The organism is Nocardioides koreensis, assembly GCF_039531775.1.
GTDB lineage: Bacteria > Actinomycetota > Actinomycetes > Propionibacteriales > Nocardioidaceae > Nocardioides > Nocardioides koreensis.
Genome location: NZ_BAAAQR010000015.1, coordinates 1 through 54,067, shown reverse-complemented (window position 1 = coordinate 54,067; position 54,067 = coordinate 1). Strand labels below are relative to the sequence as shown.

The window sequence follows — 54,067 nt, the reverse complement described above, 5'->3', positions numbered from 1 at the left end:
AGCTCGGGAACGGCGTCCGGGTCACCACCGTCTACCCCGGCCGCACGGCCACGCCGATGCAGCAGAAGGTCCATGCCCAGGAGGGCAAGGAGTACGACGCGGCGCGCTGGAGCGATGCCGGGACGGTGGCCGCGACGATCCTGCACGTCCTCGACCTGCCGGCCGACTCCACGGTCCCCGACGTGGCGGTCCGCGCCGCCGGCTGACGGCCCGGGTCAGTCCGCCGCCTCGAGCACGAAGATCCGCAGCCGGCGACCGGTGATCCGCTGCTGGTACTTCAGGTACCCGCCGTAGACGCCGGCCGAGTTGAGCAGCACCTGCTCGCGCTCCGCGTCGGTGGCCGGGCGCGCCACGACCTGACGGCTGACTCCGCGGTGGGTCACCCTCGCCCGGGGGTCGGCCTCGAGGTTGTGGACCCAGGCCGGCGTGTGCTCCTGTCCGAAGTTGGTGCCGAGGAGGGCCAACGTGTCCTCGATCGGCACCGCGATGAGGTGCGTGTCGCGCGGCTGCCCCGACCTGCGACCGGTCGTCGTGACCAGGAGGACCGGCAGGGCCGCCAGCAGCCGCGGAACGCTCGTGCGCCCGTGGGTGAGCCGGGTCGCCGCCCGGTCCATCGGAGGCAGCAGCCTCGAGAAGAGCCGCGCTCCGGCCCTGGTCGACGCGAAGGCCTGGACACCGCGCTGGAACACGTTCGGTCGGCGGAGGTCGTAGGACAGGTCAGCGGCGAGGCCCATGGGCCCGAAGGTACGCCCGAGCGGGCGTGCGCGCGCGGGACTTGCCGACCTGGGGAAAGGTGTCAGGGGCTGGAGCGCCAGTTCAACGCGCCCACCAGCACCATCCGCAGCTGGGTGCGCGCCGTCTCGACGATGGCCTTCTCCGCGTCCGGTGCCGCGGGGGCGCTGAGGATGGCCTCCGCGGTGGCGACCAGGGCGGTGACGATCAGGTTCGACAGCACCCGGAGGTCCTCGGTCGACCAGGGGTCGGTGCCCGGCAACCCGGCCAGGTCGGTGGCGAGCTCGTGCTCGAAGAGCTCGATCTGGTGCCGGATCGCCTCGCGCACGGCAGGTGGGCCGGCGGCGCGCTCGCGCGCGATGAACAGGAAGTGCGCGCGCTGTCGGTGCACGTGCGCCACGAGCACGTTGATCGAGCGGTCGACCATCGCGTCGAAGGCGGGGTCCCCGCGTCGCACGTCGCGCAGCATCGCGCGCAGCGAGACGAACGACTCGTCGACCAGGGCCAGGCCGAGCGCCTCGACGGAGTCGAAGTGCCGGTAGAACGCGGTCGGCACGATGCCGACCTCCTTGGCCACCTGGCGCAGGGAGAGCGCCCCCAGGCTGCTCTCCTCGGACAGCGACAGCGCGGCGTCCATGATCGCCCGGCGGGTCCGCTCCTTGCGCTCGCCCCTCGTCCCGGGACGGCTCATCGCCTCCTCCGCCATGCGCCCGATCGTAGACCCCGGTGCACAGGCGTGCACCGGGGTGCGGGATCGCTCACAGCCGGTTGTGGTGGTGCGCCGTGGGCCGGAGGATTGTGGCCATGAAGGACCACCTGAGCAGGGCCGAGATCCGCAAGGACGCAGCCCAGGACGCCGTGCAGGCCGCCGCCACCGCCGTCGGCCAGGTGACCGCGATCGTCACCGGCGCGGTGCGCGACGTGGCCGGTGCGCTGGGCGGCTTCGCCACGGAGATCTTCGAGATCCGGGACTCCGCCCGGAAGGCGTCCGACGACCACGAGGAGTGACTGGTCCAGACCAGTGGTTCCGCTCACTACGGGCCGGGTAGGTGTCGATCCTCCGGGGGAACGGACCAGCTCGTCGACCGAACCGAGGAACTTCATGGACACGGCGTTCGCCTCGCACTACGACCCCGGCACCAGCACTCTCGAGCTCACCGGGACGTTCGATCGGGATGCGTGGGCGCTCGTGCACGAGGAGGTCGAGCGGGCCTTCCGGCGTACGGCGTGCCGCCTCACCATCGACCTCACCCGCGCGTCCGGCGTGCCGGCGCACTTCGTCGGCCACCTCGTGCACCTGTGCAACTGCTGCTACCCCGGCACGATCGTCCACGTGGCGGCGCAGCGCGGCGCCCCCGCGGCCTGACCGCCCGGACCCGTTCAGCCGAAGGACATCCGGAAGCCGGCCATCCGGAACGACGCCAGCGGTCGCCTGCCCGCCAGCCACCCGAGTGGTCCGCCCGGCGCGAAGTCCCAGCGCGCGTGGCAGGGCAGCGACTTCGCCGTTCCCGCCATCGTGGCCGCGCCGTCGGGGCCGCCCGGCTCGAGCGGTGGCTGCCGGACGCGACCGCGGAACGGCAGGCGCACGGCGGCCCGGGAGACGTCGGTGAACCGCGCGTCGGCGATGGGCTGCCGCTGGAGCGACGCGGACCAGTCGGTGCGCGTCAGCGGACCCGTGTGGCTGCTCTCCAGGTCGAAGTCGCACAGCGCCTTCGGGATCGCCCAGAGCTCACGCCCGCCCGCCATGGAGGCGGGGGAGTCGACCCAGATGTCGGTGATGGAGACCTGGCGCCCCCTGCCCGGGCCCGGCACCGCCCGGGCCACCAGCAGCTCGGAGTAGGTCAACGGGCTGCCCGGCTCGTAGCTGACGAAGACGACGCCGTAGACCCCGGCCGGCCGTCCGCCCGGGGCGAGAGCAGGGTCGACCGCCTCGCGGATCCGGAAGACCGAGAGCCAGAGCTGGCCCAGCATCCGCCACGGGGCGTCGGGGTACTGCACGACGTCGTCGTGCAGCCCGTGGTCGTTCGAGAGGGGCGACATGGCCGCAGCCTTCCGGCTGCGGCCGTTCTCCGCGAGAGCCCTTCTCAGTCCTCGGGATCGTCGAGGCGGGCCAGCCAGGTGGCGAACCGCTCGACGGCCGTCTCGAACTCCGGGTGGGTGTCGGTGAACTCCTGGAGCCGCTCGGCGAGCCACGCCAGGGTGACCTCCTCGTCACCCCGGCGCTTCTCGAGCTCCTCGATACCGCGATCGGTGAAGTACATCGGGCCTTCCTCAGGCGAAAGCCCGCTCGAGCAGGTCCTTCTGCTCGGACTGGTGCCGCTTCACCGTGCCGACCGACGGCGACGACGACGCCCCGCGGGTGATCGCCTCGACGCTGGCGTCGACCTCGGGCCACACGTTGAGTGCGTAGTGCGGCCAGGGGCCCATGTTCTCCGGCTCGTCCTGCACCCAGCGCACGCTCTTCAGGTGCGGGTAGCGGGCGATCTCGGCCTTGATGTCGTCGATCGGCTGCGGGTAGAGCTGCTCGACCCGGCCGATGGCGAAGCGCTCGGAGTTCTCGCGCTTGGCACGCTCGACCATCAGGTCCCAGGTGACGCGACCCGAGCACAGCAGCAGCGTGTCGACGGTTCCCTGGTCGGCCTGGTCGTCGCCGATGAACGGCCGGAACGAGCCCTTCGTGAAGTCGTCCGGCCGCGAGGCAGCCTCCTTGCGCTTGAGCATCGACTTCGGGGTGAACACGATGAGCGGCCGGTGCTCCTCGCCCAGCGAGTGCTGGCGCAGCAGGTGGAAGTACGACGCCGGCGTCGACGGCTGGGCGACGACGAACGCGTCGTCGGCACACATCGTCATGAAGCGCTCGATGCGGGCCGAGGAGTGGTCCGGACCCTGGCCCTCGTAGCCGTGGGGGAGCAGGAGCACGACGCCGGACTGCTGGCGCCACTTTGTCTCACCCGAGGTGATGAACTCGTCGATCACGGTCTGCGCGCCGTTGACGAAGTCGCCGAACTGTGCCTCCCACAGCACCAGCGCCTCGGGACGGGCCACCGAGTAGCCGTACTCGAAGCCGAGCGCGGCGTACTCCGAGAGCAGCGAGTCGTAGACGTAGAACTTCGCCTGGTCCTCGGTCAGCGAGGACAGCGGCGTCCACTCGTCGGCGTTGACCCGGTCGATGATCGTCGCGAAGCGGGACACGAAGGTGCCGCGACGCGAGTCCTGGCCGGCCAGGCGCACCGGCCGGCCGTCCATGAGCAGCGACCCGAAGGCCAGCACCTCGCCGGTGCCCCAGTCGATCGGGCCGTCGGTGATCGCGGCCGCGCGCCGCTGGAGCTGCGGCATCACCTTCGGGTGGACCGTGAACCCTGCCGGCGGGGTCACGTAGGCGTCGGAGATCCGCTTCAGCACGTCGACCGAGACCGCGGTGCTCGCCTCGCCGACGGGCTTGTCCGGGTAGTCGGGGACCGTGGTCCACTCCGAGGGCTGGCTGCTCGCCTCGCGCACCTCGGTGAAGACCCGCTCCAGCTGCTGCTGGTAGTCGCGCAGGACCTGCTCGGCCTCCTCGATCGTGATGTCGCCACGACCGATGAGGGACTCGGTGTAGAGCTTGCGCACCGAGCGCTTCTGCTCGATCAGGTCGTACATCAGCGGCTGGGTGTACGACGGGTCGTCGCCCTCGTTGTGCCCGCGACGCCGGTAGCAGACCAGGTCGATGACGACGTCCTTCTTGAACGCCTGGCGGTACTCGAACGCCAGCCGGGCGACGCGGATGCACGCCTCCGGGTCGTCGCCGTTGACGTGGAAGATCGGCGCCTGCACCATCCGCGCCACGTCGGTGCAGTAGAGCGAGGAGCGCGACGAGCCGGGGGAGGTGGTGAAGCCGACCTGGTTGTTCACCACCACGTGGATGGTGCCGCCGGTGCGGTAGCCGCGCAGCTGGGACAGGTTGAGCGTCTCCGCCACCACGCCCTGGCCGGCGAACGCCGCGTCGCCGTGGACGAGCAGCGGCAGCACCGGGTAGTCGGCGCCCTTGTTCAGCACGTCCTGCTTGGCGCGGGCGATGCCCTCGAGGACCGGGTCGACGGCCTCGAGGTGCGAGGGGTTCGCGGCGACCGAGACCTTGATCCTGGCCTTCGAGCCGGCCTCGAACTCGCCCTCGGCGCCGAGGTGGTACTTCACGTCGCCGGAGCCCTGGACCGTGCGCGGGTCGATGTTGCCCTCGAACTCGCGGAAGATCTGGGAGTACTTCTTGCCGACGATGTTGGCGAGCACGTTGAGCCGGCCGCGGTGGGCCATGCCGATCGTGACCTCGTCGAGCTCGGCCTCGGCGGCCGCCTCGCAGACCTCGTCGATGACCGGGATCGTGGTCTCGCCGCCCTCGAGCGAGAAGCGCTTCTGGCCGACGAACTTCGTCTGCAGGAAGGTCTCGAACGCCTCGGCCTGGTTGAGCTTGAGCAGGATCCGCAGCTGCTCCTCACGCGGGGGCTTGGTGTGCGGCTGCTCGACGCGCTCCTGGATCCAGCGGCGCTGCTCGGGGTCCATGATGTGCATGTACTCGATGCCGGTGGTCCGGCAGTAGGAGTCGCGCAGGATGCCGAGGATGTTGCGCAGCTTCATGAACGGGCGGCCGGAGCCCCCGAACGAGCCGGTGGCGAACTCGCGGTCGAGGTCCCACAGCGTCAGGCCGTGCGACTCGACCTCGAGGTCGGGGTGGCTGCGCTGGCGGTACTCGAGCGGGTCGGTGTCGGCCATCATGTGGCCGCGCACCCGGTAGGCGTGGATCAGCTCGAGGATCCGGGCCTGCTTGCTGATGTCGTCGTCGTGCGTCGTCGCGATGTCGTTGGCCCAGCGGATGGGCTCGTACGGGATGCGCAGCGAGCGGAAGATCTCGTCGTAGAAGTCGTCCTGGCCCAGCAGCAGCTGGTGGATGCGCTTGAGGAACTCGCCCGACTGCGCGCCCTGGATGACCCGGTGGTCGTAGGTGGAGGTCAGCGTCATGACCTTGCTGATGGCGTTGCGGGCGATGGCCTCGGCCGAGGCGCCCTGCCACTCCGGCGGGTACTCCATCGCGCCGACGCCGATGATCGCGCCCTGCCCCTTCATCAGGCGGGGGACCGAGTGGCTGGTGCCGATGCCGCCGGGGTTGGTCAGGCTGATCGAGGTGCCCTTGAAGTCCTCGACGGTCAGCTTGTTGTCGCGCGCCTTGCGCACGATCTCCTCGTAGGCGGTCCAGAAGCCGGCGAAGTCCATCGACTCCGCGGCCTTGATGCTGGGGACCAGGAGCTGTCGGCTGCCGTCGGGCTTGGGGACGTCGATCGCCAGGCCGAGGTTGATGTGCGCCGGGGTGATCAGGTTGGGCTTGCCGTCGACCACGTCGAAGCCGACGTTCATCTCGGGCATCGACTTCAGCGCCCGGACCAGGGCGTAGCCGATGAGGTGGGTGAACGACACCTTGCCACCGCGGGCGCGGGCGAGGTGGTTGTTGATGACCGTGCGGTTGTCCCACAGCAGCTTGACGGGGACCGAGCGGACCGACGTGGCGGTCGGGACGCTCAGCGAGGCGTCCATGTTCTGCGCCGTGCGGGCGGGGGCGCCGCGGAGCACGGTGTACGTCGGCTCGTCGCTCGCCGCGGCCGGTGCGGCCGGCTTGTTGTCCTTCGGGACCGGCGACGTGGTGCCCTTGGCGGGCTCGTCGGCCTGCGCGGCCGGGCGCGGCTTGGCGACCGGCGCGGGGGTCTTCTCCTCCGCCTTCTTCGCCTCGGCCTTCTTCTGCTCAGCCTGCGGCGCGGCCTTCGGAGTGGCGGCCTTCTGAGGCGCGGCCTGCTTCGGCTCCGCCTTCGTGGCCGGCTTCTCCTCGGTCTTCGTGGCGGTCGCCGCGGCGTGGCCGTTGGCGTGCCCGTTGGCCTGGAAGTACTTCACCCATGTGGGGTCAACGCTGCCGGGATCCTTCTGGTACTGGTCGTACATCTCCTCCACGAGCCACTCGTTGGCGCCGAAGTCGGCGGAGGGCTGTTCGGGAGACTGGCTGCCTGAGGACTGCGGCACGGGTTGGTTCGCCTCTTCCGGTGTACGCGCGCGGTGATGGGTTTCAGTCGTCAAGGCTAGACCCACACGCCAGCAAATGCTCAGGCAAGGGTGGCCTTTCGGACGGGGTGTTACGCGATCCACACCACATGAGAGATTGATCCACCATGAGCACCCCCAGACGACGGGTCGCAGCGCTGGCCACATCGCTCCTCGTGCTGGTGCCGGCGAGCACCTCGTGCAGCGGTGAGGACACGAGCAAGCAGCCCTCCGAGGCGGCGCCGAGCTCCTCGTCCGAGCCGCCGTCGCCCCCGCCCGAGGTGAAGACCCAGGTCAGCCTTGAACGGGTGCCGGGGCGCCTGCCCGCGGACGTGCGCAAGCGGGTGCAGCGCCAGGTCGGTGACGTGGTCGACCGCTGGTTCGACGCGGCGTACGTCCGGGGACGCTATCCGCGCAACGACTTCCACGACGCGTTTCCCGGGTTCACCGTCAGCGCCCGGGCGCAGGCCCACCACGACAAGGCGCTGATGACCAACCAGCCCCTGGCCAGGCGGATCGACGGGGTGCGGGCCACGCAGCGGCTGGTGTGGATCGACGTCCTGCCCGCGGGCGGGCGGGCGGCCGGGGCGACCGCGCGGTTCCGGCTCGAGTTCACGACCACGGGGGACGCGAAGAAGTCCGTCGCGGTCCGCGGGCGCCTGTTCCTCACGCCGGGCCCCGACGGCTGGAAGGTGTTCGGGTACGACGTCGCCAAGGGCACGCCCGACGAGCTGGAGCCGCCGGCCCCGCCGAAGGCCCAGAAGAAGTCGAAGCCGCAGAAGAAGAAGTCGAAGGGAGGCGGTCGATGAGCACCGCCCGCACCCGCACCCTCCGCGGGCTGCGCCTGCTCACGCGGCGCCTGGCCCCGCTGGCCCTGGTGCTCGCGGTGGCCGCCGTGGTCGTCCCGGACTCGGCCGTGAAGTCGACCGAGGTCTCGCTGGTCAAGGTGAACCGCGCCAGCGGCGTCGACCTCAGCCCCGACGTGGTCTGGATCCTGGCCGTCGGCTCCGACGCCCGTCCGGGCCAGGACATGACCCGGAGCCGGGGCGACGCGCTCCAGCTGATCGGGCTGAACACGAAGACGGGCGCCGCGGCGGCGATCGGCGTTCCGCGTGACTCGTGGGTGAGCATCCCCGGCCACGGCAACGAGAAGATCAACGCCTCGCTGTACTTCGGGGGGCCGCAGCTGCTGGGGCAGACGGTGGGCAACCTCGTCGGGATCCAGCCGGACTACGTCTTCGTGACCCGCTTCCCCTACTTCATCGCCATGGTCCGCCAGATCGGCGGCATCGACGTGGCGAACCCGCGCGCCTTCAGCGACACCTACCTCAAGCCGCAGGGGTTCAAGTCCGGGCGGATCCACCTCAACGGGTACGACGCGATGGCCTTCGCGCGGATCCGGCACGACCTGCCCCGCGGTGACTTCGACCGCTCGGCCAACCAGCAGCGGGTGCTGCGCGGCATCCAGGCCCGGGTGCGGGCCCAGGCCTCGGTGCCGGGCTTCATGGAGCGTGGTGTCGTCTCGGTGATGCAGCACATGCACACCGACCTCGGCCCGGCCGAGCTGTTCCGCCTCGCGCAGGCGATGGCCCAGGTCGACCCCTCGAAGATCACCAGCTGTGTGGTGCAGGGCGGCATCGGCAACATCGGCGGCGCCAGCGTCGTGCTGCCCTACACGTCCCAGGCGCGGATGCTGGGCAACGAGGCCCGCAAGGACGCCACGCTCGAGCACTGCTGACCGGGGTCCCGGTAGGCCACCTTCGACCAGCCGCACCGGCACCAACGCAGGGCAGTTCACCCCCGGAGCGCCTCACTCCCCGCGTGACGCCGATGAGGCCGGCTCGAGCTGCCCAGCCGAGCTGCCTCCGCCCCCGAGGCACCCCAAGGACCGACCGCTCAATGACGAAACCCGGCGAACCTGTCGGTTCACCGGGTCCGTGATGTCCTGGGACAACACACTGCGCCTCCGGCAGGATTCGAACCTGCGGCACCTGGTACCGGAAACCAGTGCTCTATCCCCTGAGCTACGGAGGCGTGCATGCCGACGCGCAGCTGCGTGTCGATGCGAATCGGGAGACTACCTGTCGAAACCGGCGCAAAGGAAACCGGGGCCCGCCGATAGGCTGACGCGGTGACCCCTGACCAGATCTCCACCACCATCGTCGACGTGCTGCAGGCCCTGGTGGCCGACGGCACCGTGACGCTGCCCGACGGCGTCCCGACCACCGTGACCGTGGAGCGTCCGCGTCAGAAGGGCCACGGCGACTACGCCACCAACGTCGCCCTCCAGCTCGCCAAGAAGGCCGGGACGAACCCGCGCGAGCTCGCGACCCTCGTCCAGCAGCGCCTCGAGGCGGCCGAGGGCGTGGCCGCGGTGGAGATCGCCGGCCCGGGGTTCCTCAACATCACCGTCGAGGCCGGCGCCCAGGGCCAGGTCGCCGCGGACGTCGTCGCCGCCGGCGCGTCGTACGGCGGCTCCGAGGTGCTGGTGGGCAACCGGGTCAACGTCGAGTTCATCTCGGCCAACCCGACCGGCCCGCTGCACCTGGGGCACACCCGGTGGGCCGTCCTGGGTGACGCGATCGCCCGGGTCCTGCAGGCCGCCGGTGCCGAGGTGACGCGGGAGTTCTACATCAACGACCGCGGCAACCAGATGGACCTCTTCGGCGCGTCCATCGAGGCGGCCGCGCTGGGCAGGCCGATCCCCGAGGACGGCTACCAGGGCGAGTACATCGTCGACCTCGCCGCACGGATCGTGGCGGACCGGCCGGAGATCGTCGACCTGCCCGCCGACGAGCGGCTGGTCGCCTTCCGGGAGGCGGGGTACGCCGTCCAGCTCAAGGACCAGCAGGACGCTCTCGACGGATTCAACACACACTTCGACGTGTGGTTCTCCGAGCGGAGCCTGCACGAGGACACCTCGCACGGCTCCGTGACCGACACCCTCAAGGGGCTCCAGGACAAGGGGCACCTCTTCGAGGCCGACGGTGCGCTGTGGATGCGCACCACGGACTTCGGCGACGACCGGGACCGGGTGCTGATCCGCTCCAACGGCGTGCTCACCTACTTCGCCTCGGACACCGCCTACTACCTGAACAAGCGGGCGCGCGGCTTCGACCGCTGCATCTACCTGCTCGGTGCCGACCACCACGGGTACGTCGGGCGGCTGCGGGCGATGGCGGCGTGCGCCGGCGACGACCCGGACGCCCACATCGAGGTGCTCATCGGGCAGCTCGTGAAGATCCTGCGCGACGGTGCCGAGCTCCGGCTGTCCAAGCGGGCGGGCACCATGGTCACGCTCGAGGAGCTCGTCGAGGAGATCGGCGTGGATGCGCTGCGCTACTCCCTGGCCCGCTACCCGGCCGACAGCCCCCTCACGCTCGACGTCGCCGAGATCACCAAGGCCTCCAACGACAACCCCGTCTACTACGTGCAGTACGGCCACGCCCGCACCTGCCGGATGATGGAGAACGCCGCTGACCTCGGCATGTCCCTGCCCGTGGACGCGCACGCGGGCTTCGACCCGGCGCTGCTCTCCCACGAGCTCGAGGGGCAGCTGCTGCGCGCCCTCGCGGAGTTCCCCCGGGTGGTCGCCAGCGCCGCCGAGCTGCGCGAGCCGCACCGGATCGCCCGCTACCTCGAGGCGACGACCTCGGTCTTCAACAAGTGGTACGACACCCGTGAGTGCCGGATGCTGCCGCAGGGTGACGAGCCGGCCGGGCCGGTCAACGAGGCGCGCCTCATGCTGGTCGCGGCGACCCGCACCGTCCTCGCCAACGGTCTCGACCTGCTCGGCGTCTCGGCGCCCGAGCGGATGTAGGAGCGGATGTAGTCCATGCCCCACGCCCACGAAGCCGGCTGGGCGCACGCCGACGGTGCGCTGCGCCCGTCCTGGCTGCGCCAGCCCGAGGACCCGAACCAGCTCGTCGACCACCTGTGGTCGACCACCGCGCGCAAGGTCGAGGGCCGGCTCGAGGTCGGCGGGGTGCTGCTCACCGACCTCGTCGCCGAGCACGGCTCGCCGGCGTACGTGCTCGACGAGGCCGACTTCCGCGGCCGGGCCCGCGCCTTCCGTGACGCGTTCGCGGCGTACGACGTCTTCTACGCCGGCAAGGCGTTCCTCTGCACGACCACCGCGCGCTGGGTGGCCGAGGAGGGGCTCTGCCTCGACGTCTGCTCCGGCGGTGAGCTGACGGTCGCCGAGCGCGCCGGCTTCGACATGTCCCGCGTCGGCTTCCACGGCAACAACAAGACGCCGGCCGAGCTGCGCCGGGCGGTCGAGCTCGGCGTCGGCCGGATCATCGTGGACTCGTTCGTCGAGATCGAACGCCTGGCCGCGATCGTCGCCGAGCCCGGCGCGACCACCCGGGTCATGGTGCGCGTCACCGCCGGCGTGGAGGCGCACACCCACGAGTACATCGCCACCGCCCACGAGGACCAGAAGTTCGGCTTCTCGATCACCTCCGGCGACGCCTTCGAGGCGGTGCGCCGCGTGCAGGACGCCCCGGGACTGGAGCTGCTGGGCCTGCACTCGCACATCGGCTCGCAGATCTTCGACTCCTCCGGCTTCGAGGTCGCCGCCCGACGGGTGCTGGCGCTGCACGCCCGGGTCTCCGAGGAGCTCGGCGTCACGCTGCCGGAGATGGACCTCGGCGGTGGGTTCGGCATCGCCTACACGACCCAGGACGATCCGGCGGACCCGTCCCAGCTGGCGACGGAGATGACCAAGATCGTCGAGCACGAGTGCCGCGCGCTGGGGATCCCGCAGCCCCGGCTGTCGATCGAGCCGGGCCGGGCGATCGTCGGCCCGTCCATGTGCACCGTCTACGAGGTCGGCACGGTCAAGGACGTCGAGCTCGACGGCGGCGCCCGGCGCACCTACGTCAGCGTCGACGGCGGGATGAGCGACAACATCCGCACCGCGCTGTACGACGCCGACTACTCCTGCACCCTGGCCTCGCGTGCGTCCGACGCGCCGCCGAAGCTCTCGCGCGTGGTGGGGATGCACTGCGAGGCGGGCGACATTGTCGTGAAGGACGAGTTCCTGCCCTCCGACCTGGCTCCGGGCGACCTGCTGGCGGTTCCCGGCACGGGTGCCTACTGTCGCTCGATGGCCTCCAACTACAACCACGCGCTGCGACCCCCGGTGGTCGCTGTACGGGACGGTGCGACGCGCGTCGTCGTACGGCGGGAGACTGTGGACGACCTGTTGGCAACGGATGTGGGAGCGGTCAGTGGATAGCCCAGCGATGAGGGCCCTGAGGGTCGCGGTGCTCGGCTGCGGGTCGGTCGGCTCGCAGGTGGTGCGGCTGCTCGACGAGCAGGCCGGTGACCTGACGGCACGGGTGGGGGCACCGGTCGAGCTGGTCGGGGTCGCGGTGCGCCGCCTCGACGCCGCGCGCGACGTCGAGGTGCCCGAGGGCCTGCTCACCACCGACGCCGCCGGGCTGGTCGCCCGCGACGACGTCGACCTGGTCATCGAGGTCATCGGCGGCATCGAGCCCGCCCGGTCGCTCATCCTCTCGGCGCTGGAGAACGGCGCCTCGGTCGTGACCGCCAACAAGGCGCTGCTCGCCGAGGACGGCCCCACCCTCTTCGAGGCGGCCGAGAAGGCCGGGCGCGACCTCTACTACGAGGCCGCGGTGGCCGGCGCCATCCCGATCCTGCGTCCCCTGCGTGAGTCGCTCGCCGGCGACCGGGTCACCCGGGTGCTCGGCATCGTCAACGGCACGACCAACTTCATCCTCGACAAGATGGACACCTCGGGAGCCGGCTTCGCCGAGGCGCTCGAGGAGGCCCAGGACCTGGGGTACGCCGAGGCCGACCCCACCGCGGACGTCGAGGGCTTCGACGCGGCGGCCAAGGCCGCGATCCTGGCCTCGCTGGCGTTCCACTCCCGGGTCACCGCCAACGACGTCTACCGCGAGGGCATCTCCGAGGTCACCGCGGCCGACGTGCAGTCCGCGCGTGACATGGGCAGCGTGGTGAAGCTGCTGGCGATCTGCGAGCTGATGCCGCAGGCCGGCGCCGACGACGCGGTCGCCGTCCGGGTCCACCCGGCGATGATCCCGCGGTCGCACCCGCTGGCCTCGGTCCGCGAGGCCTACAACGCCGTGTTCGTCGAGTCCGAGGCCGCCGGCCAGCTGATGTTCTACGGCCCCGGCGCCGGCGGCTCGCCGACCGCCTCGGCGGTGCTGGGCGACCTGGTCACCGTGGCCCGCAACCGCCTCGCCGGCACCCGCGGCGCAGGCGAGTCGGCGTACGCCGACCGGGCCGTGCTGCCGATGGGGGAGACCCGCACCCGCTACCACGTCGCGATCGACGTCGACGACCGTGCGGGCGTCCTCGCCGCCGTCGCCACGGCGTTCGCCGAGAACGGCGTCTCGATCTCGACCGTGCGCCAGGAGGGCCGCGGTCTCGACGCCGAGCTCGTCGTGGTCTCCCACGAGGCCACGGACGCGCAGCTCAGCGCCACCGTGCAGCACCTGCGCGAGATGGACATCGTCCGCGAGGTCACCTCGGTGATGCGGGTCGAGGGGGACCACGAGTGAATCTCGACGAGCTCGATCACCGGGCGGGCGCGATCACCCGCACCCACCAGTGGCGTGGGGTCATCGAGGAGTACCGCCAGCTGCTGGAGATCCCCGAGGGCACCCCCGCGGTGACCCTGCGCGAGGGAGGCACCCCGCTGGTGCACTCGGAGTGGCTCTCCGGCCTGACCCGGGCCGAGGTGTGGCTCAAGGTCGAGGGCGACAACCCGACCGGCTCGTTCAAGGACCGCGGGATGACCGCCGCCATCTCGGTGGCCAGGCACGACGGTGCCGAGGCCGTGGTGTGCGCGTCGACCGGCAACACCTCCGCGTCGATGGCGGCCTACGCCGCCAAGGCGGGGCTCAAGCCGCTGGTGCTGGTGCCGGAGGGCAAGATCGCCGCGGGCAAGATGGCGCAGGCCATCGTGCACGGCGCCCAGGTCATCATGGTGCGCGGCAACTTCGACGACTGCCTCGGGATCGCGAAGGGCCTCGCCTGGGACTTCCCCGTGGCCCTGGTGAACTCGGTGAACCCGGTCCGCCTCGAGGGCCAGAAGACCGCCGCGTTCGAGATCGTCGACTTCCTCGGCGACGCCCCCGACTTCCACCTGCTCCCCGTGGGCAACGCCGGCAACATCTCGGCGTACTGGCTCGGCTACACGCAGTACGCCGACCTCGGGCTGGCCACCCGGAAGCCCGTGATGCGCGGCTTCCAGGCCGAGGGCGCGGCCCCGCTCGTGACCGGTGAGCCGTTCCCGGACCCCGAGACCAAGGCGACCGCCATCCGGATCGGCAACCCGGCCTCGTGGAAGCTCGCCGAGGCGGCGCGCGACGAGTCCGGCGGCCGGTTCGCCGCGGTGAGCGACGACCAGATCCTCGCCGCCCAGCGTGACCTCGCCTCGCACGACGGCGTCTTCGTCGAGCCGGCCTCGGCCGCGGGCATCGCCGGCCTGCTCCAGGAGCTCGCGGCGGGGGAGTCGTACGCCGGGAGCACGGTCGTCGTCACCGTCACCGGCCACGGGCTCAAGGACACCGCCACCGCGCTGGAGGGCTTTGCCGCCGCCGGAGGCAGCATCGTGGACACGGTCGTCGACGCCGACGTCGCCAGCGCCGCCCGTGCGGCCGGGCTCGCCTGAGCCGGTCGCCGAGCAGACAGGGAGCGGAGTCATGGTCACCTTCGTCGACGGCCCGGTCCGGGTCTCGGTCCCTGCCACCTCGGCCAACCTGGGCCCCGGTTTCGACTCGCTCGGGCTGGCGCTCTCGCTGCGCGACGAGCTCGAGGCCGAGGTCACCGGCAGCGGGCTGGCGGTCGAGGTCGAGGGGGCCGGCTCCTGGTCGGTGCCGCTGGACGAGTCGCACCTGGTCGTCCGGTCCATGCGGGCCGCCTTCGAGGCGATGGGGGCCCGTCCGCCCGGGCTGCGCCTGAGCTGCAGCAACGTCATCCCGCACGCCCGGGGGCTGGGCTCGTCCTCGGCGGCGATCGTCGCCGGCGTCAGCCTGGCCCGCGGCCTGGTCGCCGGGGGCTCGCTGCTCGTGTCCGACGAGGCGCTCTTCGACCTCGCGGCCCGGATCGAGGGGCACCCGGACAACGTCGCCCCGGCGTTCTACGGCGGCTTCGCCATCTCCGGGCGCGACGACGACGGCTTCTACGCCGTGGGGTCGGCCGTCGACCCGCGGGTGGGGGCCGTCGTGTTCGTGCCGCCGAACCCGGTGGCGACCGAGGTCGCTCGGGGCCTGCTGCCGGCCGAGGTCCCGCACGCGGACGCCGCCGCCGACGCGGGGCGCACCGCGCTGCTGGTCGCCGCCCTGGCCGGGCAGCCCGAGCAGCTCTTCCGGGCCACCCGCGACTTCCTCCACCAGGACTACCGCCGTGCCGCGATGCCGGAGTCGCTCGCCCTGGTCGACACGTTGCGGGCCGACCGGGTCGCCGCGGTCGTCTCGGGCGCCGGGCCCACGGTGCTGGCCTTCGCGGACGGCCCCGGTGCGGCTGCGGCCGAGCCCGACCGACTGCTCGCGCGCTGCCCGGACGGGTGGCTGGCGTACCACCTCGCGGTGGACCGCGAGGGCGTGCGGCTCGCCTGACGCGACGCGCGGAGAGAAAACGTGCCCGATGCCACATCGGGGTGGTCGGGTGGTACTGTGAAGACGCGTCAGACATCTCGGCGCAGCACCAGCAGGTGACGTCAGTCCCTGGGTGCGCCATCTTCCTCACTTCGCGTGCGGGCCTCGTCTCGCACACCCGTCAGTAGCCCTCCTTCGGTGAGCCCCGGCGGCGAGGAAGCAATGACCAGCAGCCACCGGCCTGAGGGCCGGCTCGGCACTGATACGTGGGAAGGACCTCACGTGACGGAAACCATCGAATCCACCCCAGCTGCGCCCGAGGCATCTGCCGGGGCTCCCAAGAAGCGCGGTGGTGGGCTCAACTCCATGCTGATCGCGGACCTGAAGTCCATGGCCGCGGGCATGGGAATCCCGGGTGCGGCCACCATGAAGAAGGCCCAGCTCATCGAGGCGATCAAGGGCGCGCAGTCCGGCGCCGGAGCGCGCAGCGACGCCGCCACCCGGGGCGACTCCGCCTCCCGCAAGGACTCCGGCCGGCGCGCCGAGGCTCCCCCCGAGCAGGCCGAGAGCAAGCAGCCGGACAGCAAGCAGGCCGAGAGCAAGCAGGTCTCGGACCAGCCGGCCCAGGAGAAGGCCCGCGACCGCGGCGAGCGGGACGGCCAGAACCGCGACGACCAGGGCCGCGACAAGTCCCGTGACCGCGGCGGCCAGCAGCAGAACCGGGAGAGCCGGGACCGCGGCGACCAGCAGCAGAACCGGGAGAACCGGGACCGCGGCGACCAGCAGAACCGCGAGCAGAACCGCGGTGAGCACAACCGTGACGACCAGGGCGGCGGCGAGGGCAGCCGGCGCAACCGCCGGCGTCGGGGCCGGGACCGCGACCGCGACCGCACCGACCGCCCGGAGCGCGCCGACCGCGGGCCGCGCAGCAGCGGCGGCCAGCGCAACGAGCCGGACACGACGATCCTCGAGGACGACGTCCTGGTCCCGGCAGCCGGCATCCTCGACGTGCTCGACAACTACGCCTTCGTGCGGACCAGCGGCTACCTGCCGGGCAACGACGACGTCTACGTCTCGCTGTCGATGGTCCGCAAGTACGGCCTGCGTCGCGGCGACGCGATCATCGGTGAGGTGCGCCAGCCCCGCGAGGGCGAGCGCAAGGAGAAGTTCAACCCGATGGTGCGCATCGAGAGCGTCAACGGGGCCGACCCCGAGGCCGCCAAGCACCGGGTGGACTTCTCGAAGCTGACCCCGCTCTACCCGTCCGAGCGGCTCCGGCTCGAGACCGAGCAGGGCAACCTGATCGGCCGCGTCATCGACATCGCCGCCCCGATCGGCAAGGGCCAGCGGGGCCTGATCGTCTCGCCCGCCAAGGCCGGCAAGACCATGGTCATGCAGTCGATCGCGAACTCGATCACGACCAACAACCCCGAGTGCCACCTGATGGTGGTCCTCGTCGACGAGCGTCCCGAGGAGGTCACCGACTTCGAGCGCTCCGTCAAGGGCGAGGTCATCTCCTCGACGTTCGACCGCCCGGCCAGCGACCACACCATGGTCGCGGAGCTCGCGATCGAGCGGGCCAAGCGGCTCGTCGAGCTCGGGCACGACGTCGTGGTCCTGCTCGACGGGATCACCCGGCTGGGCCGCGCCTACAACCTCGCCGCCCCGGCCAGCGGCCGGATCCTGTCCGGTGGCGTCGACTCTGCGGCGCTGTACCCGCCGAAGCGGTTCTTCGGTGCGGCCCGCAACATCGAGAACGGCGGCTCGCTCACCATCCTCGCCACCGCGCTCATCGAGAGCGGCTCGAAGATGGACGAGGTGATCTTCGAGGAGTTCAAGGGCACCGGCAACATGGAGATCCGCCTGCGCCGCGACTTCGCGGACAAGCGCCTGTTCCCCGCCATCGACGCCGTGCAGTCCGGCACGCGTCGCGAGGAGCTCCTGATGAGCAAGGAGGAGCTCGCGGTCGTGTGGAAGCTGCGCCGCGTGCTCTCGGGTCTCGACGGCCAGCAGGCCCTCGAGCTGCTGCTCGAGCGGCTCAAGAAGTCGCAGAGCAACATCGAGTTCCTCATGCAGGTCCAGAAGACCACGCCCACGCCGGGCAGCCAGAACGACTGACGGCTACGCACCAGGCAGCAGAAGCCGGGTCGCTCCCACGGGAGCGGCCCGGCTTCGGTCACTTTCGGGGGTGGGCAGCGCTAGGCTGCACGCGCACACATGGGACGGAAGGGGTAGCCGTGGCTCGGATCCTGGTGGCCGACGACGACGTCGACATCCGCGAGCTCGTCGAGTTCAAGCTCTCGACGCTCGGGCACGACGTCGTCGCCGTCTCGGACGGAGCCGCCGCGATCGACGCCTGTCAGGCGGAGCGGCCCGACCTCGCGGTGCTCGACGTGATGATGCCGGGGGTCTCGGGGCTCGACGCGATCCGCGCCATCCGCTCCGACCCCACGCTGGCCGACCTCCCGGTCATCCTGCTGACCGCACGCGCCCAGGAGACCGACGTCGAGACCGGCTTCGACTCCGGCGCCGACGACTACATCACCAAGCCGTTCAGCCCGCGGGAGCTGGCTTCGCGCGTCCAGGCGTTGCTCACACGCGTGCGATGAACCTCGCCCATCTCGGGTACGGCGCGGCCATCGTCCTCGTCTCGGCGTGCCTCGTCGTCGTGCTCGGCCTGGTGGTCGTGCGGTTCGGGCGCGATCGCGCCGAACGGCGCAGGTCCACGCTGCGCACCCCGGTCTGGCGTGATGTGCTGATGCTGACCACCGGCGAGCCCGACGAGGCGGCCGACGCCTTCAGCCGGCTGCTCTCCGCCGCCCCGGCCGGGCGCGCGGCCGTCCAGGACGACGCGTTCGGCCTGGTCCCGAAGCTCCGCGGAACCGCCCGCGAGCGCCTGCGCCAGGTGCTGTGGGAGTGGGGCGCGACCCAGGAGGCCGCCCGCTGGACCCGCAGCCGCTCCTCGGTCCGACGCTGCCGTGGGCTCCACCGGCTCGGGGTGCTGGCCCCTCGGTCGCCCGAGCCGTTCCTGCGTGACGAGGTGCTCGCGCGGCTCGACGACCGCGACTTCGCCGTACGACGCACCGCGATGCTCGCGCTCGGCTCCTTCCCCGAGCCCGTGGTGGTGGAGCACCTCCTGCACCGCGCCGCCCTCGAACCCAGGCTGCGTGCCGACTTCCTGTCCTCGGTGGACCGCATCGGTGCCCCCGCGGTGCCGGTGCTGCGCCGGGGGCTGACCCGCTCGCTGGCCGAGACCCCCGGCGGCGACCGGCGCGGGTTCCTCGCCGCCGAGGCGCTCGGGCTGGTGGGCGCGGTCTCGGCGGTTCCCACGCTCGAGGCGGCGCTCGAGCACTCCTCGGCCGAGCTCGAGCTGGCCTGCATCCACGCGCTGGGCCAGCTCGGCGCCTCCTCGTGCGTCGTCGCCCTCGCCGGCCCGCTGGGGCATCGCGACCCGGCGATCCGGCGCGCTGCCGCGGAGTCCCTCGGGCTGATCGGCGGCGCTTGGGCGGTTCCGGCGCTGGGCGACGTGGTCCACGACGACAACGTCGAGGTGGCGCGGGCCGCCGCCAACGCGCTGCACCGGTGCGGGCCCTCGGGCCACGACGCGCTCGCGTCGAGCACGGCCCCGGTGGCGCGGGAGGTCATCGCCCTGACCGCGCTGGGCAGCCTGGCGTGACGCCCCTCCTCGCGGACGGCGCGGTGGGGGCGCTCAGCGACGTCATGACCGTGGTCGGGATCGGCTTCGTCGTCTACTCCGTGCTCATCAACACCAGCTTCCTGCTGCTCACCGGGCTGGCGCTCTCCGACCTGCTGGCCTACCGGCGGCGGATCGACTTCGCCGGCTACGACGAGTGGTTCCGGGACCCGCACCCGCGCGGCGTGTCCGTGCTGATGCCCGCCTACAACGAGTCGGCGACCATCGTGCAGTCGGTGCAGGCGATGACCGCCCTGCGCTACCCCGACTTCGAGGTCGTCGTCATCGACGACGGGTCGACCGACGACACCGTGGCGAAGGTGGTCGCCGAGTTCGACATGGTCGAGGTCCCGCTCGTCCCCGGCGGGCACATCCCCACCAAGGGGGAGGTCCGCAGCACGTGGGTGAGCCGGCGCGGCGCGCACAACCTGGCGCTGGTGGTGAAGGGCAACGGCGGCAAGGCGGACGCCCTCAACGCCGGGATCAACCACTCGCGCAAGGAGCTGGTCTGCATGGTCGACGCGGACTCGCTGCTCGACCCGCGGGCGCTCCTCGACGTCTCGCGACCGTTCGCCGACGACCCCGGGCGGGTGGTCGCGGCCGGGGGAGTGGTCCGCGTGGCCAACGGGTCCCGGGTGGAGCGCGGGCGCGTCACCGACCTGCGGATGCCGCGCAGCTGGTTCGCGCGGATCCAGGTCGCCGAGTACCTCCGCGCCTTCCTGATCGGGCGGGCCGGCTGGTCGCGGGCCGGCGGTCTGCTGATCATCTCCGGCGCGTTCGGCATCTTCCGCAAGGACGTGCTGCTCGAGGTCGAGGGCCTGTCGACCGACTGCATCGGCGAGGACGCCGAGCTGGTGGTCCGCATCCACCGGATGCTGGGCGACCAGCGCCGCGACGCCGACGTGGTGTTCGTCCCCGAGCCGGTGGCGTGGACGGAGGTTCCCGAGGACCGGAGGGTGCTGCGCAAGCAGCGCCGGCGCTGGCACCGGGGGCTGACGGAGATCTTCGTCCGGCACCGCGCGATGCTGTTCCGGCCCCGGTACGGCGTGATCGGGCTGGTCACGATGCCGTGGTTCCTGCTCTTCGAGCTGCTGGCCCCCGTGGTGGAGGTGGCCGGTCTCGCCTACTTCCTGCTGCTGATGGCCTCGCTCGCCGTCGAGCACCTGTTCCTGCCGGGCTGGGACATCGTCAACGTGCCGGTCGTGGTGCTGCTGCTGACCGCCTCGATTCTCTACGCCGTCCTGATCACCCTGGTCGCGCTCCTGGCCGAGGAGATCTCCTTCCGGCGCTACCGCGGCCTGCCCGACCTGTTCCGGGCGATGGGGGCGGCCGTGGAGGAGAACTTCGGCTACCGGCAGATCAACGCCTGGTGGCGGCTGGGCGGGATCATCGAGGTGCTGCGCAGGTCGCGGCACGACTGGGGAGACATGCAGCGCAAGGGGTTCGGCACCACCACCGAGTGAGGGAATGGCATCGATTACCACTGTGTTGTCAGTGGTGGCATCATTGCCTGCTGGTTCCGGTTCACGCGTCCCGCACCAGGCGGGAGCGACCCGGCGACCGTTCAGAGAGGACCAGGACATGAAGAAGGACATCCACCCGGAGTACGTCGAGACCCAGGTGACCTGCACCTGTGGCGCGAAGTTCACCACCCGCAGCACCGCGACCTCCGGCGTCATCCACGCCGACGTCTGCTCGCAGTGCCACCCGTTCTACACCGGCAAGCAGAAGATCCTCGACACCGGCGGCCGCGTCGCCCGCTTCGAGGCCCGCTACGCCAAGGCAGCCAAGAAGTAGCTGTCCCCGAGCGCCGGTCCCCGCCTCCGTGGTGGGGACCGGCGCTCTGCATTTGTCCACATCGGTGGTCGAGCCTGTCGAGACCACCCGCGCCGGGAGGATCGCATGTTCGAGGCCGTCGAGGGTTTCGTCGCCGAGCACGCCGCGCTGGAGAAGCAGCTCGCGGCTCCGGAGACGCACGCGGACGCCCGCCTGGCCAAGCGCCTGAACCAGCGCTACGCCGAGCTGTCCTCGGTGATCGGCGCCTGGCGCCACTGGCAGCAGCTGGGTGAGGACCTCGAGGCGGCCCGCGAGCTCTCCGCCGAGGACCCGGGGTTCGCGGAGGAGGCCGTCACCCTCGCCGAGCAGCAGGGCGTGGCCGAGGAGCGGCTGCGCCGGCTGCTGGTGCCGCGCGACGCCGCCGACGACAAGGACGCCATCCTCGAGGTGAAGTCGGGGGAGGGCGGCGAGGAGTCCGCCCTCTTCGCCGGCGACCTGCTGCGCATGTACACCCGGTACGCCGAGGCCCGCGGCTGGAAGGTGGAGATCCTGGACGCCACCGAGTCCGACCTCGGTGGCTACAAGAGCGTCACCGTCGCGGTGAAGGCCAAGGGGGCCTCCGAGCCGGGGGAGGCGCCGTACGCGCTGCTGAAGTTCGAGGGCGGCGTGCACCGCGTGCAGCGGGTGCCGGTGACCGAGTCGCAGGGCCGGGTGCACACCAGCGCCGCCGGCGTGCTGGTGCTCCCCGAGGCCGAGCAGGTCGACGTGTCCATCGACGAGAACGACCTGCGCATCGACGTCTTCCGCAGCAGCGGGCCGGGGGGCCAGAGCGTCAACACCACCGACTCCGCGGTGCGCATCACGCACCTGCCGACGGGCATCGTCGTCAGCTGCCAGAACGAGAAGAGCCAGCTGCAGAACCGCGAGCAGGCGCTGCGCATCCTCCGGGCCCGGCTGCTCGCGGCCGCGCAGGAGGCCGCGGACGCCGAGGCGAGCGACGCCCGTCGCAGCCAGGTCCGCACCGTCGACCGCTCCGAGCGGATCCGCACCTACAACTACCCGGAGAACCGGGTCTCCGACCACCGCACCGGCTACAAGGCCTACAACCTCGACCAGGTGCTCGACGGCGACCTGCAGCCGGTGCTGACCTCCTGCGTGGAGGCAGACCTTGCCGCGCGCCTCGAGGCCCTGGAGAAGTGAGCCCCCGGCCGTGAACCCACTTGTGGCCGGGCGCCGGGACCTGCTGGCGCGGGCGACCCGGCAGCTGAGCGAGGCCGGGGTGGCGAGTCCCGGGCACGACGCGGCCGAGCTGCTCGCGCACGTGCTGGGCACCACCCGGGGACAGCTGGTCCTCGTCGACGAGGTGCCGGGCGAGCGGGCCGAGCAGTACGCCGCGCTGGTGGCGCGCCGCGCCCGCCGCGAGCCGCTGCAGCACCTCACCGGGGTGGCGTGGTTCCGGCACGTCGAGCTCCGGGTCGGGCCCGGGGTGTTCGTCCCGCGTCCGGAGACCGAGCTGCTGGCGGGATGGGCGATCGAGCAGGCGGCGGGCGTCGACGCGCCGGTGCTGGTCGACCTGTGCACCGGCTCGGGCGCGGTCGCGAAGGCGCTGGCCGACGAGGTGCGCGGGGCCGTGGTGCACGCCGTGGAGCTGGACGAGTCCGCCCACGCCTGGGCGGCCCGGAACCTCGAGGGCACCGGCGTCGACCTGCGCCAGGGTGACATGGCCACGGCGTTCGGCGACCTGGCCGGGACCGTCGACGTGGTCACCTGCAACCCGCCGTACATCCCGCTGGACGCCTGGGAGTCCGTGGCGCCGGAGGCGCGCGACCACGACCCGCACCTGGCGCTCTTCTCCGGTGACGACGGCCTGGAGGCGCTGCGGGTGCTGGAGGCGCGGGCCGCACTCCTGCTCCGGCCCGGCGGGGTCGTGGGTGCCGAGCACGCGGACCAGCAGGGGGAGTCCGCACCCGCGGTGTTCGCCGCCACCGGCCGGTGGACCGAGATCCGTGACCACCGCGACCTGGCAGGTCGGCCGCGCTTCGTCACGGCGCGACTGGCACGATGAACCCTGTGACGAGCGAGCGCTATCCCACCGGCACCGAGGAGGAGCGGGAGGCCGCCGTCGCGGCCGCCAGCCTGGCCGTGCAGCGCGGCCAGCTGGTCGTGATCCCGACCGACACCGTCTACGGCATCGGGGCCGACGCCTTCGACCCCGCCGCGGTGCGTGGCCTGCTGGAGGCCAAGGGCCGCGGGCGGGAGATGCCGCCCCCGGTGCTGGTCAGCTCCGCGACCACCATCGACGCCCTCGCGGTCCGCATCCCGAGCTGGGCCCGCGCCCTGGTCGACGAGTTCTGGCCCGGGCCGCTGACCCTGGTCTGCCACCAGCAGTCCTCCCTGCAGTGGGACCTCGGCGACACCCGCGGCACGGTCGCCGTCCGGATGCCCGACCACGAGGTGGCACGCGAGATCCTCGAGCGCACCGGGCCGCTGGCGGTCAGCTCCGCCAACCGCACCGGCATGCCCGCCGCGACCGACGCCGACCAGGCCGAGCAGATGCTCGGCGAGGAGGTCGCCGTCATCGTCGACTCGGGGGAGGCCCCGGGTGGCGAGGCCTCCACGATCGTCGACGTGACCGGTCCCAGCGGCCGGGTGCTGCGCCGCGGCGCACTCTCCGTGGAGGAGCTCAACAAGGTCCTCGAGCCGCTCGGCGTGCCGATCACGGACGAAGGCTGACGGGAGGCGGTGCCGCGTGCGTGAGTACGTCCTGGTCTTCCTGGTCGCCGCCGCGGTGACCTACCTGCTGACCGTGGTCGCCCGGGAGATCGCGCTGCGGACCGGCGCGGTGGCCCAGGTGCGCGACAGGGACGTCCACGCCGAGCCGATCCCGTACCTCGGGGGGCTGGCGATGCTGGGCGGCCTGGTGGCGGCGTACGTCGTGGCCCAGCAGCTGCCGTTCCTCTCCACCAGCGGACCGTTCGTCTTCCGCGACGCCGGGATCGTGCTCATCGCCGGCGCGCTGATCTGTGCGGTGGGCGTCCTGGACGACCTGTTCGAGCTGGACGCGCTGACCAAGCTGGGCGGGCAGGTGCTCGCCGCCGGCTTCCTGATCGTATTCGGGATCCAGTACGTCTTCTTCCCGACGCCCGACGGCACCCAGTTCGCCCTCGACGCCTCGCAGGGAGCGCTGCTGACCGGCTTCATCGTGGTCGCGACGGTGAACGCCGTGAACTTCGTCGACGGGCTCGACGGGCTCGCCGCCGGCGTGGTGGGCATCGGCGCGGTGGCGTTCTTCGTCTTCTGCTACCAGCTGACCCGGTTCAACGACGCCTCCCGGGCCACCACCAGCGCCCTGCTGAGCGTGGCCCTCGCCGGCGTGTGCGCCGGGTTCCTGGTCCACAACTTCCACCCGGCCCGGCTCTTCATGGGCGACAGCGGGTCGATGCTCATCGGGCTGGTGCTCTCTGCCAGCGCGGTGACGCTGACCGGGCAGTTCGCCGGCAACGAGATCAGCCAGGGCGCCTCGGGCTCCCGCGCGAGCCTGCTGCCGACGTTCCTGCCGGTCCTGCTGCCGATCTCGATCATGGTGATCCCGCTGCTCGACCTGGTGCTCGCCGTCGTACGACGGACCCGGGCCGGGCGCTCGCCGTTCGCGCCCGACAAGCAACACCTGCACCACCGGCTCCTCGAGATCGGCCACTCGCAGCGGCGGGCCGTGCTCATCATGTGGCTGTGGGCCGGCCTGGTCGCCTTCGGCACGGTCCTCGCCAGCCTGTACACGGGGCCGTGGATGTGGACCTCGCTGGTCGCCATGGTGCTCGTGACGGTCACCCTCACCTTCGTGCTGCCGCGCCTGCGCCAGCCGGAGAACCAGCCGGACATCGCCCCCCTCGAGGAGCTCTGAGGGCCCCGGTGACTGGCGCGTCAGGACTTTGTGCTAGTTTTCACAAGCACCGCCCGACACCAGACAGAACGGCCGCCGACCATGACGACCGCGCTTCGCAGCACGCTCCCCGGAGCACCCCGGAGAGCAGCCGGGACGACCCCGGTCCCGGGGTTCGGGGGCCGGCGGCGCTGTGGTAGTTTCGCGCCGTCGTCGGACGTCGAGGAGCGGGCCCGGATCAGTGGCCGCCGCGCTGGCGTCTTCAAGCCTGCCGATGAAAGCGACTTGGGTGGATGGTCGATGAGCACTCCGACAACAACCTGCGGGGCCGTGACCTCGTGGGTCTCGGGGGCCTGCTCGCCGGAGCCGTCGTCGCCGGTCTGGTCATCGGGCTCCTCGTGGACGACAGCGCCGGGACGTCCCCGACGTTCACGCTCATCGGCATCGCTGCCGGGATCGTCGTCGGGTGCGTCGGTTTCTGGATCCGGGTCCGTGCCGCGCTGCGGGGGTGACCTCGCCCGATGACCGAGCAGATCACTCCCACCACCGCCGCCCCCACCAGCGACATGAGTGCCTCCATGACCACACCTGAGACCACCGCGCCTGCCACCGGTTCGCCGCTGCTGCAGGTGCTGCGCGACCAGCGCAAGACCATCGGCGTGGCCCTCGTGCTCGTCGTGGGGACGTACTGGATCGCCGGTCAGCTCGACCGCTGGACGCTGGCGGGCTGCATCGCCGCCGGCGTGGGCCTCGGGCTGGTCAACCACCTCGCCACCGAGCTGTGGCTGCTCAAGATCATCCGGTCGGGCGAGGAGGTGACGCGCGGCAAGCTCGCGGCGTCCACCTTCGTCCGGCTGCTCGTCCTGACCGCGGTCGCGGTCGGGATCGCCGTCGCGTTCTGGCCTGACGGCATCGGGCTGTTGCTCGGCCTGGCCATCTTCCGACTCATCGCGCTGGTGATGACCGGGATCCCGCTGCTGAAGGAGTTGAAGAAGCCGTGACCGGCCTGCTGCTGCTGCCACTCTCCGCCGACATCAAGATCGGCGAGCACACCGAGCGCACCATCGGTGGCATCACGTTCAACATCGACACGATCATCTCGACGCTCGTCGCGGGCGCGCTGGTGCTGATCCTGGGCTTCTGGGCCCGGTCGGCGCTGACCAAGCGCACCCAGGACCACGTCCCCACCAAGGTCCAGCTGATCTGGGAGGCCGTGGTGGGCGAGGTCAACACCCAGGTGGAGGCCAACCTCGGCCGCATACACCCGTTCGTGGTGCCGCTGGCGGTCGCACTGTTCTTCTTCATCCTGTTCGCGAACTGGCTCGAGCTGCTGCCGACCGAGATCAACCACGACGTGCACCTGCTCCCGGCGCCGACCGCGGACACCAACCTGACCTACGCGATGGCGCTCATGGCGATGGTCGGCGTGTGGATCTACGGCATCAAGGAGAAGGGCGTGAAGGGCTACTTCAAGCACTTCCTCGAGCCGTTCCCGGTGCTGCTCCCGCTGAACATCCTCGAGGAGCTGACCAAGCCGATCACGCTCGCTCTGCGACTCTTCGGCAACATCTTCGCCGGCGGCATCATGCTCGCCCTGATCGGTCTGATCCCGTTCTACGCGATGTGGGCGCCGAACCTGGTCTGGAAGCTGTTCGACATGTTCATCGGCGGTATCCAGGCGTTCATCTTCGCCCTGCTGACCGTGCTCTACTTCGGCATGGCGGGCGCCGGCCACGAGGACCACGAGGACCACGAGGCCGAGGACAGGAAGACCCCCGAACTCGCGCACTGACCGACACCGGTCGAGCGCACCAGAGGTAACCCAGCTGCGCCGAGCATCGGCGTACACCAAGGAGAGGCATATCAATGGCAGTGAGTGACACCGCAGTCCAGACCGCCGGCGCGTTCGTCGGTGGTGGCCTTGCACTGGCCGGCGGCGCCATCGGCGCCGGCATCGGCGACGGTCTGGCCGGTTCGTCCTACATCCAGGGCGTCGCCCGTCAGCCCGAGGCGCAGGGTCGCCTGCAGACGATCTTCTTCCTGACGGTCGGTTTGGTCGAGGCGATGTTCTTCATCAACCTCGCGTTCATGGCGCTGTTCGTCTTCGTCCTCGCCTGATCCCAGGGGCCCCCGGGCACCACTCGTAGCACCGCCCCAGAGCAAAGGAACCAATCGATGGCAACCGAAGCGATCGTCGCGATGGAGAGCAACTTCCTCGTGCCGAACGGCACGTTCTTCGTCGAGCTGTTCGCGTTCGCGATCATGGTGTGGCTCCTGGCCAAGTTCGTCATCCCGCCGATCAACAAGGCGATGACGGCCCGCCAGGAGGCGATCCGCCAGCAGTTCGCCGACCTGGACCAGGCCAAGTCCGAGGCCCACGAGGCCGAGGAGGAGTTCCGGTCGCAGATCGCGGACGCCCGTCACGAGGCCGCGCGCATCCGCGAGGAGGCACGCGAGCAGGGTGCGGCGATCATCGCCGAGATGCGGGAGCAGGCCCAGGCCGAGGCCCAGCGCATCGTCGAGCACGCCCACACCCAGATCGAGGCGGACCGCAAGGCCGCAGTCACGTCGCTGCGCAACGAGGTGGGCACGCTGGCCACCACGCTCGCCGGACGCATCGTCGGTGAGGCGCTGGACGACGAGGCGCGCCAGAGCCGCGTCGTCGACCGGTTCCTGGCCGACCTCGACAGCAAGAGCGGGGCCAACTGATGGCTGGCTCCTCGACCAGCGTGCAGGGCTCCTCGCGGGAGTCCCTCGCGAAGCTGACCGACGCGCTGGGCACCACCCTCGACGGGGGCGCCGACGGCGCGGCCGTGGGGGAGAGCCTGTTCGCCGCAGCCGACGTGCTGCGCGAGCAGCCGGCCCTGCGCCGGGCGGTCACCGACCCCTCGACCCCGGCGGAGGCCAAGACCGGCCTCGCGCAGGGCGTCTTCGGTGGCCACCTCGACAAGGGAGCCACCGAGCTGGTCGGCCAGGCGGCCGGGCTGCGCTGGGCGTCCAGCGGCAACCTGGCCACGGCGCTGGAGCACCTCGGTGTCGTGGCGCTGGTGAAGTCGGCCGACAAGGCGGGCGAGGGCGACCGGCTCGAGGACGACCTGTTCGGCTTCGGCCGGCTGGTCGCCGACAACCCCGAGCTGCGTGACGCGCTCTCGGACCCGGCGCGTTCGGTGACCGACAAGCGCGGCCTGGTCCGCTCGCTGCTCGAGGGCAAGGTCGGCAGCAGCTCGCTGCGGCTGGCCGAGCGTGCGGTGAGCGGTGTGCACCTGACCGTGGCCCGCGCGGTCGAGGAGTACTCCCGGGTGGCGGCGGAGAGCCGCAACCGGCTGGTGGCGCTCGTCCGGGTGGCCACGCCGCTCAGCGACGCCGAGCAGCAGCGGCTCACGGGTGCCCTGGCCGGTCAGTACGACCGTCCGGTGCACCTCAACGTCCAGGTCGACCCCTCCGTGATCGGCGGCATGCGCGTCGAGATCGGTGACCAGGTCATCGACGGCACCATCGCCAGTCGCCTCGACGACGCCCGTCGGCGTCTGGCCGGCTGACCGGTAACGACCACTCACCCACCGAGTTTTCAGAAGAGACAAGAGAGTAGGGACGACAATGACGGAGCTCACGATCCGTCCGGACGAGATCCGCGACGCGCTGCAGAAGTACGTCGCCGACTACCGGCCCGAGGCCGCCAGTCGGGAAGAGGTCGGCACCGTCGCCGAGGCCGGTGACGGCATCGCCCGCGTGACCGGTCTGCCCTCGGCCATGGCGAACGAGCTGCTGGAGTTCGAGGACGGCACCCTGGGCATCGCCCTGAACCTCGACACCCGCGAGATCGGTGTGGTCATCCTCGGTGACTTCGACAAGATCGAGGAGGGCCAGACGGTTCGCCGTACCGGCGAGATCCTCTCGGTCCCGGTGGGTGACGGCTTCATGGGCCGCGTCGTCGACCCGCTCGGCACCCCGATCGACGGCCTCGGCGAGATCGAGTCCACCGAGCGTCGCGCCCTGGAGCTCCAGGCGCCGACCGTGATGCAGCGCAAGTCGGTGCACGAGCCCCTCGCCACCGGCATCAAGGCGATCGACTCGATGACCCCCATCGGTCGTGGCCAGCGTCAGCTCATCATCGGTGACCGCGCGACCGGCAAGACCACGATCGCGATCGACACGATCATCAACCAGAAGCAGAACTGGGACTCCGGCGACCCGACGAAGCAGGTGCGCTGCATCTACGTCGCGATCGGCCAGAAGGGCTCGACCATCGCCTCCGTGCGTGGCGCCCTCGAGGAGGCCGGCGCGCTGGAGTACACCACGATCGTGGCCTCACCGGCGTCCGACAGCGCGGGCTTCAAGTACCTCGCGCCGTACACCGGCTCGGCCATCGGCCAGCACTGGATGTACGACGGCAAGCACGTGCTGATCGTGTTCGACGACCTGACCAAGCAGGCCGAGGCCTACCGCGCCGTGTCGCTGCTGCTGCGTCGTCCGCCGGGTCGTGAGGCCTACCCGGGTGACGTCTTCTACCTGCACAGCCGGCTGCTCGAGCGCTGCGCCAAGCTCAGCGACCAGATGGGCGCCGGCTCGATGACCGGTCTGCCGATCATCGAGACCAAGGCCAACGACGTGTCGGCCTACATCCCGACCAACGTCATCTCGATCACCGACGGCCAGATCTTCCTGCAGTCGGACCTGTTCGCGTCCAACCAGCGCCCGGCCATCGACGTCGGTGTGTCGGTGTCGCGCGTGGGCGGCTCGGCGATGACCAAGGCGATGAAGGCGGTCACCGGCTCGCTCAAGGTGGATCTCGCGCAGTTCCGCGCGATGGAGGCCTTCGCGATGTTCGCCTCCGACCTCGACGCCGCGTCGCGCCAGCAGCTCGACCGGGGCCAGCGCCTCATGGCGCTGCTCAAGCAGCCGGCCTACTCGCCGTACCCGCTCGAGGAGATGACGGTCTCCCTGTGGACCGGCACCACCGGTCGCCTGGACAGGGTCCCCGCCGCCGACGTGCTCCGCTTCGAGAACGAGTTCCTCGACTACCTGCGCCGCTCGCACGAGGGCATCCTGTCCGCGATCCGCGAGACGCAGAAGTTCGAGGACGAGACGGCGACCTCGCTCGAGGACGCCTACGACTCCTTCCTCGACCAGTTCGAGACCTCGGAGGGTGGCTCGATCAAGGTCGGCCACGAGCCCGAGGCCGAGGCGCTGGAGGACGAGGACCAGGAGCAGATCGTCAAGCAGAAGCGGGGCTGACCCATGGCTCTTTCGGTGCGTGAGTACCGTGCGCGGATCAAGTCGACGGAGTCGATGAAGAAGATCACGCGTGCCATGGAGCTCATCGCTGCGTCCCGCATCATCAAGGCGCAGCAGCGGGCTCAGTCGGCTGCCCCGTACGCCCGTGAGCTGACGCGTGCCGTGTCTGCGGTGGCGACGTACTCCAACGTCGACCACCCGCTGACGCGGGAGCCGGAGGACCCCAAGCGGGCCGCCGTGCTCATCGTGACCAGCGACCGGGGCCTGGCCGGTGCCTACTCCTCGAGCGTGCTCAAGGAGGCCGAGCGCCTCGCGGAGAAGCTGCGCGGGGAGGGCAAGGAGACCATCACCACCTATCTCTGCGGCCGCAAGGCGGAGGCGTACTACCGGTTCCGTGGTCGCCCCGTCGTGAAGTCGTGGACAGGGTTCTCCGACCAGCCGTCGTACGACGTCGCCAGCGACATCGGCAAGGCGCTGATCGAGGCCTTCCTCGAGGACGAGGGCGACATGGCCGTCGACGAGGTGCACGTGGTCTACACGCGCTTCCGCTCGATGCTGGTCCAGGAGCCCACCGCGGTGCGGCTGCTGCCGCTGGAGGTCGTCGAGGGCGAGGAGAAGCCCGCGTCCGACGAGGTCCTGCCCCTCTACGAGTTCGAGCCCTCGGCCGAGCACGTGCTGGACGGGCTGCTCCCGCAGTACGTCCAGAGCCGGATCTTCTTCGCCCTGCTGCAGGCGGCCGCCTCCGAGCTGGCTGCCCGTCAGAAGGCGATGAAGTCCGCCACGGACAACGCCGACGAGCTCATCAAGAAGTACACCCGAATCGCCAACCAGGCCCGCCAGGCCGGCATTACCCAGGAAATCAGCGAGATCGTCGGTGGCGTCAACGCGCTGGCCGACGCACAAGCCGGGAGTGAGTGAGAAATGACTGCCACTGTTGAAGAGACCCAGGGGACCGGCTCCGCTGGCGTCGGTCGCATCGCCCGGGTCATCGGACCCGTCGTCGACATCGAGTTCCCCGTGGACTCGATGCCCGCGATCTACAACAAGCTCGAGGTCGAGCTCGAGCTCAGCGGCGAGAAGAAGATCCTCTCGGCCGAGGTCGCCCAGCACATCGGTGACGGCATGGTCCGTGCGATCTCGCTGCAGCCGACCGACGGCCTGGTCCGCGGCGCCCAGGTGAGGGACACCGGCGAGCCGATCACGGTTCCCGTCGGCAACGCGACGCTCGGCCGGGTGTTCAACACCCTCGGCGAGTGCCTCAACCTCGAGGGCGACGAGAAGCTCGAGGTCACCGAGCGCTGGGGCATCCACCGCAAGGCGCCGGCCTTCGACCAGCTGGAGTCCAAGACCCAGATGTTCGAGACCGGCATCAAGGTCATCGACCTGCTGACGCCCTACGTGCAGGGCGGCAAGATCGGCCTGTTCGGTGGTGCCGGTGTCGGCAAGACCGTGCTCATCCAGGAGATGATCGCGCGAGTCGCCAAGGACCACGGTGGTGTGTCGGTGTTCGCCGGTGTCGGCGAGCGCACCCGTGAGGGCAACGACCTGATCGTCGAGATGGAGGAGGCCGGCGTCATCGGCCAGACCGCCCTCGTCTTCGGCCAGATGGACGAGCCGCCGGGCACCCGCCTGCGGGTCGCCCTGTCCGCGCTGACGATGGCGGAGTACTTCCGCGACGTGCAGAGCCAGGACGTGCTGCTGTTCATCGACAACATCTTCCGGTTCACCCAGGCGGGTTCCGAGGTGTCCACGCTGCTCGGCCGCATGCCGTCCGCGGTGGGCTACCAGCCCAACCTCGCCGACGAGATGGGCACGCTCCAGGAGCGGATCACCTCGACCCGTGGTCACTCGATCACCTCGATGCAGGCGATCTACGTCCCCGCCGACGACTACACCGACCCGGCGCCGGCCACGACGTTCGCCCACCTCGACGCGACCACCGAGCTCTCGCGAGAGATCGCCTCGCTCGGTATCTACCCCGCGGTGGACCCGCTGACGTCGACCTCGCGGATCCTCGACGCCCAGTACATCGGGCAGGAGCACTACGACTGCGCCATCCGGATCAAGCAGATCCTGCAGCGCAACAAGGAGCTCCAGGACATCATCGCGATCCTCGGTGTGGACGAGCTCTCCGAAGAGGACAAGATCATCGTGTCCCGCGCTCGCCGCATCCAGCGGTTCCTGTCGCAGAACACCTACGTCGCCAAGCAGTTCACGGGCATCGAGGGCTCGACGGTTCCGGTCAAGGACACCATCGAGGCGTTCAACAAGATCGCTGACGGCGAGTACGACCACGTGGCTGAGCAGGCCTTCTTCATGTGCGGCGGTCTGGACGACGTCGAGCAGAAGTGGTCCGAGATCCAGAAGAACCTCTGATGGCCGACAACGACCAGCTGCAGGTGGAGCTCGTCGCCGCCGACCGGACCGTCTGGTCCGGCCAGGCGACGATGGTGATCGCCCGCACGACCGAGGGCGACGTCGGCGTGATGCGCAACCACGCGCCGCTGCTGTCCCTGCTGGTGCCGGGCGTGGTGGAGATCCGGGCCGTCGAGGGTGACGACCAGGTCGCCGCCGTCGACGGGGGCTTCCTGTCGGTGGCCAACAACCGGGTCTCGATCCTCTCGGAGCACACGGTCCTGTCCCACGAGATCGACGTGGAGCAGGCCCGGGCCGACCTCGAGGCCGCCGAGGGCGACAGCGAGAGCGACGACGCCCCGGAGCGCGTCAAGAGTGCCGAGGCACGGATCCGGGCGGTCGAGAAGGCCTCTTGATCCGCATGACCACACGTTGCCGGCCCCGGGGTTGCCCCGGGGCCGGCTTCGTCTTTCCTGCCCGCTAGGGTGAGCACCTTCGCGACCAGGCGTGGGGGAGGAGGGGACGAATGCCGGTCTGGCAGTGGCTGCTCGACGCGGCCGGCGGCCTGCTCCTGCTCGTCCTGCTCTACGGTGTCGCCCTCATCGTCCGGCGCCGGGTGCTGTCCCGCAACGGCGGCACCTTCGAGGTCAGCTACCGCGTCCGTCCCGAGAGGGCCGGGCGCGGTTGGCTTCTGGGGCTCGGCCGCTACTCCGGCGAGGACCTCGAGTGGTTCCGGATCTTCTCCCTCTCGCCGCGGCCCAAGCGGGTCTGGCAGCGCTCGACCCTGGTCTTCTCCGGCCGGCGTGACCCCGAGGGCGTGGAGCAGATGTCGCTCTACCCCGACCACGTCGTGATCCGCTGCACGACGCCGGCCGGCGAGGTCGAGCTGGCCATGAACCCCTCCTCGTTGATGGGCTTCCAGTCGTGGCTGGAGGCGGGCCCGCCCGGCACGGACTGGACCCGCCCCCCACGCTGAGCCCCGTGCGGCCCACGTGGGGCGGACTTGGAGCGATGGCCCCACGTGGGGTGGACTGGGGCGGTGCCTGTGGTGACCGCCGCGCGCAACGCGGTTGCGCTGACCTTCGCGCTCAACGGCTTCTGCTTCGCCACGTTGGTGTCGCGGATCCCGGACCTGCGCTCCGGGCTGGAGCTCGACAACGGGTCGCTGGGGTTGCTGCTGCTCGCGATCGCGGCCGGGTCCGTGCTGGCCCTGCCCTCGAGCGGCCGGCTGATCGAGCGCACGTCGGCCGCGGCCGTCGTACGGCTCGGCGGGGTCCTGACGGCGATCGGTCTGTGGACCGCCTCCGTCGGCGTCGCGGCCCAGGACTCGGTGGCCGTGACCGCGGCGGGCTTCTTCGCCTACGGCCTCGGCAGCGGTGTCTGGGACGTGGCGATGAACGTTGAGGGCGCCGAGGTCGAACGTCGCCTCGGCCGCACGATCATGCCCAGGTTCCACGCCGGCTGGAGCTTCGGCAGCATCGCGGGCGCCGCGGTCGGCATCCCGATGGCGGCGGTCCACGCGCCGCTGCCGGTGCACCTCGGCGGCGTCGGTGTGCTGGCCCTCGTCCTGGTCGTGGTGGTGGGCCGCGCGTTCCTGCCTCCGTCCGCGCCGCCCGAGGCGCCGGAGGTCGTGCGGTCCGCCTGGCGCGAGCCGCGGACCCTGGCGGTCGGTGTCATGGTGCTCGCCTTCGCCACGGTCGAGGGGTCGGCGAACGACTGGCTCTCGCTGGCGATCATCGACGGGTACGGCGCGCGGCACTGGGTCGGCGTCCTCGGCTTCGCCGTGTTCGTGACGGCCATGACGACCGGCCGCATGGTCGGGCCGGTCGCGCTCGACCGCTGGGGTCGCGCCCCGGTGCTGTGGGCGACCAGCGCGGCCGCGGCTGCGGGCATCCTGCTGGTCGTGGCCGGCGGGCACTGGCTCGTCGTCGGCGCCGGGATCGTGGTGTGGGGCCTCGGGGCGTCGCTGGGATTCCCGGTCGGCATGAGCGCGGCCGCGGACGACCCGGCGCGCGCCGCGGCGCGAGTCAGCGTCGTCTCGACGATCGGGTACGCCGCGTTCCTCGCCGGTCCTCCGCTGCTGGGGCAGCTCGGGGACCGGGTCGGCACCCTGGACTCGCTGCTCGCCGTGGCCGCGCTGATGGTCCCCGCGGCGCTGTCGGTGGCCGCGGTCAGGTCGACGCGGGCGCCCTCGACCGTGGAGCGCTGACCCCCATGTCGTGGTGGCTGGCCTCCGCAGCGATGGGGCTGTGCCTGGTGCTGGCCGGGGTCCGGCTCTTCGTCGTCGGCCGCCGCGCCGCGTCCCGCGTCCCCGACCGCGACCGCGCCCTGGACGGCGCGCTGCTCACGGTGCTCGGCCTGGTGCTGTCCGGCTTCGGCATCGTGGTGCTGGCAGTGACGGCGATGCTCGTGCGTGCCATGGCCTGAGCGGTGATCGTCTGGGGCAGGCCGAGCCTCGAGGCGGTGATCGGCGCTCAGCGGAGAGAGAAGGGCGGGTACCGGTCGGTGACGAGGAGGAACGCGTATGCCTCCACCCGAAGCCACCACCGACCGACGCCGACCACGAAGTCGAACAGCCCGCGCGGATAGCGTCCGGTGAACAGGATCGCGAACCACGCGACGACGACCGCGAAGAAGGCGCCCACGGTCAGGAAGAACAGCACGAAGAAGTGCGGGATCGCGAGCAGCCACTTCACCAGCGGCAGCCAGCGGTTCAAGTCGCGTTCGGCGTCGGGGTAGTCGATCTCGAGGTGGACGTCCTGCTCCTCGACCGTCGAGGGGTACCGGTCGGTGAGCAGTGCGACGTAGGCGCCGATGCGGGTGCCGAACCGCGCGAGCTCGAGCGCGAAGTCGAACCACCAGCGTGGGTAGCGCTGCCGGAAGAGGATCATCAGCAACGTCGCCACGAACAGGCCGGCGGCGATCCCGCCGCTCGTGGTGGTCGTCGTGTCGCTGCTCTGGTCGTAGACCGTCTCGGTGGCGCCGGCCGTGAGCGCCCCGTAGACGATCGCGATCGGGATGATGAGCACGATCCGGAAGAGGGTCGTGACCCGGTTGTACTGGTCCGAGTAGTCGACCTCGAGGCGCGCCGGGTAAGCGGTCGGTACAGGTGATGAGCTCTGTGCGGACATGAAGGGCCTCCCGTGGTCGCATTCCTTGATCTCAAGGGTGCGCCGGGCTGTGCGGCGTGCGGAGAGGCCTACGTCCCGGAAGAGCGGCCGGCACGGCTGCCGCCGGATCAGGCGAACAAGTCCTCGAGCACCTGAGCGACTCCGTCGTTGTCGTTGCTGCCGGTGATGGCCGTCGCGGCGTCCCGCGCCTCGGGGTGGGCGTTGGCCATGGCCCACGACCGGCCGGCCCACTCAAGCATGGGCACGTCGTTGGGCATGTCCCCGAACGCGATCACGTCGTCGGCGGACACTCCGCAGGAGCGGCAGAAGTCGGCCAGGGCCCCCGCCTTGGTGACGGCCGCAGCGGAGAGCTCGACGAGGCCGGCGCCGCCCGAGTGCGTGGACTCGACGTCGCCCAGGTCCAGGGACCGGATGACCTCGAGCATGTGATCGGCCGTTCTTCGGTCGGACCACCCCAACACCTTGACCAGCGGAAGCCGCCACATCGCATCGAGCTGGTGATCACGACGATGGGCAAGCTCCCCGGAGAACGTGTACCCCCAGCCGGGACCACTCACTCGCAACCACGTGTGGACGCCCGCCCCCCGAGATCATGGGCATTCCTAGCACGCGCGGGAGCGGGGAGACTGATTCGGCTCGGCGTACTCCGTCGTCGCCGACCGCTCGACGCCGTCGGACACGCTCACAGGAACGGTCGCAGCTCGACCTTCCGGTTGCAGTGCTTCGACCCCTCGGCGGCGAGCGCGAGCGCCACGTCGAGGTCGGCGGCCTCGATGATCCAGAAGCCGGCGAGGTACTCCTTCGACTCCACGAAGGGGCCGTCGGTGAGCACCGGCTCGGCACCCCGGTTGTCGATGACGGTGGCCGGGTCGGGCGACCCGAGGCCGCCGGCGAAGACCCAGTGCCCCGCGGCCCGGAGCCGGTCGTTGAACGCGTTGGTGGCAGCCATCTCGGCCTCGGTGGCCGAGCCGGTGCCGTCGTCGATCACGGAAACCAGGTACTGCATCGCAGATCATCTCCTGTGGTGTGGGGCGCCCCCGTGGGCGGCCGCTCACCCCTGCCACGAACAGGCCTGCCCCGATCCGACACCGCGTCCGGGACTTCTTCCGAGGAAGTTCCGGCCGGGCGAGTTTCCACGCCCGCGACTAGAGCACCTTGGACAGGAACGAGCGCGTGCGCTCGTGCTGGGGGTCTGCCAGCACCTCGACCGGGTCGCCCTCCTCCACGATGACCCCGTCGTCCATGAAGACCAGCTTGTCGCCCACCTCGCGGGCGAAGCCCATCTCGTGCGTCACGACCATCATCGTCATGCCCTCGGACGCCAGGTCCTTCATGACCGCCAGCACGTCGCCGACCAGCTCCGGGTCGAGCGCGGAGGTCGGCTCGTCGAAGAGCATCATGTCGGGGTCCATGGACAGCGCCCGGGCGATGGCCACGCGCTGCTGCTGCCCGCCGGACAGGTGCGCCGGGTAGGCGTCCTCCTTGCCGGCCAGGCCGACCTTGGCGAGGTTGGTGCGGGCGACCTCGATCGCCTCGTCCTTGCCGCGCCCGCGGACCCGCTGCTGGGCGATGCACAGGTTGCGCATCACGTTCATGTGCGGGAACAGGTTGAACGACTGGAACACCATGCCGATCCGGCTCCGCACGTCGTCGAGGTCGGCCTCGGGGTCGCAGATGTCCACCCCCTCGACCACGATCGTGCCCGACGTCGGGTCCTCGAGGCGGTTGACGCAGCGCAGCAGCGTCGACTTGCCCGACCCGGACGGGCCGATGACGCAGACGACCTGGCCGTGGTCGACGTGGAAGTCGATGCCCTTGAGCACCTCGAGCTCGCCGAAGTACTTGTGCAGCTCGCGCACCTCGATCGCCCGGCCGGACTTCTTCTCGGTGGGGTTCTGCGTGGGGACCGTCATGTCGTCACCGTGCCCTCTGTTGGCGCTTCTCGAGCCAGGCGACCAGGCGAGTCAGCGGAAGCGTGATGATCAGGTACAGCAAGGCCGCCTGGATCAGGCTGGTGGACGTGCCCGCGGTCGGTCCGGACGTGATCAGGTCACGCGCCACCGTGGTCAGCTCGCGCTGGCCGACCTCGACGCCGATCACGAACAGCAGCGCGGTGTCCTTGATCAGCAGCACGAACTCGTTGGTCAGCGGCGGGATGACGATCCGGAAGGCCTGGGGGAGGACCACCGAAAGCGTGGTCCGCCCGGAGCTCATGCCCAGCGACCTCGCCGCCTCCGTCTGCCCCTTCGGCACCGCCTGGATGCCCGCGCGCAGGGTCTCGGCCATGTAGGCGCCCGCGACCAGGATCAGGGCGATCAGGCCGGCGCCCACGAGCCCGCCCGGCGGGCTCCAGCCGAACGCGATCGGGACACCGAACGCCATCACCAGGATGACGATCAGGGCCGGCAGCCCGCGGAAGAACTCGATGTAGCCCGTCGCCAGCCACCGGTACGGCGCGACCGGCGACAGCTTCATCAGCGCGAGCAGGATCGCCAGACCGAAGCCGAACACGAAGGCGATGAGGGTGTAGACGATCGTGTTCTTGACGCCGATCGTGATGAGGTCGTCCCAGTTGCCGTCGCGTCCCCAGCCGGCCGAGTCGAAGAAGTTGTCCTTGACGGCCGTCCAGTTGACGAGGGCGCCGAGGAGGACGACCGCCAGCACCAGGATCCCGTAGAGGATGCCGTTGGTCAGCCTGCGCTTGGTGCTGCGTTTCACGAGCGCTCCCTCCGGGACTGCGCCGAGACCTGCGGCGAGGTCACTTGGTCGAGAAGTACTTGTTGTAGATCTCGTCGTACGTGCCGTCGTCGTGCATCTTCTTCAGCTGCGCATTGACGTCGTCGACCAGGGCGGTGTTGCCCTTCTTCATGGCCAGGCCGTACTGCTCGTTGGTGGAGTAGGTCTGGACGATCTCGAAGCCGCCAGCCTGCTGGTGGTTCAGGTTCACAGGAAGGTCCTGGAGCAGCGCGTCGACCTGCCCGGCCTTGATGGCCTGGTACATCTCCGCGTCGCTGGGGAACGTCACGAGGTCGGCCCCGGTGGCGTTCTCCTCGGCGTACGTCTTGCCCGTGGTGCCCTGCTGCACGCCGACCTTCTTGCCGGACAGGTCGTCGATGCTCTTGATGGCGGAGCCGGTCGGGACGAGCAGCGACTGCTTCGAGTCGTAGTAGCCGTCGCTGAAGTCGAGGTTCTGCTCGCGGTCGGCGGTGATGGTCATGGCGCTCGCCCCGATGTCGCACTGGCCGGAGTTCAGGGCCAGGCCGCTCTGCAGCGGGTCGAAGGAGGAGTCCTTGACCGTCAGCTTGAGATCCATGCCCTGGGCGATCTCGGAGACGATGTCGATGTCGAACCCCTTGAAGCCGGTGGGGGAACCCTTGTCGAAGTCCTCGAACGGCGGGTACGGGACGTCGGAGCAGACGGTCAGGGTGCCGTCGGAGACGAGTTGGGCCCCGCTCTCGGTGGTGCCGCCGCCCCCGCCGCCGCAGGCGGTGAGCGCGAGAGCGAGCACTGGCGCGGCCAGGAGGGCCGGAAGGCGACGAGTCTTCATGGACGACACCATATTCCCCACGAGGGCCTTCGCGCCCCGGCCGTTCGGCCCTGCCCCCAAAAGTGGGCGTTGGAGCTCAGCGTTCGCCGCCGGGCACCCACAGCACGTCGCCCGCTTCGCGGTTCGCGTGCCGGGCGAGGATGAACAGCAGGTCGGAGAGCCGGTTCAGGTAGGTGATCGCCACCTCGTTCATCGTCTCGCCGTGCTCGCCGTACGCCGCCCACGCGGACCGCTCCGCACGGCGTACGACGGTGCGCGCGACGTGGAGCAGCGCGCCGCCGGGCGTGCCGCCGTTGAGGATGAACGAGCGGAGGTTGGGTAGGTCCTCGTTGTAGCGGTCGCACCAGTGCTCGAGCCGGTCGACGTACTCCTGCTCGATCCGCAGCGGCGGGAACTCGGGGTTCTCGACCACCGGGGTGCAGAAGTCCGCGCCCACGTCGAAGAGGTCGTTCTGGATCCGCGTCAGCACCAGGGCCACGTCCTCGTCGAGGTCGCCCTGGGCCAGGGCGACGCCGATGTGGGCGTTGGCCTCGTCGACGTCGGCGTAGGCCTGCAGCCGCAGGTCGTTCTTCGTGGTGGTGCTCATGTCGCCCAGGCGGGTCTCGCCGTGGTCGCCGGTGCGGGTGTAGATCCGGGTGAGGTTGACCATGACTGTGAGCGTAGACGTCGTTCGTGACCGGGCGATGGCCGGCTGCCGCCACGAAATTACCCCGAGGGATGAGGCAACCTAACCCGCGTGACCGGCGTCATAGTGGGTACAGAGACCTCATCGACGACGAGGGAGCCGGGGTTTCTCTGGACCCTGGGGGAACGGCAGGACGATGGACATCATGACCGACGGTCCGACGCTCGTGCTCAGTGGTGACTTCGACGTGCGCAGCACGTGGGAGGTGCGTCAGGCCATCTACGACCACCTCGGGGGCCACGACCGCGACGTGGTCGTCGACCTCAGCGACGTCGACACCTGCGACGTCACCGCCCTGAAGGTGCTGGCGGTCGCGACCCGCGAGGCCAGCCGGGAGGGCAGGCACCTGACCCTGCGCGGCTGCGGACCGGCCGTGCGTCGCCTGCTGCACCTCTCCCACCTGATGCGTCTCGTCGAGCTCGAACGGGTCGCGACCCCGGCGTGAGGCACCCGGCCGACGTGTCGGACATCCCACACCGGACGCCGGTTACCTCCGAGTAGATCTGGTTCTACGCTCGGACCATGATCGAGAAGGACCGTCCCTCGAAGGACCGACCCTGGGTGATGCGCACGTACGCCGGCCACTCGACGGCCGCGGCGTCCAACGCGCTCTACCGAACGAACCTGGCCAAGGGGCAGACCGGTCTCTCGGTCGCCTTCGACCTGCCGACGCAGACCGGCTACGACCCCGACTCGCCGCTGGCGCGGGGCGAGGTCGGCAAGGTGGGCGTCCCGGTCCCGCACCTCGGCGAGATGCGCCGCCTCTTCGAGGACATCCCGCTCGTCGAGATGAACACCTCGATGACGATCAACGCCACCGCGATGTGGCTGCTCGCGCTCTACCAGGTCGTCGCCGAGGAGCAGAACCCTGACGCGACGCCTGAGGAGGTCGCCGCGCAGCTCGCCGGCACCACCCAGAACGACATCATCAAGGAGTACCTCTCCCGCGGCACCTACGCGTTCCCGCCCGAGCACTCCATGCGGCTGATCGCCGACATGATCGCCTACACCGTCCACCGGATCCCGAAGTGGAACCCGATCAACATCTGCAGCTACCACCTGCAGGAGGCCGGGGCCACGCCGACGCAGGAGCTGGCCTACGCGCTGTGCACCGCGATCGCGGTGCTCGACCAGGTCAAGGCCTCGGGGCAGGTCTCCGAGGAGGACTTCGAGAAGGTCGTCGGGCGCATCTCGTTCTTCGTCAACGCCGGCGTGCGGTTCGTCGAGGAGATGTGCAAGATGCGCGCCTTCGTCGAGCTCTGGGACGAGATCACCCGGGAGCGGTACGGCGTGCAGGACCCGAAGATGCGCCGGTTCCGGTACGGCGTGCAGGTCAACTCGCTCGGCCTGACCGAGGCCCAGCCCGAGAACAACGTCCAGCGGATCGTGCTGGAGATGCTCGGGGTGACCTTGTCCAAGGGTGCCCGCGCCCGCGCGGTCCAGCTGCCCGCCTGGAACGAGGCGCTCGGACTGCCCCGGCCGTGGGACCAGCAGTGGTCGCTGCGGCTGCAGCAGGTGCTCGCCTTCGAGTCCGACCTGCTGGAGTACGACGACATCTTCGACGGCTCGCCGGTGATCGAGCGCAAGGTCAACGAGCTCGTCCAGGGCGCCCGCGCCGAGATCGACCGGGTCCAGGCGATGGGCGGCGCCATCGCCGCCGTCGACTCCGGCTACATGAAGCAGGAGCTGGTCTCGGCGCACGCCGCGCGCCGGGGCCGGATCGAGGCCGGCGAGGAGAAGATCGTCGGCGTCAACATCTACGAGACCACCGAGCCGTCGCCGTTGACCGCCGACCTCGACGCCGCGATCCAGACCGCCGATCCCGAGGCCGAGCAGGCTGCGCTGGACAGCGTGGCCGCCTGGAAGGCGCAGCGCGACGAGACCGAGGTCGCCGAGGCGCTGGCGAAGCTGGCCGAGGCCGCGAAGTCCGACACCAACCTGATGGGGCCGACGCTGGTCGCCGCCCGCGCGGGCGCCACGACCGGCGAGTGGGCGGGCACCCTGCGCGAGGTCTTCGGCGAGTTCCGGGCGCCGACCGGCGTCAGCGGCGCCGTGGGCGTGACCCAGGCGGTCGGGGAGGCCGGGGCCGAGCTGGCGGCGGTGCGCGCGACGGTGAAGGCCACCGGTGACGAGCTGGGCGGGCGACTGCGCCTGCTGGTCGGCAAGCCCGGCCTGGACGGCCACTCCAACGGGGCCGAGCAGGTCGCCGTCCGGGCCCGCGACGCCGGCTTCGAGGTGATCTACCAGGGGATCCGGCTCACGCCCGAGCAGATCGTCTCCGCCGCGGTCGCCGAGGACGTGCACTGCGTTGGCCTGTCGATCCTGTCCGGCTCGCACATGGAGCTGGTCCCCGCGGTCCTCGACGGGTTGCGCGAGGCCGGTCTCGGCGACGTGCCGGTGATCGTGGGCGGGATCATCCCCGACTCCGACGGGCGGCGCCTGGTCGAGTTGGGGGTCGCCGCGGTCTACACGCCCAAGGACTTCGGGCTCACCGAGATCATGGGCGGCATCGTCGAGGTGATCAGGAAGGCCAACGGCCTCGACTGACGTCGGGCGCTACCGTCGCACCATGAGCTCGTTGCAGTGCGCCGCCCGTGTGCTCGTCGCCCGTCACGGCGAGGCGGAGTACGAGACCGACCTGTGCAACGACCACGGCGGCAGTCTCACCCTCCTCGGACGCAAGCAGGCGCGCGAGCTCGGCGCCTCGCTGCTCGGTGAACGCGTGGCCCGGGTCTGGACCAGCTCCATGTCGCGAGCCGTCCAGACCGCCGAGATCGCCGCCGGCGTGCTGGGCGCGGACGTCGTGGTGCGTGAGGACCTGCGCGAGTACGGCGTGGGCAACCTCGCGGGGACCGCGCGCCACGAGAAGGCCTACTTCGAGCGGGTCTTCCGCGACTGGGTCGAGGGGGACGACGACGCCGCCATCGACGGCGGCGAACGGGTCAGCGCCGTCGTCGCGCGGGTCGAAGGGGTCCTGCGGGAGATCGCCGACGAGCACCGGGGCGAGACCGCCCTGGTGGTCAGCCACGGCGGCGCCATCCTGGCGACGCTGCCCCAGCTCGCCGGCCTGCCGCGGCACCGGGGGCTCGGGGTGACCCTGCCCAACTGCGGCGTGATCGGCCTCGCCGCGGACTCCGACGGCTGGCAGGTCACCCGCTGGGACGGGGCCTGACCCCGCTCAGCGTGGATCCAGGCTCAGCCCGGCAGCTGCGAGAGCCAGCCGAGCACCCGGGCCCGCGTCCGCGGTGCCGACTTCTCCAGCGGCAGGGCGCTGCCGGCGCTCCTGAGGGTGCGGGAGGCCACCGCCACCGACGACGAGTAGGCCTGCCGTTGCTGCTCGGCGGCGCCGTCCCGGTTGAGGGCGTCCTTGCCGCCGAAGAGCAGCAGCACCGGCGCCTCGACGTCCCGGGCGGTCAGCGTCGAGGTGGTGACCATCTGGCTCAGGCTCAGGGCGTCCCCGCACGGGTCGACGTCGCGGCGGGCGAGCGCGGTCCGCTGCACCGCGGCCGGGGCGGTGACGAACAGCAGGGACCGGTAGTCCTTGCGGCTCTCACCGGTCTTCACGTAGTCCTCGCCCCGGAGGCAGGTCGCCGACTGGCGGGACGCCTCGTCGACGGCCCGGGAGGACGCGCCGCTGTCGGTCCACGACATCAGGACGAGGCCGTCCACGTCGTCGAAGGTCGCGGCCTCCACCTGCGCGATCGCCGCTCCGACCGAGTGGCCGTGCACCACGACGTGCTGGGCCGCGGGGGTGGCCCGCGAAGAGCCCTCGAAGCGGTAGCGGCCCGAGCGCAGGTGCTGGACGACCTGGTGCAGCATGTCGGCCTGCGCGCCCAGGCAGGTGGCGTTGCCCTCGGGCAGCGTGCTGTCGCCGTACCCGAGGCGGTCGAGCACCAGCGAGGTCTCGCCGGCCGCGGCGAGCTTGCCCGCGTAGTCGTACGCCGGGCGCCGGCGCAGGTGCCAGAACCACGAGCCGGTGGCGAGATCATGCACGAGCACGTTCATCCGCGGGATGTCGGCGCTCAGCACCTCGTCGCGCGGGCCCACGAGCTGCGCGTGCAGGACGTAGGACTTGTTGTCCGGCGCGCACGCGACGGGCGTGGCGTTGGTGTTCTCCACCGCGATCACCACGTCCCGGGCCACCACGGCGCCGCCGGCCGTGCCGGCCTCTGCTGCCGGGAGCAGGGCGGGGGAGGGGACGGGAAGGAGAGGGAGCGCCGTGAGCGCGCCGGCGAGGACGGCGCCGAGCGCGGCGGTGACGGAGGTGCGGGTGGTGACGGGGGTCGTGCGCGGGCGATCCACGGATGCTGCTCCTTGTTGAAAAGATGTCAATAAGGCTGCAGTGACAGGATGCCATACCGGCGGTACGCGACGTACCGCCGGCCTGTGTGGGACGCGTCTCAGCCCGGGGGGCGGGAGGTGGCGGTCGAGCGGGGGCAGAACGCCTCCCGCGGCGACCCCGTGTGGACCTCCTCGGGGAGGGTGACCCGCACGTCGTCGTCGAGGACCCCGGCCCGCTCGGACCGGACCACGACCTCGTGGACGAACGCGCCCGCCCGGGCGGAGAGGCTCTCGCAGCCGCCCATCCGCAGGGCGAGCGTGAGCTCCCCGGTCTCGCCCGCACCCAGGCGCGTCCGCCGGTCGCCGTCCGCGCCCGTCAGCCCCACGTAGCTGAACAGGCGCGACTCCGGCTGGTCCGCGGCGAGACCGAGGATCGTGACGGGGAGCCGGCCGTGGTTGGTCAGCCGGAAGGTGTAGCGCAGCACGCCGCCGTCGGCGTACCGGACCTGCCGGACCGTGTGCTCACCGATGCTGAAGACCGCGGTGGCCTCCGTGCCGGTCACCGACGTCGGGCCGGACGCCGTCAGCGCCGGTGCGCTCCGCGCGACCGCGACGCCGACGCCCGCCAGGAGCAGGACCAGCAGGACGAGGAACGGCGCAGCCCTACGAGCCATGGCCGGGCTCGGTCGGGCTGTCGAACCACTCGCAGCCGGCGGGGTGCTGCCAGGTGGGGTCGCTGCGGTCGTACTGGCTGCACGACAGGAAACCGGCGTCCTTCACGGGCGCCCCGGGCACGAGGACCGAGCCGCCGTCCGCGCAGGAGGGCGGCTGGACGGTGAAGTTGTCCGTCCCGCTGCCGCCCGCGTAGACGTTGTCCTCCCAGCAGTTGCCGGCACCCTGGTCGTCCCACCAGTGGTCGAGGCCGTTGGGCGCCACGGTGCCGTCGGGCCGGATGCCCATCTGGTTGGCGAAGGTGTGGTTGTGGTTCGACGTGTCGTTCTGGTGCGTGGGGTCGTAGTCGTCTCGGAGCGCGGCCGGCACCCAGAACTGCATGGTGCCGTTGCGCCAGTTGTCGTAGATCCAGTTGTGGTCGGTCGAGTCGTAGTTGCCCCCGGCGATCAGGACTCCGGTGCCGACCGGGACCGGGACGACCGGGCACACGGTCCCGTCGATGTAGCCGCGGTCCTCCATCGGCTTCTGGCACACCCCGGTGTCGACGTACCTCGTGTAGTAGTTCTCGTTGTTGGAGAACACCCGGTTGCGGTTCCAGCGCGCGTGGTCCTGCGGGAGGCCGGGGTGGCCGGGGAAGAGCGAGTCGGTGGCGATGCCGGTCGCGTTGTCGAAGAAGTCGTTGTCGTGCGCCCAGATCGAGTTGCCCGCCGTGCCGGAGTAGCCGAGCGTGTTGTCGTGGCTGCGGTTGTGGCGGATCTCGATGGCGTAGCGGGTGGCCTTGAAGTGTGTGTTGTCGGCGTTGAGGTCCGCCCCGGAGCCGGGGTAGAGACCCGAGTCGCCGTTGAAGTAGGCCTCGGAGCCCTGGATCAGGCCGTGGTCGCTGGCGAAGGCGAGGATGCCGTACTCGTCGTTGCCGCGTGCGACCACGTGGTCGAGCACGAACCCGTCGGTCTCCAGGACGTAGATCGAGTTGAACTCCGCCTGCTGGAAGGCGATGTTGCGCAGGTACAGCCCACCCGCCCGGTCGGCGCGGATGCCGTTGAGCTTGTGGAAGTCATTGTCGACGGTGACGTCGGAGATTCGCCGGCCGGTGCCGACGACCTGGGTGCCGCAGAACCTGCTGTCGCAGGAGATGTCCTTGTTCCCGGGCGTGCGGTCGCCGAAGATCGCGATCAGGTTGAGGTTGTGGGGGCACGCCCGCTGGTCGGCGTAGGACAGCGCGATCGGGTTCGACTTCCCGTTGCTGCTCTCCTTCGCGCCGGTGTCGGGGGAGGAGAGGCTGCCGATGTACTCCGCGGACGCCAGGGGTGCCGTGGAGGAGGTCTCCAGGTGCGAGCAGTAGCTGCTCCGACGGAGGTTCGCCCACCGGCTCTCGCGGTAGGTGCCCGGGAGCACGTAGACCGACGTGTGCCGACGCCCGATCGAGTTGATCGCGCTCTGGATCGAGCGGAAGTCGCACGAGCGCAGCAGGCGCTCGTTGCGCCGCTTCACCGCGCCGTCGGGCATCGCCTCGATGCGGCGCTCGCTGCTGGGCTTGCACACGACCCGCTGCCGCGGGTTGTCCCAACCGAGGAACGACGGGCGGTGGCCGGTCCCGTCGGGGAACTCCGCGGGGCGCTCCTCGTGGGCGGCGGCCGGGACGCCCACCCCCCAGGCCAGCAGGAGGGCGAGCAGGACGGGGGCGAGTCGGCGCATCGGGCGGTTCCTTTCGTCGCCCACCCAACGACCCCGTTGTGACCCGGGTTACGTCCCGGTAGGACAGACTTTCACCCATGAGCAGGGTGTCTCACCGATGAGCAGGGTGATCGTGGTCGGCGCGGGCGTGGTGGGGCTGACCTGTGCGGTGCGCCTGCTCGAGGCCGGACACCGGGTCGACGTCGTCGCCCGGGACCTGCCGCTGGAGACGACCTCGGCCGTGGCGGCCGCGATCTGGTACCCGTACCGCGCGCTGCCGCAGGACAAGGTGACCGCGTGGGGCGCCACGACGTACGCCGTCCTCGCCGCGCTCGGCGCCCCGGAGCAGTACGGCGGGTCGCCCGAGGCCGGCGTCCGGATGGTCGAGGGGACCGAGGTGTTCACGCGGCGCCAGGCCGACCCCTGGTGGCGGTCCGCGGTGGCGGGCCTGGACCGGGAGACCGCGCTCCCGGAGGGCTACGTCGACGGCTGGACCTTCACCACCCCGGTGGTCGAGATGCCGGTCTACCTGCGGTGGCTCACCGGCCGGGTGGCCGAGCTCGGCGGCACGGTCACCCGGCTGAACCTGCGGGCGCTGCCCGAGGGGGCGGACCTGGTGGTCAACTGCTCCGGACTCGGCTCCCGGCTGCTGGGGTCGGACCGGACGGTCGTGCCGGTGCGGGGCCAGGTGCTCTACCTCGAGCAGGTCGGGCTCGACCACTGGTGGCTGGACGGCGCCGGGCCGACGTACGTCGTGCCGCGCGAGCACGATGTCGTGGTCGGGGGCACCGACCAGGAGGGCGAGTGGAGCCGGACGCCCTCCGCGGAGAGCGCGGCGGACATCCTCGAGCGCGCGACGCGGCTGGTCCCCGCGCTGCGCGGCGCCACGGTGCTGCGGCAGAAGGTGGGGCTGCGACCGGTGCGCCCGGCCGTCCGGCTGGAACGGTCCGGGCGCGTCGTGCACTGCTACGGCCACGGTGGGGCCGGCATCACGCTGAGCTGGGGCTGCGCCGACGAGGTCGTGGGGCTGGCGGCGAACGGCGGCGCCGGGGATGACTGACCGCACGCTGGTCCTGCTCCGGCACGGCAAGTCCGACTGGTCCGGCGACGAGGCGGACGTCGACCGCCCGCTCGCGGACCGGGGCCGCCGCCAGGCGCCGAAGGCGGGCCGCTGGCTGGCGGCGAACGTGGAGGGCATCGACGTTGCCGTCGTCTCGCCGGCCCTCCGCGCGCGCAGCACCTGGGAGCTGGTCTCGGCGGAGCTCGCCGTGCCCCCGACCACCCGCATCGACGAGCGGGCCTACGCCGCCTCGGGGGAGGAGCTGCTCGACGTGGTGCGTGGCCTCGACGACGACCTCACGACGGTCGTCCTCGTCGGCCACAACCCCGGGCTGGAGGACCTGGCCTCCCTGCTGGCGGGACGCTGGGTCCCGCTGGTGACCTCGGCGCTGGCCGTCCTCTCGCTGTCGGGGTCGTGGTCGACCGCGGGCGAGGGCCCGGCGTCGTTGCGCGCCTCGGGCAGGCCGCCGGACTAGGCCTCGAGCGGGCGTACGTCGACGACGGCGGCCGCCGGGATGGCGCCGTACACGTGGGGGAACGTCTCGCTGATCCCGGGCGCGGGGACCTCCTCGACGACGGGGACGTCCAGCAGGTCGGTGTCGATCTCCAGCAGCACCAGCGGCTCGGCGACGTCGGCGTAGAACGCGGCGCGCACGCCCTCCCACTGGTCGGACCGGCTGGCGTGGATGAACCCCTCCTCGGCCAGCGTGCGGCCCAGCGTGGAGGTCGTGTAGCTGCCGCTCTCCTCGGCCGCCTGCCAGTCCGCGGCCGTCGCGATGTGGAAGATGCGCATCAGAAGAGCCGGTGCTCGCTGTCGTCGATCCCGCGCAGGGCGTCGTAGTCGACCACCGCGCAGGCGATGCCGCGGTCGGTGGCGAGCACCCGCGCCTGCGGCTTGATCTCCTGCGCGGCGAAGATGCCCCGCACCGGACCCTTGCCGGTGAGCAACGGCTCGCGGTTGAGCAGCTCGAGGTAGCGCGTCAGCTGCTCCACGCCGTCGATCTCGCCCCGCCGCTTGATCTCGACCGCCACGCTGAGCCCGTCGGCGTCGCGGCACATCAGGTCCACGGGGCCGATCGCGGTGGGGAACTCCCGGCGTACCAGCGTGAGCCCGGGGGAGAGCGACGTGGGGTGCTCCGCGAGCAGCGCCTGGAGGTGCTTCTCCACGCCGTCCTTCTGCAGGCCGGGGTCGACGCCGAGGTCGTGGGAGGAGTCGTGGTGGACCTCCTCGAGCAGGATGCGGAGGGTGTCTTCAGTCTTGCTGGTGACCGTCCACTCGACCTGGCCGTCGTCGGTGACGCCCTCGCGCAGCGTGCACGGCGGGGACATCCAGTTCAGCGGCTTGTAGGAACCGCCGTCGGAGTGCACCAGCACCGACCCGTCGGCCTTGATCATCAACACCCGGGTCGCCATCGGGAGATGGGCGGTCAGCCGCCCCGCATAGTCGACCTGACAGCGCGCCACCACGAGTCTCACGGGCGGGGAGTCTACGGTGGCGGCCATGTTCGTCGACTTCCAGATCAACCTGTACGTCCGGGACGTCGAACGGGCGCTGGCCTTCTACACGGCGATCGGGGGCGTCGAGAGCTTCCGGACCCCGGCCGCGGGGACGCCCGTCCACGCCGAGGTGCGGCTGGGCGGCGCCACGATCGGGGTGGCGTCGGTGGCCGCCGCGCGGGACGACCACGGCCTCGACGTCTCGGCCGAGGGCAACGCGGCCGAGGTCGTGCTCTGGACCGACGACCTCGCCGGCGACTGGGACCTGCTCCTGAAGGCGGGGGCCGAGCCGATGGCCGAGCCGCTCGACCTACCGACCGGGCTCAGCGTCGCCTGGGCGGCCGACCCGGACGGCAACCCCGTCCACCTCGTGATGCGCCGGGCCTCGTGAGCCGGCCCGCGCCCCTGACGGTGCCGGGCGTGACGATCCGGCCGGGGCGCCCCTCCGACCTGCGGCACCTCGCCGCGGTCGAGGACGCCGGGGGACCGATGTTCTCGGACCACTTCGGGCCCGACCTCGCACCCGTCCTGCTGTCCCCCGCGCCGTCCGGCCTCGACCGGGACCTCGAGCCCGGGTTCATCCTGGTCGCCGTCGTGGGGGAGCGGGTGGTCGGCTTCGCGCACGTCACCGACCACGAGGGCCATGCCCACCTCGAGCAGCTGTCGGTGCTGCCCGAGCACGGTCGGCGCGGGATCGGCAGCGCGCTGGTCCGGGCCGCGATGGAGGAGGCGCGGTGGTCGGGGTACGCCGACATGTCGCTGTGCACCTACCGCGACGTGCCGTGGAACGGACCGTTCTACGCCCGCCTCGGGTTCGTGGAGGTCGGGCACCTCGCGGGGTACCGGCAACGGCTGCACGACCACGAGATCGCGCTCGGGCTGGACGCCGACGGGGTGCGTGTCGTGATGTCCCGACCCTTGGATCGTTAAGTTACTCGCGGGTGAACTAACTCACGGTGCGTGCTCGGAGTGGCGCGTGACACGATGCCGGACATGACCAGCAGCTCCCCCGAAACTGCCCGTGAGTTCCGCACCGTCGGCGTCGTCGGCCTGGGCACCATGGGTGCCGGCATCGCCGAGGTCTTCGCCCGCAACGGCCTCTCCGTGGTCGGCGTCGAGATCAACGAGGAGGCCCTGACCCGCGGTCGCCAGCACCTCGAGCACTCGACCGCACGCGCCGTGAAGCGCGGCAAGATCACCGAGGCCGAGCAGGCCGACATCCTCGGCCGGATCACGCTCACGACCGAGATGAAGGACCTCGCCGACGCGGACCTCGTGGTCGAGGCCGTGGTGGAGTCGCTCGAGGTCAAGAAGGGGATCTTCCGCGAGCTCGAGTCGGTCGTGTCGCCGACGGCGATCCTCGCGACGAACACCTCGTCGCTGTCGGTCACCGAGATCTCGACCGCCAACGCCCACCCCGGCCGCGTGGTCGGCGTCCACTTCTTCAACCCCGCGCCGGTGCAGAACCTCGTCGAGATCGTGCGCACCGTGGTCACCGAGCCGTCGGTCCTCGACGACGTCACCGGATTCGTGGAGCGGCTGGGCAAGAACCCCGTGGTCTGCGGCGACAAGGCCGGCTTCATCGCGAACACGCTGCTCTTCGGCTACCTCAACCACGCCGTCGCGATGTACGAGGGCTCCTACGCCTCCCGCGAGGACATCGACGCCGCGATGCGGTTCGGCTGCGGCTACCCGATGGGTCCGCTGGCGCTGCTCGACCTGATCGGCCTCGACACGGCGTACGAGATCCTCGACACGATGTACAAGCAGGGCCGCGACCGCCTGCACGCGCCGGCCCCGCTGCTCAAGCAGTACGTCACCGCCGGCCTGCTCGGCCGCAAGTCCGGCCGTGGCTTCTACACCTACGAGGCCCCCGACAGCCCGATCGTGGTCCCCGACGCCCACACCCCGAGCGAGGCCGACAAGCCGCAGCTGCGCCACGACATCCGAACCGTGGGCGTGGTCGGGACCGGGACCATGGCCAGCGGGATCGTCGAGGTCTTCGCCAAGGCGGGGTACGACGTGCTCTTCGTCGGCCGCTCGCAGGCCAAGCTGGACGGTGTCGTCGCGACGATCACCCGCAACTTCGACAAGCAGATCCAGCGCGGCAGGGCCACCGAGGAGGCCAAGGCCGAGGTGCTCGCCCGCGTGTCCGGCACGACGAGCCTCGACAACCTCAAGGACGTCGACATCGTGGTCGAGGCCATCGCCGAGGACCTGCAGGTCAAGACCACGCTCTTCGAGAACCTCGACGAGATCTGTCGGAACGGTCGGGGAGGGGCGGGCGCGATCCTGGCGACCACGACGTCCAGCCTCCCGATCATCTCGATGGCCCGCGTGACCAAGCGGCCGCAGGACGTCATCGGCATGCACTTCTTCAACCCGGCCACGGTGATGAAGCTGGTCGAGGTGGTGTCCACGGTGACGACCTCCGACGAGGTCACCGAGACGGTGCGTGCCCTGTGCGACCGGGTCGGCAAGGTGGCGGTGTCGTGCGGCGACCGGGCCGGCTTCATCGTCAACGCGCTGCTGTTCCCGTACCTCAACGACGCGGTGAAGATGCTCGAGGCCCACTACGCCACGGCCGACGACATCGACGTGGCGATGAAGCAGGGCTGTGCACTGCCGATGGGTCCCTTCGAGCTGCTCGACGTCGTGGGCAACGACGTCTCGCTGGCGATCCAGCGCGAGCTCTACCTCGAGTTCCGTGAGCCGGGCTTCGCGCCCGCGCCGCTGCTCGAGCACCTGGTGACCGCGGGCTACCTGGGTCGCAAGACCGGTCGGGGTTTCCGGGACTACAGCCGCCGCTGACGACGTCTCCGGCGCGGGCCTGCCATCTTTTCGGACCCGGCCTGCAACGATCGGGTCCGTGCCGGACATGAGCGCGTCGTGAGCCAGCAGCAGGAGCGCTTCCGACGCCTGTACGCCGAGCAGTTCGACCGACTGCTGGGCTATGCCCTGCGTCGGGTCGACCGTCCCGAGGACGCCGCCGACGTCGTCTCGGAGACCTTCCTGGTCGCGTGGCGCCGGCTGGGCGACGTGCCCGACGGTGACGAGGCGCGCCTCTGGCTGTACGGCGTGGCCCGCCGCACGCTGGCCAACCACCGGCGGGGTGAGGGCCGGCGTACCGCCCTGGGCGACCGCCTGCGCCGGGACCTCGCCGCGTGCGCCCCCGACCACGCCGCCGGCGTCACCGAGCGGGAGACCGTGCGGGCGGCGATGCACCGGCTCGCCGCCCGCGACCGGGAGGTGCTCGAGCTCGCCGCGTGGGAGGGCCTCGAGCCGCGCGAGATCGCCGAGGTCCTCGGGATCTCGCCGATCGCGGTGCGCAGCCGGCTGTCTCGGTCCCGGGCGCGGCTGCGTGCCCTCATGGTGGAGGACGAACCGGCCTGCAACGAGGCAGGACCTCCCGGACATGTGACCGGCAGACAACCGCAGCTCGCCCGGAAGGAGGACCGATGACCGAGCCCACGCCCACGATTCACGACCGGGACGTCGCCCGGCTTCCCCTCCAGGACGCGCGCGCCGACCTGCTGGAGGAAATCATGGCCACGCCCGTCGTCGAACAGCTCGACCACCGCCCGTCCCGTCGCCCCGCCCCGGCGTGGCTCGCGGTCTCTGCCGCGGCCGTGGCCATCGCGACCATTGCGCTGGTGCCCGCCGTGCGTTCGGCGCTGGCCGACCCGGCCCAGGCGCCGGTCGCGACCAGCCCCGCCGCCCCCGCGCCGTCCGCGTCGGCGAAGCCGGAGCCCGGTCTCACCTCGGTGCCGGACGGGAGGTACGTCGCTCTCGACGCTCCCGGCTGGAGCCTCACCTTCCTCTACTCCGGCGAGGGCGAGACCGACATCGCCTACTCGAGGGGTGAGCAGTCCCTGGAGATGGTGCAGTACCCCGCCGATGCCTACGACTCCTACCTCGAGGACCGCCTCCACGTGAGCGACCCCGTTGCGACCGAGCTGCTCGGGAAGCCGTCCTCGACCTTCACCTACTCCCCGGACGACCACGCGACCATGCGACCGGCGCAGAACGGCTCCTTCCTGGAGGTGCGCGGGTCCGGGATGGACCTCGCGGCCTACCACGAGCTGCTGGGCCGGATCGTGCAGACCGACGAGCGCGGCCTGGCGGCCTCGGTGCCGGCGGGCGTCGTCACGCCGTTCAACAAGGACGAGGCGGTCACCCACCTGCTGCAGGACGTCGACGTCCCGGACGGCTTCACCGCCGCCGATGTCGAGGTCACGGGATTCAACGACGCCTACCAGTCGGCGGCCAGGGTGGCCGGCTCGGTGGGCTGCGCCTGGCTGGACGTGTACGCCGACGGTGGGCCGGCCGCCCGGCAGCGGGCCCTGGCGGCCTTCGACGCCAGCCGGGACTGGCCACTGCTGAAGGACACCGTCCGGCGGGGCGACTACGCAGAGGTGTTCTGGGGCGTGGCGGACCAGCTGCGGGCCGGCCAGCCGGTCGCGAGCGTCCGGCGCGGCATCTGCTGATCTCGGCCGCCCGCTGGGGCGGTTCCGGGAGGAGACTGGTCGCATGGCAGGCAGGCCGGCGATCGACGAGCTCCTGGCCCTCGCGCGTGCCGGTCTCGACCGGGTCGAGCCGCAGCAGCTGGCGGACGAGGTCGCCGCGGGCGCTGTTGTCGTGGACATCCGGCCCGTGGAGCAACGCTCGCGCGACGGCGAGCTCCCCGGCGCGGTCGTGGTCGACCGCAACGTCCTGGAGTGGCGGCTCGACCCGACGTCGCCACACCGGCTGCCCATCGCGGTGGACCACGCCGTGCGCTACATCATCGTCTGCAACGAGGGGTACAGCTCCAGCCTGGCCGCCGCCACGCTTCGCCGGCTGGGGCTGTCCCGGGCGACCGATCTGATCGGTGGGTATCGGGCGCTGACGTCGCGTGAACGGTCGACGTGAACGCGCAGGGGTCCGTCAGGCGATGAGGGTGAGGCGGGTGCGCTGGATGTCGACCCGGGGGCGTCCTGGCCTGCGGGGCGGGGGGAGTGGTGGGGGTGGGGCGGTGCTGCGGTGTCGGTGTCCGGTGGGGGTGGTGATGTCGACCGCGTGCGGCTCCATCGGTCCGCTGGCGGGGTGGTGCTGCCAGCCGGGGTTCTCCTTGAGGTAGTTGCAGCTCTCGCAGAGGCCTTGCCCGTTGTGCGCGCTGGTGTCGCCGCCGTCGGCGCGGGGGCGGGCGTGGTCGGTGTGCC

61 protein-coding genes and 1 tRNA gene (1 of these 62 cut by a window edge) are annotated in these 54,067 nt (G+C 71.1%); 43 read left to right on the top strand and 19 right to left on the bottom strand.

Features of this window, described 5'->3' with window-relative positions; all coding sequences use genetic code 11:
• Nucleotides 1-206: the end of an SDR family oxidoreductase gene (locus ABD268_RS20095; RefSeq protein ID WP_344156699.1), read on the top strand. Its footprint begins 484 nt before the window's first position; the window shows 206 of its 690 coding nt (coding positions 485-690); the start codon falls outside the window, past its left edge; the stop codon is at nt 204-206.
• Nucleotides 207-215: 9 nt separating this feature from the next.
• Here ABD268_RS20095 and ABD268_RS20090 read toward each other — a convergent pair whose 3' ends face one another.
• Complete coding sequence (locus ABD268_RS20090) at nt 216-734, bottom strand: nitroreductase family deazaflavin-dependent oxidoreductase (RefSeq protein WP_344156696.1); 519 nt, start codon at nt 732-734, stop codon at nt 216-218.
• 62 nt (nt 735-796) lie between these two features.
• The gene (locus tag ABD268_RS20085) at nt 797-1,438 is read right to left on the bottom strand and encodes a TetR family transcriptional regulator (protein ID WP_344156693.1); all 642 of its coding nucleotides are present in this window, start codon (nt 1,436-1,438) and stop codon (nt 797-799) included.
• Between the two features lie 98 nt (nt 1,439-1,536).
• On the opposite strand from ABD268_RS20085, the gene ABD268_RS20080 reads away from it, so the two are divergent.
• Entirely contained in the window at nt 1,537-1,740 is a 204-nt protein-coding gene (locus tag ABD268_RS20080) for a hypothetical protein (RefSeq protein WP_344156690.1), read from the top strand.
• A gap of 94 nt (nt 1,741-1,834) precedes the next feature.
• Complete coding sequence (locus ABD268_RS20075) at nt 1,835-2,098, top strand: hypothetical protein (RefSeq protein ID WP_344156687.1); 264 nt, start codon at nt 1,835-1,837, stop codon at nt 2,096-2,098.
• Between the two features lie 14 nt (nt 2,099-2,112).
• Here the strand turns inward: ABD268_RS20075 and ABD268_RS20070 are convergent, their stop codons facing one another.
• From ABD268_RS20070 to ABD268_RS20060, 3 genes are read right to left on the bottom strand one after another with little or no spacing between them, the layout of a single operon-like run.
• Nucleotides 2,113-2,772 carry an acetoacetate decarboxylase family protein gene (locus ABD268_RS20070; protein WP_344156684.1) on the bottom strand — a complete coding sequence of 220 codons (660 nt, stop codon included), beginning with the start codon at nt 2,770-2,772 and terminating at the stop codon, nt 2,113-2,115.
• 44 nt (nt 2,773-2,816) lie between these two features.
• Nucleotides 2,817-2,993 carry a DUF6104 family protein gene (locus ABD268_RS20065; protein WP_180936248.1) on the bottom strand — a complete coding sequence of 59 codons (177 nt, stop codon included), beginning with the start codon at nt 2,991-2,993 and terminating at the stop codon, nt 2,817-2,819.
• A gap of 10 nt (nt 2,994-3,003) precedes the next feature.
• Nucleotides 3,004-6,771 carry a multifunctional oxoglutarate decarboxylase/oxoglutarate dehydrogenase thiamine pyrophosphate-binding subunit/dihydrolipoyllysine-residue succinyltransferase subunit gene (locus ABD268_RS20060; RefSeq protein ID WP_344156682.1) on the bottom strand — a complete coding sequence of 1,256 codons (3,768 nt, stop codon included), beginning with the start codon at nt 6,769-6,771 and terminating at the stop codon, nt 3,004-3,006.
• Between the two features lie 146 nt (nt 6,772-6,917).
• Here ABD268_RS20060 and ABD268_RS20055 point away from each other — a divergent pair, with 146 nt between their 5' ends.
• On the top strand, nt 6,918-7,598 hold the full coding sequence (locus ABD268_RS20055) for a hypothetical protein (protein ID WP_344156679.1): 681 nt from the start codon (nt 6,918-6,920) through the stop codon (nt 7,596-7,598).
• Nucleotides 7,595-8,527, top strand: coding sequence for an LCP family protein (locus ABD268_RS20050; RefSeq protein ID WP_344156674.1), 933 nt, complete (start codon nt 7,595-7,597; stop codon nt 8,525-8,527). The genes ABD268_RS20055 and ABD268_RS20050 overlap by 4 nt, the downstream gene beginning before the upstream one ends.
• A 223-nt stretch (nt 8,528-8,750) precedes the next feature.
• Here the strand turns inward: ABD268_RS20050 and ABD268_RS20045 are convergent.
• Nucleotides 8,751-8,823 (bottom strand) — tRNA-Arg (locus ABD268_RS20045).
• A 97-nt stretch (nt 8,824-8,920) separates the two neighbouring features.
• Here ABD268_RS20045 and argS point away from each other — a divergent pair.
• From argS to ABD268_RS19910, 27 genes are all read left to right on the top strand, one after another.
• Nucleotides 8,921-10,609 carry an arginine--tRNA ligase gene (argS, locus tag ABD268_RS20040; RefSeq protein WP_344156671.1) on the top strand — a complete coding sequence of 563 codons (1,689 nt, stop codon included), beginning with the start codon at nt 8,921-8,923 and terminating at the stop codon, nt 10,607-10,609.
• A gap of 15 nt (nt 10,610-10,624) precedes the next feature.
• Nucleotides 10,625-12,031: a diaminopimelate decarboxylase gene (gene lysA, locus ABD268_RS20035; RefSeq protein ID WP_344156668.1), complete on the top strand. Its 1,407-nt coding sequence runs from the start codon at nt 10,625-10,627 to the stop codon at nt 12,029-12,031.
• A gap of 7 nt (nt 12,032-12,038) precedes the next feature.
• Nucleotides 12,039-13,340 (top strand): homoserine dehydrogenase, encoded by a 1,302-nt coding sequence (locus ABD268_RS20030; protein WP_344156665.1) that lies wholly within the window; start codon nt 12,039-12,041, stop codon nt 13,338-13,340.
• Between the two features lie 32 nt (nt 13,341-13,372).
• Nucleotides 13,373-14,455, top strand: a complete 1,083-nt coding sequence (gene thrC, locus ABD268_RS20025) for a threonine synthase (protein WP_425573766.1) — start codon at nt 13,373-13,375, stop codon at nt 14,453-14,455.
• Nucleotides 14,456-14,486: 31 nt separating this feature from the next.
• Nucleotides 14,487-15,401 (top strand): homoserine kinase, encoded by a 915-nt coding sequence (gene thrB, locus ABD268_RS20020; RefSeq protein WP_344156659.1) that lies wholly within the window; start codon nt 14,487-14,489, stop codon nt 15,399-15,401.
• Between the two features lie 345 nt (nt 15,402-15,746).
• Nucleotides 15,747-17,498 carry a transcription termination factor Rho gene (gene rho / locus ABD268_RS20015; protein WP_425573764.1) on the top strand — a complete coding sequence of 584 codons (1,752 nt, stop codon included), beginning with the start codon at nt 15,747-15,749 and terminating at the stop codon, nt 17,496-17,498.
• A 119-nt stretch (nt 17,499-17,617) separates the two neighbouring features.
• Nucleotides 17,618-17,989: a response regulator transcription factor gene (locus tag ABD268_RS20010; protein ID WP_344156653.1), complete on the top strand. Its 372-nt coding sequence runs from the start codon at nt 17,618-17,620 to the stop codon at nt 17,987-17,989.
• Nucleotides 17,986-19,056: a HEAT repeat domain-containing protein gene (locus ABD268_RS20005; RefSeq protein WP_344156650.1), complete on the top strand. Its 1,071-nt coding sequence runs from the start codon at nt 17,986-17,988 to the stop codon at nt 19,054-19,056. Before ABD268_RS20010 ends, ABD268_RS20005 begins: the two co-directional genes overlap by 4 nt.
• Nucleotides 19,053-20,537 carry a glycosyltransferase family 2 protein gene (locus tag ABD268_RS20000; protein WP_344156647.1) on the top strand — a complete coding sequence of 495 codons (1,485 nt, stop codon included), beginning with the start codon at nt 19,053-19,055 and terminating at the stop codon, nt 20,535-20,537. The genes ABD268_RS20005 and ABD268_RS20000 overlap by 4 nt, the downstream gene beginning before the upstream one ends.
• Before the next feature lie 118 nt (nt 20,538-20,655).
• On the top strand, nt 20,656-20,871 hold the full coding sequence (gene rpmE / locus ABD268_RS19995; protein ID WP_344156644.1) for a 50S ribosomal protein L31: 216 nt from the start codon (nt 20,656-20,658) through the stop codon (nt 20,869-20,871).
• Between the two features lie 105 nt (nt 20,872-20,976).
• Complete coding sequence (gene prfA / locus ABD268_RS19990) at nt 20,977-22,050, top strand: peptide chain release factor 1 (protein WP_344156641.1); 1,074 nt, start codon at nt 20,977-20,979, stop codon at nt 22,048-22,050.
• Nucleotides 22,051-22,060: 10 nt separating this feature from the next.
• A complete protein-coding gene (prmC, locus tag ABD268_RS19985; protein WP_344156639.1) occupies nt 22,061-22,915 on the top strand; it encodes a peptide chain release factor N(5)-glutamine methyltransferase in 855 nt (284 codons plus the stop codon).
• Nucleotides 22,916-22,920: 5 nt separating this feature from the next.
• Entirely contained in the window at nt 22,921-23,583 is a 663-nt protein-coding gene (locus ABD268_RS19980) for an L-threonylcarbamoyladenylate synthase (protein WP_344156636.1), read from the top strand.
• A gap of 16 nt (nt 23,584-23,599) precedes the next feature.
• Nucleotides 23,600-24,751: an MraY family glycosyltransferase gene (locus ABD268_RS19975; RefSeq protein WP_344156633.1), complete on the top strand. Its 1,152-nt coding sequence runs from the start codon at nt 23,600-23,602 to the stop codon at nt 24,749-24,751.
• 272 nt (nt 24,752-25,023) lie between these two features.
• Complete coding sequence (locus tag ABD268_RS19970; protein ID WP_344156630.1) at nt 25,024-25,242, top strand: AtpZ/AtpI family protein; 219 nt, start codon at nt 25,024-25,026, stop codon at nt 25,240-25,242.
• 66 nt (nt 25,243-25,308) lie between these two features.
• Nucleotides 25,309-25,731: a hypothetical protein gene (locus ABD268_RS19965; protein WP_344156627.1), complete on the top strand. Its 423-nt coding sequence runs from the start codon at nt 25,309-25,311 to the stop codon at nt 25,729-25,731.
• On the top strand, nt 25,728-26,522 hold the full coding sequence (atpB, locus tag ABD268_RS19960; protein WP_344156624.1) for a F0F1 ATP synthase subunit A: 795 nt from the start codon (nt 25,728-25,730) through the stop codon (nt 26,520-26,522). Before ABD268_RS19965 ends, atpB begins: the two co-directional genes overlap by 4 nt.
• A gap of 80 nt (nt 26,523-26,602) precedes the next feature.
• Nucleotides 26,603-26,848 (top strand): F0F1 ATP synthase subunit C, encoded by a 246-nt coding sequence (locus ABD268_RS19955; protein ID WP_379178320.1) that lies wholly within the window; start codon nt 26,603-26,605, stop codon nt 26,846-26,848.
• Between the two features lie 57 nt (nt 26,849-26,905).
• A complete protein-coding gene (locus ABD268_RS19950; RefSeq protein WP_344156618.1) occupies nt 26,906-27,439 on the top strand; it encodes a F0F1 ATP synthase subunit B in 534 nt (177 codons plus the stop codon).
• Nucleotides 27,439-28,269, top strand: coding sequence for a F0F1 ATP synthase subunit delta (locus ABD268_RS19945; protein WP_344156615.1), 831 nt, complete (start codon nt 27,439-27,441; stop codon nt 28,267-28,269). The genes ABD268_RS19950 and ABD268_RS19945 overlap by 1 nt, the downstream gene beginning before the upstream one ends.
• A 58-nt stretch (nt 28,270-28,327) precedes the next feature.
• The gene (gene atpA / locus ABD268_RS19940; protein ID WP_344156612.1) at nt 28,328-29,965 is read left to right on the top strand and encodes a F0F1 ATP synthase subunit alpha; all 1,638 of its coding nucleotides are present in this window, start codon (nt 28,328-28,330) and stop codon (nt 29,963-29,965) included.
• Between the two features lie 3 nt (nt 29,966-29,968).
• Nucleotides 29,969-30,883 carry a F0F1 ATP synthase subunit gamma gene (locus tag ABD268_RS19935; RefSeq protein ID WP_344156610.1) on the top strand — a complete coding sequence of 305 codons (915 nt, stop codon included), beginning with the start codon at nt 29,969-29,971 and terminating at the stop codon, nt 30,881-30,883.
• A gap of 3 nt (nt 30,884-30,886) precedes the next feature.
• Complete coding sequence (gene atpD / locus ABD268_RS19930; RefSeq protein ID WP_344156607.1) at nt 30,887-32,341, top strand: F0F1 ATP synthase subunit beta; 1,455 nt, start codon at nt 30,887-30,889, stop codon at nt 32,339-32,341.
• On the top strand, nt 32,341-32,736 hold the full coding sequence (locus ABD268_RS19925) for a F0F1 ATP synthase subunit epsilon (protein ID WP_344156604.1): 396 nt from the start codon (nt 32,341-32,343) through the stop codon (nt 32,734-32,736). Before atpD ends, ABD268_RS19925 begins: the two co-directional genes overlap by 1 nt.
• Nucleotides 32,737-32,846: 110 nt before the next feature.
• Complete coding sequence (locus ABD268_RS19920) at nt 32,847-33,296, top strand: DUF2550 domain-containing protein (RefSeq protein ID WP_344156601.1); 450 nt, start codon at nt 32,847-32,849, stop codon at nt 33,294-33,296.
• Between the two features lie 63 nt (nt 33,297-33,359).
• Complete coding sequence (locus tag ABD268_RS19915; RefSeq protein WP_344156598.1) at nt 33,360-34,529, top strand: MFS transporter; 1,170 nt, start codon at nt 33,360-33,362, stop codon at nt 34,527-34,529.
• Between the two features lie 5 nt (nt 34,530-34,534).
• Nucleotides 34,535-34,747: a hypothetical protein gene (locus ABD268_RS19910; RefSeq protein WP_344156595.1), complete on the top strand. Its 213-nt coding sequence runs from the start codon at nt 34,535-34,537 to the stop codon at nt 34,745-34,747.
• Nucleotides 34,748-34,794: 47 nt separating this feature from the next.
• On the opposite strand, the gene ABD268_RS19905 is transcribed toward ABD268_RS19910, so the two are convergent.
• The 7 genes from ABD268_RS19905 to ABD268_RS19875 all read right to left on the bottom strand — a co-directional run bounded on the left by ABD268_RS19905 (nt 34,795) and on the right by ABD268_RS19875 (nt 39,647).
• Nucleotides 34,795-35,451: a DUF4389 domain-containing protein gene (locus tag ABD268_RS19905; RefSeq protein ID WP_344156592.1), complete on the bottom strand. Its 657-nt coding sequence runs from the start codon at nt 35,449-35,451 to the stop codon at nt 34,795-34,797.
• A gap of 107 nt (nt 35,452-35,558) precedes the next feature.
• Entirely contained in the window at nt 35,559-35,936 is a 378-nt protein-coding gene (locus ABD268_RS19900; RefSeq protein WP_344156961.1) for an HAD family hydrolase, read from the bottom strand.
• Nucleotides 35,937-36,133: 197 nt separating this feature from the next.
• Complete coding sequence (locus ABD268_RS19895) at nt 36,134-36,457, bottom strand: YciI family protein (RefSeq protein WP_344156589.1); 324 nt, start codon at nt 36,455-36,457, stop codon at nt 36,134-36,136.
• A gap of 139 nt (nt 36,458-36,596) precedes the next feature.
• Nucleotides 36,597-37,364: an amino acid ABC transporter ATP-binding protein gene (locus ABD268_RS19890; RefSeq protein ID WP_344156586.1), complete on the bottom strand. Its 768-nt coding sequence runs from the start codon at nt 37,362-37,364 to the stop codon at nt 36,597-36,599.
• A gap of 4 nt (nt 37,365-37,368) precedes the next feature.
• Nucleotides 37,369-38,169, bottom strand: a complete 801-nt coding sequence (locus tag ABD268_RS19885; protein ID WP_344156583.1) for an amino acid ABC transporter permease — start codon at nt 38,167-38,169, stop codon at nt 37,369-37,371.
• A 40-nt stretch (nt 38,170-38,209) separates the two neighbouring features.
• A complete protein-coding gene (locus ABD268_RS19880; RefSeq protein ID WP_344156580.1) occupies nt 38,210-38,998 on the bottom strand; it encodes an ABC transporter substrate-binding protein in 789 nt (262 codons plus the stop codon).
• 76 nt (nt 38,999-39,074) lie between these two features.
• Complete coding sequence (locus ABD268_RS19875; protein WP_344156577.1) at nt 39,075-39,647, bottom strand: cob(I)yrinic acid a,c-diamide adenosyltransferase; 573 nt, start codon at nt 39,645-39,647, stop codon at nt 39,075-39,077.
• A 181-nt stretch (nt 39,648-39,828) separates the two neighbouring features.
• Here ABD268_RS19875 and ABD268_RS19870 point away from each other — a divergent pair, with 181 nt between their 5' ends.
• The 3 genes from ABD268_RS19870 (at nt 39,829) to ABD268_RS19860 (ending at nt 42,855) form a co-directional block, all read left to right on the top strand.
• The gene (locus tag ABD268_RS19870; RefSeq protein WP_344156574.1) at nt 39,829-40,128 is read left to right on the top strand and encodes an STAS domain-containing protein; all 300 of its coding nucleotides are present in this window, start codon (nt 39,829-39,831) and stop codon (nt 40,126-40,128) included.
• 77 nt (nt 40,129-40,205) lie between these two features.
• The gene (locus tag ABD268_RS19865) at nt 40,206-42,230 is read left to right on the top strand and encodes a protein meaA (protein ID WP_344156572.1); all 2,025 of its coding nucleotides are present in this window, start codon (nt 40,206-40,208) and stop codon (nt 42,228-42,230) included.
• A gap of 22 nt (nt 42,231-42,252) precedes the next feature.
• Nucleotides 42,253-42,855 (top strand): histidine phosphatase family protein, encoded by a 603-nt coding sequence (locus ABD268_RS19860; RefSeq protein ID WP_344156569.1) that lies wholly within the window; start codon nt 42,253-42,255, stop codon nt 42,853-42,855.
• A 23-nt stretch (nt 42,856-42,878) separates the two neighbouring features.
• Here ABD268_RS19860 and ABD268_RS19855 read toward each other — a convergent pair whose 3' ends face one another.
• From ABD268_RS19855 to ABD268_RS19845, 3 genes are all read right to left on the bottom strand, one after another.
• A complete protein-coding gene (locus ABD268_RS19855; RefSeq protein ID WP_344156566.1) occupies nt 42,879-43,985 on the bottom strand; it encodes an alpha/beta fold hydrolase in 1,107 nt (368 codons plus the stop codon).
• 98 nt (nt 43,986-44,083) lie between these two features.
• Nucleotides 44,084-44,638: a hypothetical protein gene (locus ABD268_RS19850; protein ID WP_344156563.1), complete on the bottom strand. Its 555-nt coding sequence runs from the start codon at nt 44,636-44,638 to the stop codon at nt 44,084-44,086.
• Nucleotides 44,628-46,331, bottom strand: coding sequence for a right-handed parallel beta-helix repeat-containing protein (locus ABD268_RS19845; protein ID WP_344156561.1), 1,704 nt, complete (start codon nt 46,329-46,331; stop codon nt 44,628-44,630). Before ABD268_RS19845 ends, ABD268_RS19850 begins: the two co-directional genes overlap by 11 nt.
• Nucleotides 46,332-46,428: 97 nt before the next feature.
• Between ABD268_RS19845 and ABD268_RS19840 the strand changes: the two genes are divergently transcribed.
• Nucleotides 46,429-47,370, top strand: coding sequence for an FAD-dependent oxidoreductase (locus ABD268_RS19840; protein WP_344156559.1), 942 nt, complete (start codon nt 46,429-46,431; stop codon nt 47,368-47,370).
• Complete coding sequence (locus tag ABD268_RS19835) at nt 47,363-47,845, top strand: SixA phosphatase family protein (protein ID WP_344156557.1); 483 nt, start codon at nt 47,363-47,365, stop codon at nt 47,843-47,845. Before ABD268_RS19840 ends, ABD268_RS19835 begins: the two co-directional genes overlap by 8 nt.
• Here ABD268_RS19835 and ABD268_RS19830 read toward each other — a convergent pair.
• Together ABD268_RS19830 and nucS are read right to left on the bottom strand one after the other, a co-directional pair.
• Nucleotides 47,842-48,162 (bottom strand): DUF952 domain-containing protein, encoded by a 321-nt coding sequence (locus ABD268_RS19830; protein ID WP_344156554.1) that lies wholly within the window; start codon nt 48,160-48,162, stop codon nt 47,842-47,844. The genes ABD268_RS19835 and ABD268_RS19830 overlap by 4 nt on opposite strands.
• Nucleotides 48,162-48,845, bottom strand: a complete 684-nt coding sequence (gene nucS, locus ABD268_RS19825) for an endonuclease NucS (protein WP_344156551.1) — start codon at nt 48,843-48,845, stop codon at nt 48,162-48,164. Before nucS ends, ABD268_RS19830 begins: the two co-directional genes overlap by 1 nt.
• A 25-nt stretch (nt 48,846-48,870) precedes the next feature.
• Between nucS and ABD268_RS19820 the strand changes: the two genes are divergently transcribed.
• The 6 genes from ABD268_RS19820 (at nt 48,871) to ABD268_RS19795 (ending at nt 53,777) form a co-directional block, all read left to right on the top strand.
• Nucleotides 48,871-49,257 (top strand): VOC family protein, encoded by a 387-nt coding sequence (locus ABD268_RS19820; RefSeq protein WP_344156548.1) that lies wholly within the window; start codon nt 48,871-48,873, stop codon nt 49,255-49,257.
• 29 nt (nt 49,258-49,286) lie between these two features.
• On the top strand, nt 49,287-49,796 hold the full coding sequence (locus ABD268_RS19815) for a GNAT family N-acetyltransferase (RefSeq protein WP_344156545.1): 510 nt from the start codon (nt 49,287-49,289) through the stop codon (nt 49,794-49,796).
• A gap of 63 nt (nt 49,797-49,859) precedes the next feature.
• A complete protein-coding gene (locus ABD268_RS19810) occupies nt 49,860-51,677 on the top strand; it encodes a 3-hydroxyacyl-CoA dehydrogenase family protein (protein WP_344156542.1) in 1,818 nt (605 codons plus the stop codon).
• Between the two features lie 78 nt (nt 51,678-51,755).
• Nucleotides 51,756-52,328, top strand: a complete 573-nt coding sequence (locus tag ABD268_RS19805; RefSeq protein ID WP_344156539.1) for an RNA polymerase sigma factor — start codon at nt 51,756-51,758, stop codon at nt 52,326-52,328.
• On the top strand, nt 52,325-53,353 hold the full coding sequence (locus ABD268_RS19800) for a hypothetical protein (protein ID WP_344156536.1): 1,029 nt from the start codon (nt 52,325-52,327) through the stop codon (nt 53,351-53,353). Before ABD268_RS19805 ends, ABD268_RS19800 begins: the two co-directional genes overlap by 4 nt.
• 43 nt (nt 53,354-53,396) lie before the next feature.
• The gene (locus ABD268_RS19795; RefSeq protein WP_344156533.1) at nt 53,397-53,777 is read left to right on the top strand and encodes a rhodanese-like domain-containing protein; all 381 of its coding nucleotides are present in this window, start codon (nt 53,397-53,399) and stop codon (nt 53,775-53,777) included.
• 15 nt (nt 53,778-53,792) lie between these two features.
• On the opposite strand, the gene ABD268_RS19790 is transcribed toward ABD268_RS19795, so the two are convergent.
• On the bottom strand, nt 53,793-54,067 hold a 275-nt coding region (locus ABD268_RS19790; protein WP_344156530.1), incomplete at its 5' end, for an HNH endonuclease.

Excerpts from the sequence above, each read along its gene's own strand:
- ABD268_RS20090 (WP_344156696.1), bottom strand. The coding sequence starts at position 734 with ATGGGCCTCGCCGCTGACCTGTCCTACGACCTCCGCCGACCGAACGTG.
- ABD268_RS20085 (WP_344156693.1), bottom strand. The coding sequence starts at position 1,438 with ATGGCGGAGGAGGCGATGAGCCGTCCCGGGACGAGGGGCGAGCGCAAG.
- ABD268_RS20080 (WP_344156690.1), top strand. The coding sequence starts at position 1,537 with ATGAAGGACCACCTGAGCAGGGCCGAGATCCGCAAGGACGCAGCCCAG.
- ABD268_RS20075 (WP_344156687.1), top strand. The coding sequence starts at position 1,835 with ATGGACACGGCGTTCGCCTCGCACTACGACCCCGGCACCAGCACTCTC.
- ABD268_RS20070 (WP_344156684.1), bottom strand. The coding sequence starts at position 2,772 with ATGTCGCCCCTCTCGAACGACCACGGGCTGCACGACGACGTCGTGCAG.
- ABD268_RS20065 (WP_180936248.1), bottom strand. The coding sequence starts at position 2,993 with ATGTACTTCACCGATCGCGGTATCGAGGAGCTCGAGAAGCGCCGGGGT.
- ABD268_RS20055 (WP_344156679.1), top strand. The coding sequence starts at position 6,918 with ATGAGCACCCCCAGACGACGGGTCGCAGCGCTGGCCACATCGCTCCTC.
- ABD268_RS20050 (WP_344156674.1), top strand. The coding sequence starts at position 7,595 with ATGAGCACCGCCCGCACCCGCACCCTCCGCGGGCTGCGCCTGCTCACG.
- lysA (WP_344156668.1), top strand. The coding sequence starts at position 10,625 with ATGCCCCACGCCCACGAAGCCGGCTGGGCGCACGCCGACGGTGCGCTG.
- ABD268_RS20030 (WP_344156665.1), top strand. The coding sequence starts at position 12,039 with ATGAGGGCCCTGAGGGTCGCGGTGCTCGGCTGCGGGTCGGTCGGCTCG.
- thrB (WP_344156659.1), top strand. The coding sequence starts at position 14,487 with ATGGTCACCTTCGTCGACGGCCCGGTCCGGGTCTCGGTCCCTGCCACC.
- rho (WP_425573764.1), top strand. The coding sequence starts at position 15,747 with ATGCTGATCGCGGACCTGAAGTCCATGGCCGCGGGCATGGGAATCCCG.
- ABD268_RS20005 (WP_344156650.1), top strand. The coding sequence starts at position 17,986 with ATGAACCTCGCCCATCTCGGGTACGGCGCGGCCATCGTCCTCGTCTCG.
- rpmE (WP_344156644.1), top strand. The coding sequence starts at position 20,656 with ATGAAGAAGGACATCCACCCGGAGTACGTCGAGACCCAGGTGACCTGC.
- prfA (WP_344156641.1), top strand. The coding sequence starts at position 20,977 with ATGTTCGAGGCCGTCGAGGGTTTCGTCGCCGAGCACGCCGCGCTGGAG.
- ABD268_RS19970 (WP_344156630.1), top strand. The coding sequence starts at position 25,024 with ATGGTCGATGAGCACTCCGACAACAACCTGCGGGGCCGTGACCTCGTG.
- ABD268_RS19965 (WP_344156627.1), top strand. The coding sequence starts at position 25,309 with ATGACCACACCTGAGACCACCGCGCCTGCCACCGGTTCGCCGCTGCTG.
- ABD268_RS19950 (WP_344156618.1), top strand. The coding sequence starts at position 26,906 with ATGGCAACCGAAGCGATCGTCGCGATGGAGAGCAACTTCCTCGTGCCG.
- ABD268_RS19945 (WP_344156615.1), top strand. The coding sequence starts at position 27,439 with ATGGCTGGCTCCTCGACCAGCGTGCAGGGCTCCTCGCGGGAGTCCCTC.
- atpA (WP_344156612.1), top strand. The coding sequence starts at position 28,328 with ATGACGGAGCTCACGATCCGTCCGGACGAGATCCGCGACGCGCTGCAG.
- ABD268_RS19935 (WP_344156610.1), top strand. The coding sequence starts at position 29,969 with ATGGCTCTTTCGGTGCGTGAGTACCGTGCGCGGATCAAGTCGACGGAG.
- atpD (WP_344156607.1), top strand. The coding sequence starts at position 30,887 with ATGACTGCCACTGTTGAAGAGACCCAGGGGACCGGCTCCGCTGGCGTC.
- ABD268_RS19925 (WP_344156604.1), top strand. The coding sequence starts at position 32,341 with ATGGCCGACAACGACCAGCTGCAGGTGGAGCTCGTCGCCGCCGACCGG.
- ABD268_RS19920 (WP_344156601.1), top strand. The coding sequence starts at position 32,847 with ATGCCGGTCTGGCAGTGGCTGCTCGACGCGGCCGGCGGCCTGCTCCTG.
- ABD268_RS19910 (WP_344156595.1), top strand. The coding sequence starts at position 34,535 with ATGTCGTGGTGGCTGGCCTCCGCAGCGATGGGGCTGTGCCTGGTGCTG.
- ABD268_RS19905 (WP_344156592.1), bottom strand. The coding sequence starts at position 35,451 with ATGTCCGCACAGAGCTCATCACCTGTACCGACCGCTTACCCGGCGCGC.
- ABD268_RS19900 (WP_344156961.1), bottom strand. The coding sequence starts at position 35,936 with ATGTGGCGGCTTCCGCTGGTCAAGGTGTTGGGGTGGTCCGACCGAAGA.
- ABD268_RS19895 (WP_344156589.1), bottom strand. The coding sequence starts at position 36,457 with ATGCAGTACCTGGTTTCCGTGATCGACGACGGCACCGGCTCGGCCACC.
- ABD268_RS19890 (WP_344156586.1), bottom strand. The coding sequence starts at position 37,364 with ATGACGGTCCCCACGCAGAACCCCACCGAGAAGAAGTCCGGCCGGGCG.
- ABD268_RS19880 (WP_344156580.1), bottom strand. The coding sequence starts at position 38,998 with ATGAAGACTCGTCGCCTTCCGGCCCTCCTGGCCGCGCCAGTGCTCGCT.
- ABD268_RS19875 (WP_344156577.1), bottom strand. The coding sequence starts at position 39,647 with ATGGTCAACCTCACCCGGATCTACACCCGCACCGGCGACCACGGCGAG.
- ABD268_RS19870 (WP_344156574.1), top strand. The coding sequence starts at position 39,829 with ATGACCGACGGTCCGACGCTCGTGCTCAGTGGTGACTTCGACGTGCGC.
- ABD268_RS19865 (WP_344156572.1), top strand. The coding sequence starts at position 40,206 with ATGATCGAGAAGGACCGTCCCTCGAAGGACCGACCCTGGGTGATGCGC.
- ABD268_RS19860 (WP_344156569.1), top strand. The coding sequence starts at position 42,253 with ATGAGCTCGTTGCAGTGCGCCGCCCGTGTGCTCGTCGCCCGTCACGGC.
- ABD268_RS19850 (WP_344156563.1), bottom strand. The coding sequence starts at position 44,638 with ATGGCTCGTAGGGCTGCGCCGTTCCTCGTCCTGCTGGTCCTGCTCCTG.
- ABD268_RS19845 (WP_344156561.1), bottom strand. The coding sequence starts at position 46,331 with ATGCGCCGACTCGCCCCCGTCCTGCTCGCCCTCCTGCTGGCCTGGGGG.
- ABD268_RS19840 (WP_344156559.1), top strand. The coding sequence starts at position 46,429 with ATGAGCAGGGTGATCGTGGTCGGCGCGGGCGTGGTGGGGCTGACCTGT.
- ABD268_RS19835 (WP_344156557.1), top strand. The coding sequence starts at position 47,363 with ATGACTGACCGCACGCTGGTCCTGCTCCGGCACGGCAAGTCCGACTGG.
- ABD268_RS19830 (WP_344156554.1), bottom strand. The coding sequence starts at position 48,162 with ATGCGCATCTTCCACATCGCGACGGCCGCGGACTGGCAGGCGGCCGAG.
- ABD268_RS19820 (WP_344156548.1), top strand. The coding sequence starts at position 48,871 with ATGTTCGTCGACTTCCAGATCAACCTGTACGTCCGGGACGTCGAACGG.
- ABD268_RS19810 (WP_344156542.1), top strand. The coding sequence starts at position 49,860 with ATGACCAGCAGCTCCCCCGAAACTGCCCGTGAGTTCCGCACCGTCGGC.
- ABD268_RS19800 (WP_344156536.1), top strand. The coding sequence starts at position 52,325 with ATGACCGAGCCCACGCCCACGATTCACGACCGGGACGTCGCCCGGCTT.
- ABD268_RS19795 (WP_344156533.1), top strand. The coding sequence starts at position 53,397 with ATGGCAGGCAGGCCGGCGATCGACGAGCTCCTGGCCCTCGCGCGTGCC.